Origin of the sequence: Colwellia psychrerythraea, from assembly GCF_000764185.1 — a bacterium.
Taxonomy (GTDB): Bacteria; Pseudomonadota; Gammaproteobacteria; order Enterobacterales; family Alteromonadaceae; genus Colwellia; species Colwellia psychrerythraea_B.
In genome coordinates this window covers 115344-158748 of record NZ_JQEC01000029.1, presented here as the reverse complement: position 1 = coordinate 158748, position 43405 = coordinate 115344, and the positions used below count along the sequence as shown (strand labels likewise).

Sequence of the window (43405 nt, the reverse complement as noted above, 5' to 3'; positions counted from 1 at the left end):
CAATGAAGTTGAAACTTGTTTCTAAGTTGAACTTAGTAAACTAATTATCGATACTTGGTTGTTATCGCTAATTATAAAATGTGGCTCCCCAAACTGGGCTCGAACCAGTGACACATGGATTAACAGTCCATCGCTCTACCAACTGAGCTATTGGGGAATCTCGGTTAACCTCACTGGCTAACGGGGCGGAATAATAAAGACCTGTGCCCTAAGTGTCAACACAAAAATAATAAATTATTGAAATAAATATAGTTTGCTGAAGATGTGTTCAGAAGAGGTGCTTTTGCATCAATTTAAGGTTGTTTTTTATACTGGACGTTTTTTTAGTTTCTTTTTAAACTAAGTTGTGGGTAAAGTTAGAGTTATCCACTGTTCCTGTGGGTAACTATGTGGGCAAAAATGTAAGCTTATTTGAAAGAAGCGGTTTGATTGGCTTCGTGATATGTCAATATATAATACAAGTATCACTATTTACTTATATTTCAATGTGTTATCTGTAGTTTGTGTTTTTCACCTAAAGTAGGGTGATTTTTGACCATGTATTTTTCAACTATTTACTGTGCGTTATTTTAATAGATGGTGGAGTTTATAGTTAACCCTGTAGTGCATTCAGATATGACTCATGGTTAAAAGTATTTGGCCGCATGCAGTACAATACCACCTTATGCTTTCATATTATTAGTAACGGCTAAATCTACGCTAGGTAAAAGTTAGTTAATCTTTTACAATGTATCGCTACATATTATGACCCTGAATGACCAATAGAAGCACAGATAATATTTAATGACCAATATAAAAACGGCTAAACATAACCAAAAGCAAGTTGATCTACTCGAAGACCCTGTTGCTATCACCTTAAAACGTATGACCATTCCAATGATTTATGGCATGGTCCTGTTAATGACATTTAACTTAATAGATACCTTTTTTGTTGGATTGCTCGGAACACAGCCACTAGCTGCAATAAGTTTTACCTTTCCGGTAACCTTTACTGTCCTCAGTTTAACTATTGGACTGGGGATTGGTACTTCTGCGGTTATCGCTAAGTTCTTAGGGAAGAAAGATACAATATCTGCTAAGAATTCTGCTACAGCAGCAATGTATTTAGCCGCTATTATCGTTGCATGTTTATCAACTGTGGGTTATTTCATAACAGATCCCTTATTTACTCTACTTGGAGCACAACCATCATTATTACCTTTAATCCATCAATATATGGATATTTGGTATATAGGTAGTGTTTGTTTAATTGGACCTATGATTGGCAATGCTGTACTACGGGCATCAGGAGATACAAAAACACCGAGTATAATTATGGGCAGCGCGGGTCTTATTAACGCGATACTCGACCCTATTTTTATTTTCGGTTTTGGTCCCGTTCCTGCGATGGGAATACAAGGTGCGGCAATTGCCACCTTAATTTCATGGCTTTTTGGTTTAGGTTTTGTCTTGTATATATTAACGAAGAAACACGATCTTATTCATACCACTTTATTACCAATGAAAGAGCTACTATCCGCTTGTCGAGATATCTTGAAGATTGGATTACCTGCAGCAGGCGCTAATATGTTAACTCCGATAGCTGCGGCTATTATGACAGCTATCGTAGCTAGTTATGGTGAGTCAGCCGTTGCAGCCTTTGGTGTAGGCTCAAGACTTGAGTCGATCGCTTGTTTAATCGTATTAGCGCTTTCAATGACCTTGCCACCTTTTATTAGCCAAAACTTTGGAGCAGGTCAATTACACCGCGTAGAAGAAGCTTACAAAGTTGCTATTAAGTTCATCTTAGTATGGCAAGTATTCATCTATATTATACTGGCATTGTGCGCCCATTGGGTAGCGAGTGCATTTGCCAAAGAAACAGAGGTTGCTGATCTAATTAAACTGTTTATATGGATTTTACCTTTGGGATATGGCTTACAGGGCATTGTCATATTAACTAATTCATCTTTCAACGCTTTACATAAGCCAATGATAGCTTTAGGTTTAAGTGTTATACGATTATTTGTCTGTTATTTACCGTTAGCATATTTAGGTAGCTTAGTTTATGGGTTACCAGGCTTATTTGCAGGAGCCTTACTTGGTAACATATTAATGGCGATGATTTCGTACCGACTATTCACTAAACAATTTACTGAAGTTGAGTCAAACGCAGTGGAGCAAGTGAGATGAAAGATTTTACACTTTGTTCTGATTACACCCCGAATGGTGATCAACCAACAGCTATCAAGCAACTCCTCGAAGGTATCGATTCAGGCCTTGCCCACCAAACACTTCTTGGAGTAACAGGCTCAGGTAAAACCTTTACCATAGCTAACGTCATTGAAAAGCTCAATCGACCGACCATGATGTTAGCACCAAATAAAACTCTAGCAGCGCAACTTTACGGCGAAATGAAAGAATTCTTTCCCAATAATGCGGTTGAGTATTTTGTTTCGTATTATGACTACTATCAACCAGAAGCTTATGTACCAACGACCGATACTTTTATAGAAAAAGATGCCTCTGTTAACGAACATATCGAGCAAATGCGTTTATCGGCAACTAAAGCTTTATTAGAACGTCGTGATGTTATTATTATTGCTTCTGTTTCTGCAATTTATGGTTTGGGAGATCCCGATTCTTATTTAAAAATGATGTTACACATTAGCCAAGGTGACATTATTAATCAGCGAGACATTTTACGCCGCCTTGCCGAACTGCAATACACTCGCAATGATGTTGCTTTTGCGCGAGCTACTTACAGAGTACGTGGCGATGTTATTGATATTTTCCCCGCAGAATCTGATCGCCTTGCTTTACGTATTGAATTATTTGATGAAGAAGTGGAACGTATTAGTCAGTTTGATCCGCTCACCGGACAGATGGAAAGAACATTACAACGTGTTACTGTTTATCCTAAAACCCATTATGCGACACCAAGAGAAAAGATAATTGCGGCAGTTGAAAACATTAAAGTTGAGCTTAAACACAGATCACAGCAACTTAAAGACAATAATAAATTAGTCGAAGAGCAGCGCCTTACTCAACGAACCCTGTTCGATATTGAAATGATGACAGAGCTTGGTTATTGCTCAGGTATAGAAAACTACTCTCGCTATTTATCGGGTAGAGAGCAAGGGGATGCCCCACCAACCTTATTTGATTATTTACCTGATGATGGTTTACTTATCATTGATGAATCTCATGTTACCGTGCCACAAATTGGTGCCATGTATAAAGGTGATCGCTCTCGTAAAGAAAATTTAGTGGAATATGGCTTTCGCCTACCATCGGCACTAGATAACAGGCCGATGAAATTTGAGGAGTTTGAAGCACTTTCTCCGCAAACTATTTATGTTTCTGCTACGCCAAGCAATTATGAAATAGAAAAGTCAGCTGGTGATATTGCCGAACAAGTCGTTAGACCCACAGGTCTACTTGACCCCGAAATTGAAGTGAGACCGGTAGAAACACAAGTCGATGACCTGCTATCAGAGATTCGTAAACGCTTGCCATTAGATGAAAGAGTCTTAGCTACTACGTTAACTAAACGTATGGCGGAGGATTTAACGGATTATTTGGATGAGCACAGTATTAAAGCTCGCTACTTACATTCAGATGTTGATACGGTTGAGCGAGTAGAGATCATACGCGATTTTAGATTAGGTAAGTTTGACGTATTAGTCGGAATTAACTTACTTCGTGAGGGCTTAGATATGCCTGAAGTTTCTTTAGTGGCAATTCTTGATGCGGATAAAGAAGGTTTTTTACGCTCCGAACGCTCTTTAATTCAAACTATTGGTCGCGCGGCACGTAATATTAATGGTCGAGCAATATTATATGCAGACAGAATAACAGGCTCAATGCGACGTGCAATTGATGAAACTGAACGACGTAGAGCTAAACAGCACCAATACAATTTAGATAACAACATTATACCTAAAGGCGTTGTTAGGCGGATTACCGATGTAATGGGCGTTGGTAGTTATAGTGATGCTAAGTCATTAGATAAAGTTGCAGAGGCTAGTACCAATTACCATATTAACCAACAAGCTGAAGAGCCATTGTTAACCACCGTACAAATAGATACTAAAATAGCTAACCTTGAAAAAGACATGCAAAATTATGCGCAAAACTTAGAGTTTGAACAAGCTGCCACAGTACGTGATAAAATTGCTAAATTGCGTATACAGCAATTATCTAGCTAACAAATAATTTACTTTTTGATTTCACTTCGCCATCTTGCCTAAGTAACTTGATTAAATACCCTTTCAAGTTACTTTAGTTCTAACATTGAGTAATGACCAAGAATAGTAGCAACAGCATCACTACTGCATTGGGGAAGGTGGCTGATATCCTCAATTATTCGGTCTTGGATATCTATAGGGAATAATAACAGCCGCTCCATATAAAGGTGGGCTTGAGTTTCATTATTGGCATCAATTAATTGCTTCAAACGTCGTGCTTGATATTTCCAAGTAGCACTCATAAGACAACCTCAATTATTCATTGAACACCTTATAAGTCTAGGGCTAAAGTATGCGGGCGGTTATAAATATTTTGACTTAAAAGAAAATCAATGGAAGATAATAATCTATAGGGAGATAAGTTATTAAAAAGCATTATGTTAATAACTTGATAATAACTTCGAGTTGACTATTTTAGTGGGTATTTTCCATATTGAGGAACATTTTATGGCGGTTATCCTGATTTAACATGGCATCCTGCGTTTAAAGTCCTCTTAGTTCACGGCTAATTTAACCGTTAACTTACTCAAATCTTGATATTGATTGCTTGATGTTTAAGTAAAAACAACAATTAGGGTTATTAAAATAAATTTTCCGGATTAAATAACGATATGCTCTATCAATGTTTCAATTTATTCGATTATCAAGGTAAAACGTTTATGAATAACGGGTTATTTATCGACGTTTAACGCTGAGAATTGAACAAAGGGGGAAATTGAGCAAATGCTGCTTATCCAGAGTTCAGGTTACTTACTCATAACTGATTGGATCAGAAACATCATTATCAGAAAATGCTGCCAAACGCTCTTCACAAGCACTGCATTTTCCACACGCCTTATCTCTACCGTTATAACAGGTCCAAGTGTTGCTATAGTCTAAATCCATAGCGATACCATCTCGAAGAATGGCTGATTTATCAACGGTTAAATAAGGGCTGAAAATCTCAACACTCTCATAGTTAGCAATTTTACAAACATCGTTCATTTTTTCAACAAATTCAGGTCTACAATCAGGATAAATAGCATGGTCACCAGAGTGAGCGCCGTAATAAACCTGCTCAGCACCAACTGATACAGCATAAGCGACGGCTAATGATAGTAAAATCATATTTCGATTGGGTACTACCGTTGACTTCATATTATCAGATTCGTATTGCCCCTCAGGAATATCAATATCATCAGTTAATGATGAGCCCGCAAGTAATTGATTGATGGCAGAAATATCAATTACTTTATGCTTGATATCAAGTGCGTTACAAACAGTACTGGCACACTCCAATTCTTTTACATGTCGTTGACCATAGTCAAAGGATAAAGCAAATACTTCTTTGCCATCTTTTTGGGCACGGTTTAATACCGTGAACGAGTCCATGCCGCCAGAATAAATAACAACAACTTTTTCAGCCATTTGAAAGCTCTCTTAATTGATCTAAGGTATAATACCAAACAGAATAATTTATTGTATAACTTAGCGCTTTAGTCTGATTGGTATGGTAAAAAACGTTGGTTATTTTACTCGAAATATACACTAGGCTAAAGCAGAAAGTTAATAGCTAAGACAATAAAATACACCACAATACAGAAGAGAAAACCATAATACCCATGAACTATAAAATTAATGAGCTTTTTGAAACACTTCAAGGAGAGGGATCTTTCACAGGACAACCGTCAATTTTCATACGATTACAGGGCTGTCCTGTCGGATGTTCGTGGTGTGATACTAAACATACTTGGGATATTGAACTTGATGATCAGGTCAGCGCCGGGCAAATGTTAGCTAAAAAAGAAGAAACGCCGAAATGGGCTAATTTTACACCGACAGAAATTTTAGCCTTGTTCCAAGAAAAACAGTATCGAGCAAAGCACATTGTTATCACTGGTGGCGAGCCATGTATGGTCGATTTAACGCCGTTATGTGAATTACTTGAACAACAAGGTTACAGCACGCAAATTGAAACCTCAGGTACCTTTGAAATTTTCACTACGGCAAAATGTTGGGTAACTGTTTCACCTAAAATAAATATGCGTGGTGGTTATGAAGTGCTAGCAAGCGCAATGTTACGTGCTAATGAAATCAAACACCCCGTTGCAACTGAGCAACATGTGGATGATTTAAAAGCTTTATTAGCATTGCATCAGATAAAAGATACCGCTATTTACCTACAGCCAATTAGCCAAAAGCAGCGAGCTACTGAATTAGCTATAGAAACTTGCATTGCAAATAACTGGCGGCTGTCGGTACAGGTGCACAAATATATCGGTATTGAATAATTTTAATTGTTGATTAGCTAGAAATTAATAATCTAAAATTAGTATCAAGAATGAGTGTTTCAACTAACCAGAAATAACCTTTGGTACACGTTTGGATACTCGAGTTAATAACTCGTAATTAATGCTCTCGCTGTATTGAGCAACGATATCAATATTTATATTTTTTCCCCACAACTCGACAGTATCCCCAATTTTGGCATTATCTAAGTCGGTGATATCGACAGTAATCATATCCATTGAAACCCTACCAACAAGTGCTGCAACTTCTCCGTTAATGAATACAGGAGTGCCAGTTTTGGCATTTCTAGGGTAACCATCCGCATAGCCAATCGCCACCGTTGCTATAATTGTCTGTCGTTGGGCTTGCCAAATGTCGCCATAACCAACAGTTTCTCCAACATCTATATTATGTATAGCGATGATATTAGCTTGTAAGGTCATTACCGGAATAAGAGCTTGGGTTATAGGGCTATCACCAATAGGAGAAACACCATACAGTGCTAAACCTAAACGAGTATGATCGCCGTGACTTTCTGGCCAGTTTAGAATACCGGCTGAATTGGCCATACTAAATTTACAGTGATGTTTTGATACTAACGTCTTTAAAGCGACCAGCTGCGCGAGAGGTTTAGTATTCTTAATTTGCTCAGCCGTTGAAAAATGAGAACACAATACTAGCTTGCTTCTTTGCTCTTCAGATAGCTGTGAAATAATGCTATCGACTTGCTCAACAGGGAAACCTAAACGATTCATTCCCGTATCAACTTTTAGCCATATATCACCAGAAAACTCAGCTGCCGTTGATTTTAGCCACTGTAGTTGATAATCGCTGTGTATCATTAAGGTAAAGTTATTTACACGTGCTATTTCTAAATCTGTTTGGTTAAAAGCACCTTCAAGAATAAGGATTTCATTTTTAATCCCAGCACTTCTCAGGGTTAATGCTTCATCGATAAAACCGACGGCAAAGCTATTCACTTCTGAGCTAAGGGCAAGTGCCACCTTATTTGCATCGTGGCCATAAGCATCGGCTTTAATTACGGCAATGGTATTGCTGTTGCTGGCTAAACTATCAATATATTGATAGTTATTCACTAATGCGTTTAAGTCGATAACGGCTTGTGTATGTCTTGAGGTATGGTTCATATCTGTGGCTGATAATTTGCTGATGAATGATTTACTGAAAGTATGGTTAAAGATAAAAATTAATATCCAATGAAAAAGTGGTTAATTTCTATATTTATTATTAGTTATCAGTGTACCATGATAACAAAAACGCGCCTTAGGTTAATCACAAACTTTGTTAATAACATCAACAAATAAAGGCCAGGTGACCATAACGAGATGATTTATGAACACGCAAGAAAACCTAGTAGATGAGCTTAAAAATATCAGCACAGAGGGGCAAAACCCCAATACCTTAGACATAGATTTACTTGATTCACTTGGTGTTCTACATAAAATTAATACAGAAGATCAAAAGGTTGCCGGCATTGTAGAAAAGCTACTACCTGAAATAGCACAAGGGGTTGATCTTATTGTTCATGCTTTTTCTTGTGGTGGTCGACTTATTTATATAGGCGCTGGTACTAGTGGACGATTAGGTGTACTTGATTCGGTAGAGTGCCCTCCAACTTTTAGTGTTTCAAGTGATCAGGTTGTCGGTATTCTTGCCGGTGGTGCTAGTGCAATGTATAAGGCTGTAGAAGGTGCAGAAGACAACAGACAATTGGCCATTGACGATTTAAAAGCCGTTGGTTTGTCCAGCAAAGATATATTAGTAGGCATAGCTGCCAGTGGTCGCACGCCCTATGTCTTATCAGCAATGGAATTTGCCAAAGAGCAGGGTGCTAAAGTGATAGGTATTAGTTGTAGTGCTAACAGTACTTACGCACAAAATAGTGATGTTGATATTTGTGCCGTAGTTGGCGCAGAGGTACTCACGGGCTCTACTCGGATGAAATCAGGCACCGCGCAAAAACTCATTCTAAATATGCTTAGTACTGCCAGTATGATACGCAGTGGTAAAAGTTATAAAAATCTAATGATTGATGTAAATGCCAGTAATGAAAAATTATACGCTCGTGCTGTTCGTATTGTTATGCAGGCGACAGAGTGTGATTTTAATGTTGCCGAGCAAGCACTTGCTCAAGCCAATAATCAAACAAAACTTGCTAGTTTAATGGTGTTAACCGACTTGACTGTCGACCAAGCTAAAGCAGCATTAAAGACAAATAAGGGCTTCTTACGGAAAGCTGTTGAGCAACAAAGGTGTTAATACAGTGATTATTAAGTTGACTGTTTTTTTCAAAACAATAACGCTACTTTTTAGTGTATATTTATCCTGCTTTAGCTTGACCGCAAATGCCGATGAAGAACAAAACATTATTGTTGGTGCTGAGCGGCTTGCACAATACCTACCAAAATTAACAGGCAAAAGAGTGGCGTTAGTGGTTAATCAAACATCGACCGTGTTTGATAAACATTTAGTGGATATTCTGTTAAAAGAAAACATTAATATTAAGATGATCTTTGCCCCAGAACATGGCTTTCGAGGCATGCGTGATGCGGGTGAAAAATTTGATTCAAGTATTGATACTAAAACTGGTATTGCGCTTGTTTCTCTATATGGTAAAAACCGTAAACCCTCGCTAAGTATTATGAGTGAGCTCGATGTCATCATTTTTGATATCCAAGATGTTGGTGTGCGTTTTTATACTTATATTTCTACCATGCATTACATGATGGAAGCTGCAGCAGATGCAGGTATTGAATTTATTGTCTTAGATAGACCAAACCCTAATGGTGCTTATATTGATGGACCTGTACTAGAAGATGAATTTCGTTCATTTGTAGGCATGCACCAAATCCCCTTGCTACATGGACTTACTGTGGCAGAACTCGCTCAAATGATTAAAGGTGAACATTGGTTGAAAAGTGAAAGAAATCTTGCTCTCACGGTGGTTAAAGTGAAAAACTACCAAAGAGATTTAACCTATAACTTACCGATAAAACCGAGTCCGAACTTACCCAATGCTCATGCAGTTTCTCTATACCCATCATTAGCTTTTTTTGAAGCAACCCCCGTAAGCATAGGTCGAGGCACACAGTTTCCATTTGAAGTTATCGGCCATAACGAGGTCAATGTCGGTAACTTCAGTTTTACGCCTGTTTCTACGCCAGGGGCAGCGAGTAAACCTAAGCTGATGAATAAAAGGTTAGTCGGAGAAGATCTTCGTCAAGTCAGGAGCCAAGGCTTAGATTTATCATTGCTACTTCGCTGGCAAAAAGCCTTTGCGGTAAAAAAAATTACCTTTTTTAATAGCCCAACGTTTATGGATAAACTGGCAGGTACAGATAAGTTACGAAAAGCAATAATATCAGGGCAAACTGCTCAGCAAATTAAACACAGTTGGCAGGCCGATTTAGATATTTTCAAACAAAAACGCCGACCATATTTACTTTATCCTGATATCAACTAACTATAAATTTCTTATGTAACTATGTAATAAAGCTAAGCTCTTAGTCATCATTCCTAATGAGAATTATGAATTATGAATTATGCTGCGGTCTGCCATAGCAATAAAAGTGCAATGGCATCTTTAAAAGCTCAAATTCCCCAGGATTGTCAACGGGGCTTGAGCAGCTCTCAAACATGTGAAATAGGCTTTACTGAGCAATCAGGTATATCTTACCAATAGGTATTGTTTTTACTTAAAAATCAAATACTCATTATCCAGAGTTCAGGTTAGATAAAATACTAAGCTGCGGCTGTTCTATTATTTCCGCTGTTTTTTGCTTTATAGAGCGCTTTATTTGCACGAGCAATTAAATCATTAAGGTCTTCTTCATGCATTTGGGCGACACCTGAGCTACAGGTGATCTTAATATCATTTGGCCATCCAGCTTCTTGTATTGATTTTCTTATTTTATCAGCAACATCAACCGCTTGAGCTAATGTTGTGTCAGGACACACTAATAAAAACTCTTCTGTATTCCAGCGGGCCACCGTATCGCTAGATCGGCAGGTATCATTAATCTCACTAACAAATTGCTGTAAAATTTTCTCGGTAATTTGTTGACCGTGTTTTGGGTGAAGTACTTCAAAATAATCAATGTTAAGGAAAATAACACTCAAATTATGTAAATCTGTAGGCGCTAATTGATCAAAACATTTTCTTAATCCTATGCGATTAAGTGCGCCAGTTACGGGACAACTCATTGCGCCAAACACAAGTGTCTTTTTGGCTTGTATTGGCGGTTCTACTTTTATTTGTTTAGCGGGGCTAACTCGACGAATAACATAACCTAGAGCAATGCTCCATAACATGATTAACACGGAAACAAGTGTTGATGTGCTGATATATTTTCCTTTGATTTCTATACGTTCAATCGTTAATTTATAACTGCCCTCGGCTACACTGCTACTTGGCGCTATCACAATAGTGTAGATATTCGAATAGTCAGTCCCGCCATGGTTAAGTGCTAAATTGTGTTTATTGCTCCACCCTTGTGGAATAGAAAAATCACTTAACTTTAACCAGACCGGATTGGTAACATAGGCTTCTAAATATTCAAAACTATTAGGTTTTAGGCTTTGTTCATCTGCTTTGACAGCATAACCTTGATTAAAGTTGCGTAATTCAACACGAGTGCCTGGTTGTGTGGGATGATTATGTGTTATCCATAAGCCAATTTTTTCAAAATTAGACAAATCTAATCCGGTAAATGTCGCCTGTGTACTTAAATCTTGGACGTTAATAAGTAACTCACAAAAAGGCTGTGCTAGATGAGATTTATTTATTTGGCATGAAAAATCAAGCCCTTGATTTGTTTTAACAACACTTCCCGCAGAGGTGCCGAAGACTGTACTATCATCAACAACCTTTATATCTGCTGAGTTTAAATTAATTACTTTAGTTTTTTCAATATTAAGAAACAGTAATGCTAAGATTATCAACGTAAAAAAGGCGAGAGTTATAGCGAAATATAGTTCTTTATTTGTCTGAGCACCCGATACTGTTTGCATAAAAATCCATCCCTTTAAATAGGCGAACGCATTCAAATACTTAAATCAAATTAATAGCTATTTATCCATTTGATAGAAGAGAACTTAAAAGCAGTTACTCCTTTAAAAGTAATACAGCATTGGCAATTAAACAAATTTTAGCTTTTGGAAAACATAATCGGCAATAGCCAAACTAGACGTTAGTCCTGGTGAATCTATACCGAATAAATTTACTAAGCCGTTAAGGTGATGTATTTCACTGGTTTGAATAACAAAATCTTTAAAGGGGTCATCAGCGGCTTGTAACTTAGGGCGAATGCCTGCGTATGATGGCTGCAACTTATCGGCAGATAAAGTGGGGAAATATTGTGAAATTTGTTTTATGAATTTATCCTTGAGTTGTTCAGGGAAATTATAATCCAAATGCTCTATATATTGTGTATCAGGGCCAAATTTTAATTGTCCGCCCATATCAAGTGATGCATGAATACCTAAACCATTGTCTCGTGGGATAGGGTAAATTAGTTGTTTAAAAGGGCTTTTACCTTGATAAGAAAAATAATGACCACGACACCAATGCAATTCAGGGATAACTGATTTATCCATACCATTGATAGTATGTGCTAGCGCTACACTGTGTAAACCTGCGCAATTAATTAAATATTTACACTGTATCGTTAGTAATTCACCTTGGCTATCTAAGCTAACTTCAAAGCCACCTTGTTTAGGTGTAGCACTAATCATTTTAGTTTGGGCAACGAACATAGCATCATTTTGTTCAGCTTGTGCCAATAAACTTTGCATGTAAGCATGACTGTCAATGATGCCCGTAGAAGGAGAATGTAAAGCAGCACTGGCCCGTAGATCAGGCTCAAGTTTTGCTAAAGTGGCTTGGTCAAGCCAAGTCAGATCATCTACACCGTTATTTTTCGCACTAATTATTGTCTGTTTAAGAAAGGCCTCTTCTTGCTTACCATGGGCAACGAGTAATTTTCCAATTTTATTCACTGGGATATGACGCTCTTGGCAGTAGTGGTAAAGCATTTTTTTGCCTCGGACACATAATTTTGCTTTCAGGCTATTTTGTGGATAATAAATGCCAGCATGAATCACTTCACTGTTGCGACTACTGGTTTCTTCACCAAAACTGGAATTTTTATCAATGACTAACACGTCATCGAATTGTTGACTGAGTTTTGCAGTGATTGCTAAGCCAATAACACCCGCACCAACAATAAGTACATCTACGTTATCCATACTATCCTTTGTTATAATCTGTTCACTGTAGTGTAAGTGTGATAATTATAGCGAATAATTCACAGATTAGTTGAGCTTAATCATAGATATAAAAAATGTTACTTGTAAGCTTCTCTTATACTCACTGATATATCTTAATATCGTTAGCTGCAGAATCTTCCTGTAACTGACAAGTCACTAAGATGTAAAACCATAGGAGTGTCGATATTACTATTAAAGTTAGGTGCTAATGGATAAAAGAGTCGCTTTGAAAAGTGTAAGTGTACCGCCATGGTCAAGGTAATAGTGCAATTCTAGTTTATTGCTCAGTAAACAAATGATGTCGACACATTAACCCTAATTTAGTCTTGGCATGCAACAAAAGTTATACAGTATTTAAATTATTACCCGTCATGCAATGTAACTTGACCTTTTCAGCTCTAAGGTTAGGGGGTAAACTTTAACTAAATACGTACAAGACCAATAGCACTAAGATTAATATGAAAAAGACTGAAAAACCTGAGTACTCAACAAGCATTATCAATAAGGTAAGTTATAGCTTTTCTAAAGTTGTTATGAGTGAAACATCAGATGTTATTGTTGCAGAGAATCAAACGAATCAAAGTAAGCTAATCAGAACCACTAGTACAGATACTGTTATTGTTGAACAACCGCTGAAAATTACTTTATCTTGGATCGAAAAAACAGAGGTGAAAAATAAAGTCTTCACGATTACCATGCGTACTCCTGGCCACGATGATTTATTGATCGTTGGTTTATTACATAGTGAAGGTATTATCAAGCAGCTGAATAACATCGATTCAATAAAAATTGAGTCTGATGATGTTGCTGGTGAAGAGAGGAAAAATGAATGGTTAGTGCAATTTACTAGGGGTTTTTTCCCTAACTTATCCTCATTAGATAGATATATGATGAGCTATTCTAGCTGTGGTTTGTGCGGAACAACGTCATTAAAAACATTGCAGTTAAAAACAGAGATAAATTTATCTTTTACTGAGCATAGAAATGTCCTCAAAGCTCAATCATTACTTCTTTTGTCGAATAAAATGCGTAATGAGCAAAGTCTATTTGATAAAACAGGTGGTGTTCATGGCGCGGCCTTATTTGAGCTAGAGTCTAGAGAAGAGTGTGAAAATAAGCTTAAAAGTGAGCCCAACCGAAAATCAAAACAACAGTTTCACCGTTTATTGCAGCCAAAGCTGAATTTACAACATGTCTATGAAGACATCGGCCGACATAATGCAGTTGATAAAATAATTGGCGCTTTGTTAACATCCAGTCCATCTAATGTTCTATTAGTGCCAGCTAATGATGATGAATTGTCCTTAGCATTACCGTTACGACTATTACTTGTTAGTGGCCGTATAAGCTTTGAAATAGTACAAAAGACCATCATGGCCGGTATTCATATATTAGTTGGTGTTGGTGCACCTTCTGATCTTGCCATACAAGCGGCTAAGCAATTTGATTTAACCTTGATTGGTTTTGTCAGTGATAAAGGCTTTAATGTCTATCATGGTGATTGGCGCTTGAATAATGACTAACGGGGATAGCCATTAATTAAAGTTGCAAAAATGAGCGATTATTCGAGCTAGATTTAAAGCACTTATTTACTTGCTAAGGTGAGAAAGAAGATATTTATCACCTTAGCAGATATTATTTATTTTAAACTTAGCTACGAAAGCTAAAAAATGGTCATTAAATTAGCGGCGGATTTTTAGCTTCGTTGATAATTACCGCGACAGATTTTGAAGTGGGTGTGTAAGAGCGATCACCAAAACTATCCAGTGGTACCAACGGATTGGTTTCAGGATAATAAGCAGCAAGATTACTTCGGGGAATATCGTAAAAACATAAGATGAAGTTAGTTACCGTTCGATTTTGGTTATCAGACCAAATAGAGGTGATGTCGACATAATCGTTATCTCTAAAACCCTGTTTTAAGGCATCTTTTTTATTGATAAATAAAATATTTCTCGCATTAATAACACCGCGATATCTATCGTCCATGCCATAGATGGTAGTATTGTATTGATCGTGCGAACGAAGAGATTGCAGAGTATAAAGTGGCTGTTTGTTATGTTGCAGCTCGTTTAGTTTCTCTTTAGAGACATTGACGATACTTTTTGGTAAAAAATTAGCAGTAAACAAGGCTTTTTCTTGTGTATTGTTCCATTTTAATTGTGCAGCACTGTTACCAAGGTAAAAGCCACCCGGTTGTTCAAGCTGAAGATTAAAATCGGTAAACCCTGGAATGGCCTGTTCAATCAAATCACGAATTAAGTCGTAATTTCCTTTTAGCTGTAGCCAATTTATCGCCGAATTAGTGCCGTCGTTACTAGCGCTGTTAGCTTTACTTTTAAGTTTACCGTTAGCCTTATCACTAGTGAGGGTAGCGTTAGCGATATCCGCAACAATGGCAGTTTCAGAATGTAATGAATCAGCTAGCGGTACTACATTACCTTGTGATGCATGAACCATACTAAAGGTATCTTCCACGGTGATAAACTGTGCACCCGTAGTTTGATTATCTATTTCGGTACGGCCTAAACAGGGCAGGATCAGCGCGTCTTGACCTATACATAAATGACTGCGGTTGAGCTTAGTACTTATTTGCACATTCAACTCGGTATTTTTTAATGCTTGATGGGTTTGTACTGTATCTGGGGCGGCTTGGGCGATGTTACCACCTAAACAAATGAGTACTTTACTGGTTTTTTGCAGCAAAGCATTCAACGCATAATAAACGTTATGTCCTTTTTCTTTTGGTAGTGGCGTATCAACGGCTCGAGAAAGTTGCTCGATAAATGCCGTCGTTGGTTTTTCATTGATACCCATGGTGCGATTACCTTGCACATTGGAATGACCACGAACTGGACATAAACCGGCGCCTTTTTTACCTATATTGCCTGATAATAATTGTAAGTTAACAATTTCTTGGATGGTGGCGACAGAATGTTTGTGCTGCGTTATACCCATTGCCCAAGTACAAATGACCTTGTCCGCGGATAAAAAAATATCAGTGGCTTGTGATAACTGTTCAAATGTAAGTCCTGATTGCTGTTCAATTTGTTGCCAAGAGGTATCGTTAACTACCTGCTGATATTGTTCAAATTGCTGGCAATGCAACTTGATAAAATCGTTATCAATTATCGTTGTCTCGCCGTTTTCTTTTTGCTCAGCATTACGTGCAAGAATTATCTTTACCATGCCGCGAACAGCCGCCATATCTCCGCCGAGCTTTGGAGTGAAATAAGCATGGCTGATAGTTGTTGCCTTAGGCGTCAACAGTTCTATCGGGTCTTGCGGGCTAGCAAAGCGCTCTAGCGCTACTTCTTTTAAATTGTTGAAACTTACTATTTTGCAGCCGCCGCGGGCTGCCTTACGCAAGGCATTCATCATTCGAGGGTGGTTGGTACCCGGATTTTGGCCAAAAACAAATATCGCCTCGGCATGATTAAAGTCGTCTAATACTACAGTGCCTTTGCCAATACCAATAGACTCATTTAAGGCAACACCACTGGCTTCATGGCACATATTTGAGCAATCAGGAAAGTTATTGGTACCATAAAGTCGGCCAAATAATTGATACAGGAAAGAGGCTTCATTACTGGCACGACCGGAAGTATAAAATTCTGCTTCATTGGGCGAATCTAAACTGTTGAGCTTTTCTGCTATCAGTTGGTAGGCATCTTGCCAGTCGATAGGCTCATAATGATCGGTGTTTTTATTGTATTTCATCGGCTGGGTTAACCGACCTTGGTACTCTAACCAATAATCACTTTGTTTTTGTAACTGGCTGAGACTATGTTGGGCGAAAAAATCTGCATTGACTTTTTTACTGGTTGACTCCCAGGCAATTGCCTTAGCGCCATTTTCACAAAATTGCAATAAGCCTTCTTTTTCATCGCCCCAAGCGCAACCGGGACAATCAAAACCTTTATCCTGATTTGCCTTTAATAAATTTTTGACATTAGTCTGCGGTTGTTGGCTTTGAATAATGTGTTTTAAGGTCGAGGTTAATGACGATAAACCACCAGCTTTATTGGGTTTTTTACTAAAATGCTCAGACACAAAATTCACCTTGAAATGATAGCAATCTCACTAAATTATTGAGGATTTAGTGAGAATTAATCCGTTTGTTATAACTATGCAGATAATTGCAAAATTGAAATACTTATACCCGCTCCAGCTGAATCAAGCATCTTCAAGTGGAACGAGTTTATCTTGCTTAATTATATACGGAGGTGGAGGTCAGGCGCCAGTCATCCACCTAGCTAGCTTTGATTAGTTGCGATAAATATTGCCTTTATGTGCTGAAATGAATACAGCTAACTTTTCTTACCATAGATCTGTTCAGCTTTGTTATACATTAACCATGAAGTAACGACATACTTCTCATCTGATAAAGGAATATGACCTTTATGGGTATGAGTGAAACCAGCAGGGAAAATCACTAACGAGCCTTTTTTAGGTTTAACCTTTATGCCTTGATAATGAAATTCAGTTTCACCACCTTCATCAACATCATTTAAGTAATACAAAAAGGCTAATACTCTATGTAACGGCTTATTGTGAGGCAACTGTGGGAAAATTTCTGAATGCCAGTAATGATAACCACCAACGCCTTGCTCGTAGCGTTGCACGGTGAAATTGTCGTAACAAAAAACATATTGGATCAATTGATCTAAATAAGGTTTACCTATGAGATCGAAATTTTCTTTAGTGACTGAAACAGGTAAGCCTGTTTTTGGGTCTTTCACCGTAGGGTTCAATGCTGAAATTAACGCCATATAATGTTCGGTCAAATAAGCTTTTACATGAGGGTAACTAGCATTGATAAGCTCAAGCTGTAGTGCTTGCCACTCTTTTTCAATCATAGTGACATCGTGGCTGTCTTTTAGGTTGGTCATCACACCACTGCCAACACGACCTTTGACAACTTTGTCACTTGTTTGATGACCATTGATAAGTTTGTCACATAAATCATCAGATAAAGCGTTTTCAAAGACACCGATAAATTGGCTCATTATTAATTCCTATTATTATTATTTTACTGCGCGGAAAGTGAATTACTCATGTTAGATCATATTTAATTACGTTAATTATTTATTATATAATGTTAACTGATTAGTAATTATTTAGTAACATTATTGCAACATAAGTAACAATAATGGTATGTTTACATATCTTTGATGAAAGTCATTGTGTCTGAATATGTATAAAAAAATCAATAATTATAATTAACGTACCAGGAACAAAACATGTCAAATAATAAAAACCGCCTTAAAGTAGCGAAAAATAAGGCGGCTATAATCACAACAGCTAGCCTCTTATCACTTTCAATATCAACCGCTCTTTATGCAGCACAGCCAGTAGGCGTACAAACTACAGATAATTTATTATCAGCAGTGGCGAGTTCACCTTTACCAAAACGCTTTATTGTTAAATATAAACAAACATCGAATAACTTAGCACTAATGAGTAACGTTAACAGTGTTAGCGACATGGCTAATCCAACACCACTTGGTCGTATTGCAGCTGTTCGACATAAGCTAAAGACTTTAGGTGCAACGGTTACAGATGAATTTCCAAACATGAACATGATAACTGCTGTGTTATCTACTTCAGATGCGATGAGTTTGGCAATGGATTCTAACGTTGAATACGTTGAAGAAGATTTACCACGCCGTTTTATGGCGCAAAGTGTACCTTACGGAATTGGTATGGTACAAGCAGACCAAGTTGATGATTCGATTGCCTCAGCAAATGCTGGCGGTAAGAAAATTTGTATTATCGACTCAGGTTTAAACTTGCCTCATGAAGATATGGGCGCACAAGGTGGCACGATTAACGGTACTAATGACAGCGGTACAGGTAATTGGTTTGACCATGGTGGTCCACATGGTACTCACGTAGCAGGTACAATTGCAGCGCTTAATAATGGTATTGGTGTTCGTGGTGTTATTGGTACCGATCCTAGTTTACATATTGTTAAAGTTTTTAATGAAGCAGGTTGGGGTTATTCTTCTAGCTTAGTTAGTGCTATTAATACTTGTGTAAGCAATGGCTCAGATGTTATTAACATGAGTTTAGGTGGTTCAGGCTCAAATACTACAGAGAGTGATGCCATTCAAGCCGCTTATGATGCCGGCGTACTACTTATTGCCGCAGCTGGTAACTCAGGTGTAGCTAGTAGTACAACTGATGCAGAAAGCTTTCCTGCTTCATATGACTCGGTAATGTCAGTAGCTGCTGTTGATAGCGCTAAGGCATTAGCTGATTTTTCACAGAAAAATAGCCAAGTCGAAATTTCAGGCCCAGGTGTTGATGTATATTCTACTTACCCTGAAGGACTCGGCTCAGTAGTCGAAGTTTCTGTTGCTGGCAATGGTTACACTGCTAATGCTATGGAAAATCAAGGTAGTGCAACAGGTGCTTTATATAACTTTGGTACTGGTCAAGCAATTGACTCTGGTGCAGCGGGTAATATTTGTTTGATCGCTCGTGGCAGTATTTCATTCCATGATAAAGTCAAAGCTTGTCAAGACAGCGGTGGTGTTGGTGCAATTTTATATAATAATGTTGCTGGTAGTTTTGGCGGTACTTTAGGTACAACAAACGCAACTAATATCCCAAGTGTTACTGTTTCTGATACCGATGGCGCAGCCATGTTAAATAACTTGGGCGCTAGCTCAACGGTAAATATCGGTGCAGGTAATTACGGAAAAATGAGTGGTACCTCAATGGCGTCTCCTCATGTTGCTGGTGTTGCTGCCCTAGTGTGGAGTCATCATCCTACTTGTACTAACGTAGAAATTCGTAATGTACTTAATGCTAGTGCTCAAGATCTTGGTGCTACCGGCCGTGATGTTAAATTTGGTTATGGTTTAGCGCAAACTAAAGATGCAATTGATTACATTACAGCCAATGGTTGTGATGGCAGTGGCTCTGGTGGCGGCGGTGGTGGTACAACCCCTGGCGATACTGTACTTGAAAACGGCGTAGTTAAAGTTGATTTAGCGGCAACTACGGGTAATGAACTTGTTTTCACTATGGAAGTACCTGCTGGTGCAACCGATATTAACTTTGCTACCACTGGTGGTACTGGTGATGCTGACTTATATGTGAAATTTGGCGCTGAGCCAACTGATAGTGTTTATGACTGTCGTCCATATAGATCAGGTAATGCTGAATCTTGTGCTAGTACACAAGCAGGTGGTACATATTACGTGAAAGTAAAAGCCTATAGTGATTTTACTGGCGTTAACTTAACCGGTAGTTATACTGATCCAAGTACTGGTGGTGGCGGTTCTGTTCAGCCAATTGATAGTACAACGAACAATATCGCAGTTTCCAGTAGACAATGGACTCGTTATACCCTTGATTTAGCCGCGGGTTATGCTGATCTAACTGTTACTCTATCTGGTGGTAGTGGTGATGCAGATTTATACGTTACTGAAGGTAAGCAATCTACTTCATCAACTTATGATTGTCGTCCATATAAAAATGGCAACAATGAGACCTGTAACTTTACAGCACCTGCACAAGGTACTTGGTATGTTGATATCTATGGTTATTCAGCAGCATCAGGCGTAACGTTAAACATCCAAGCTACGCCACAGTAATTGTGAACTAGTAGAGAAAATAGCTTGATCACATAAGCTATCATTCAAACTAAAAAAGGGTAACGCTAGTTACCCTTTTTTTATGCCAGAAAATAAAATTAAAATACTAACGAGATGAGAAAAGCGACAAACCAAAAGGCTGAAAAAGCTTGCCAAAATAACACTGGGTTCTTGTCCATTAATACTGCGTTGTGATTACTCTTATATTTTGGGTTGGGATTTTGTAACTCATGTAAGAATTCTAATACGTCTTCATGTCGACGGTCAGCTTTAAAGCGTAGCCCTTTTTTAATGGCACAGTCTATCCAAATAGGCACCAAGGGGTTTACATCAAAGCAGGGGATATATTTGGTTTTAAGATAGGCTTTCACTGTCCGACACTTATTGAGTTTTCCTGAAAACGGTTCTTCGCCCGTTAACATTTCATAAGCGAGCACAGCTAAGGAAAAAACTTCTGATTGTATGGTACTTTTTCCGGTGATAACCACTTCTGGCGCCGAATACCCCGCAGTTCCTAATATGCCAGGCTCATCAAGTGGCGTGGCAATTTCAGCGATGCCTTTACTATAACAAGAGCCAAAATCAATGATTTTTGCTTCACCATTGTTATCAATCATAATATTGCCAGGCTTGATGTCCTGATGCAAAATTTCGCGCCTGTGCATTGCCCGTAGGCCTTTTTCAATTTGGGCAAGAATATATACGACATCTTGCACTGCAGGTTTGGGGTTTTCTTTTATCCACTGCTCGAGGGTAATTCCTTCGATATATTCGGTTAAATAATAGAGCCAGTTTTTATCTCTATTACCCTCAATGACCTTAACTACATGAGGGTTACTGATGCGGCTGCCCATCCAGCTTTCCATGATAAAGCGCTCTATATACGCCAAATCATCGTCAAAATTTACCGATGGTGTTTTCATACAATAACGGGCACCGCTGTCAGTATCTCGTACCACATATACTTGGCTGCGGGTATTAACATGTAAGACTTTTTCAACCTTGTAGCCATCCAATATCATGTCTGGTTCTAGGTAAGGAGGAAAAGGTAACTCTGATAATTTTCGGCCAACTTCATTAATCGTTTGAGCCGGCAAGCTATCAAGGCGTAGAATTTGACAACTTAAGTTATCGCCACTGCCATTGGCTAGGGCTAAGGTAATTAATTGCTCGCAGGTCTGCTCAAAACATGTTTCATTACTTTTGGGTTTTAGCTTAGCTAAAACAGCAGATAACTCTTTGCTTTTAATAAAATCATGGATGCCGTCGGTACTTAAGAAGTAAATATCACTTAACTCTACCGGTAGACTATGACAGTCGACATCCAGCTTTACATCTAAGCCCATGGCTCGAGATAAGTAGGATTGTTTGGCATTAATATAGGTACTGTGATCGCGAGTGATTTGTTCTAATTCACCTTGGCGAAAGCGATAAATACGGCTATCACCAACATGAAAAATATGTGCGGTTTGTGATTTAAAAATAATGCAGCTAAAGGTACTAACATAACCTTTTTGTGCCTCATTAAATTGTTGTCCTTGGCCATATAACCAACGATTAAGCGCTGTTAATACCTGTGAGGTTGATTTTTTTACACTCCAACTATCGGGGGTGGAATAATAGTCATACAAGAAATTATGCACACAAGTTTCGCTGGCTTCTTTACCAGCCTCTGCGGCACTGACACCGTCAGCAATAACGGCAACAGCGCCTTTATTGGTTAATAACGAATCTTTAGGGAGTCGTATACCAATGGCATCTTCGTTGACAGTTTTGTTACCCGCCACTGAACGTTGTGCCACAGTAAAGCTTAATTCACTGGCCAAATTTCATCCTGCTTATTATCTAGGTTAAAAAGTCGTTAACTCTTAACTAGTTAAAGTTTAACCCCTAAGTTTTAAGAGCTAAACGACCCTATAATATTACTTAATTCTTGCTTAGTTATCAGGAGTTTTTAATGTACTTCAATCATCTGTACTGTGCCATCGGGCATCACTTCAGCCATGCTACTCTTAGGCTCATCTAAAAAGAGCGTACAACAAACGGCAAAGGCAACACCAGCACCGATAGTAGCAAAAAATACCGACGGTGAAACAAAGGAAAAGACCATTAAAAATACCACGGCCCCAACATTACCATAAGCACCTACAGTGCCGGCAATTTGTCCGGTTAATTTACGTTTAACCAAGGGCACGACTGCAAATACACACCCCGCAGCCGAGCCTAAAAAGAATGAGCAAATCATCATAGTGGCAATTACTGCAGCAAGGGGCCACTCAGGGGTGATTAATGACATGACACCAAAACCTATTGATGCACCACTTAACAGCAATATTAATGGTACTTTACGACCAAACTTATCACTGATCATGCCACCTGATGGGCAAGAAAGTACATCAACGGCAGCAAAACAAGCACCAAATACACCGGCAGCTGCAGCAGCAACTAAGAATTGGCTTTCAAAGTATTGCGCTAACATGGATATCACAGAGAGCTCTGCACCAAAAGTTACCGCATAACCAATACTTAAGATGGCTACTTGTTTGAATTTATACTGTAAAATGTCATCCATCGGTGGTGATTGCAGCATGTCTTTATTCACCTGAAATAACTTCCAAGATTGGTACGCTATCAAAGCAAGTAACAAACAATAAATAACATAAGAGGAAAAGTCACTGATCAAACCGGCACCAACAACAACTTCGGCGCCCGTACCTGCAACCACACCAGCATCGGTTACTCGCCAAGTTAATATCGCTAATGCTGCTACCATGGGAATATTAAATAACAGACAGTAAACAAAGTCTCGTTTACTGGTTAGTTCAAGACCACCAGACTTATTAGGTTTGAAATAGGTAGAACCCACCGGCGTATCTGTTACAGCAAAATAGTAAAACACTGAATATAACAAAGCCAACACACCTGTTGAGGCGATTGCATAACGCCAACCGTCTTCGCCGCCAAATAAACTGGCGATATAAACTAAACTACCCGCACCCACTGCAGAGCCAACGTTACCCATGCCCTTATAAATACCTTCGGCTAAACCTAATTGCTTGGCTGGGTACCATTCACTGATCATTCGAATACCAATGACGAAACCCGCACCAACAAAGCCCATTAAAAACTTGGCCAAAGCTAAAGTTTCAAAGCTTTGCGCAGAGGCAAAGAAAAAACATAATAGTGCAGTAGCTACCAACATCGCCGTATAGGAATTTCGCGGACCGTATTTATCAACTAACATACCGGTGACAATACGTGCTGGTATCGTTAATGCCACATTTAGAATCAATAATATTTTTGCTTCTATATCGCTTAAGCCCATACTGGCTTTAATGGTCGACATGAGTGGCGCATGGCTAAACCACACAAGAAAGGTAATAAAAAAAGCCAACCAAGTACTATGGAGAATTCTGGATCGGCCCTGAAAGGATAAAAAACTATGTTGTAACGATGATTGACTCATACAAAACCTTGATTTAGTTAACGGTAAACTCTACAAACAGGGTTAATTTAGCAATAAGTAAGCCATAACTTATCTAATTGATATTTATCGGTATTTTATGTTTTTCGTATAAAGTAAAGGGGGCTTTGCACCATAGTGCAGCTAGATAAGTGATAAAATGCACCAAACTTATCATTTATCTAAATGAGAGTTCAGGTTATTTAGATAATCCTGAGCGTTTTGCTATTTTGCTAAACAAGGGCGGATATAAAGTGAAGATTGGATGTGTGGCAAATTAACAAAGGGATCTATTCAATCAAGCTTGTAAGCCGATACCTAATTTATATTTTAACTAGATGAGTCATGTTTGTGAATTTGACTAGGGAAGCATGCTGCGCAGTTTATATCTGGAGCTTATAACTGTAGTAATAAGGTAGCAAAACCAAAGTAAATTAACACACCGCTGGCATCAACTATGGTGGTTACTAAGGGCCCTGAAGCTGTTGCAGGGTCTAAATTCAGTTTAGATAAAATAAAAGGTAAACATAAACCAATTATACTGCCAATAAACACCACGAAAAACATTGATAGTGCGACGATTAGCGCTATTTCAGGGCCTCCGCGCAGTAAACCTAAAAAGTATACAGTTACTCCCATACTCAGGCCAAGCGCCATCGCAACGAGTGCATCTTTACGCAGTACTTTGGTCCAGTCTTTGTACTCAACATCTCCAGTAGCAAGTGATCTCACCATTAATGCTGCAGCTTGAGAGCCAGCATTTCCTCCGGCTCCAACCAATAGCGGCATAAAAAATACTAAAGCTATATTGGCGGCGATGGTTTCTTCAAAAAAAGCTAAACCAGCACCTGAAAGTAAGGCGCCAAATACAAGTAATATCAACCAGCCAATACGTTTACTGTATAACTCCCAAAGGCTAATTTTACTCATGGGTGAATCAAGTGCAGCAACTGATGCTGATTTTTGCGCATCTTCAGTGGCTTCTTCTTCTGCCGCATCCATGGCGTCATCATAGGTCACTATACCAACTAGTTTTGATTCATCATCGAGCACTGGTACTGCGATCACATCGTAATAACTGATAATTTGTGGAATTTTTTCTTGGTCATCGGTGACTTGTACCGAGACGACTTCTGGTAACATGATGTTTTCGATTAAACTATCGGGTGATGCAAGAATTAATTCTCGTAAGGATAATGTGCCCAATAATCTACGCTGGTCATCAATGACATAGGTTTGATAGATGGTTTCTTTGTCAGGTGCTTCTAAGCGCAGTTTTATTAAGGATTTACTAACCGTCCAGTTGCTGCGCAATGTTGCATAACCTGATGTCATTAAAGCGCCAGCCGTTTTTTCTGGATAACTAGCAAGTTTACGAATATCATCACGCTCGGCTTGCGCAAGACCAGGCATTAATGTCTGTCTTTGCTGGGTATCGAGTTGATTGTATAAATCAGCCCGAGCGGCTTGCTCCATACTTGAAAAAAGCGCGGCTAAGTCATTACGACTCATCGATGAGGCAACATCAGACTGCTTTTGCGGATCTAAATAAACAAATAAGTGGCATTGTGCAGGTAATGATAATAATAGTAATAGCTGTAAAATTAGCTGTGCTGGAAAATCTTCAATAGCAGCGGCAAAGTCTGCATCATGCATATGTTTAAGTAGACGACGAAGTTCAACTTTATCTGATGTTTCAAGCAAGTGGGAAATTTGCTGAGTCAGCCTTTTTTGAAGCAAAATTGTCACCTTATTGTCTTGTTACTGATAATAAATTAATAAACACATTAAATTTTCGTCTAGGATAACAAACACTAAAGCTCGGTTGCAACTTGCTAAAATGTAAATTGCTTAGTTAATACAGTGTGCTGATCTCGAAAAGTTATCGCTGTATATGTATGTTTAGTTTTTTGATTGTAAGTAACCTGAACTCTGGATAAGCAGCATTTTCTCAACATTCCCCTTTATCCAGAGTTCAGGTTAAGTAATGTATTTAGCTATAGAGGTGGAATAACTGCTATTGGTGAATAGTATAAAGTTGGCTGTTGTTCCTTCTTGCCTTATTATATGACCAACAATATATTATTCATTATTAAAGCGTTACTTGCTGTTAACGCGAATACATACTTTACTGCCAAGGCCTATTTATGAAAATGCTATCGATGTTATTTATTACCATTATTTTATGTTATTCGACTTTATTAATTGCTAATGATGCAAAGAAAAACTACAGGCCAGTTGAGAAAACCTTAATGGTTAAATTAGTACAATTACAGGATAACCAAGGGCTCAAATATATTGGAGCTTTGGTGCCTATGGTAGATTTAGCGCCGTATTTAGCACAAATGAAAACACAATTAACGACTGACTTTGCTGATTATCGTCATAATCAGGTTAGTCGTGATCATGGCCAATTTCATATGACCCTGATTAACCCTTATGAATATCAAGTTATAGACCAAAGTAAAATATCTGTTGGTGAAACTGTCACTATTACCCTTAAAGGATTGGGGCGAGTAGCGCAGGATAGTAAAGAAACATATTTTGTTGTTGTCGAGTCAAATATTGCGCAGCTTTATCGTCAGAAAATAGCGTTAAATGGCAAAGACTTTCATGTCACGCTCGGTTTTAAACCTCAAGATATTTATGGTGTGAGTAAAGGTGCAGAGCGCTTAATTCATTAGCTTTTGCTTACACACTTTCAGTTTATTTAATAAATAGACTCGGTTAGGGTAAATTGGTGTATTAAACAAAAATCTTAAAATGCATTTATTATGCCTTATTTAAAGGTAATAACTTTTGCTAGAAGAGGTATTCAACATTAAATTAGCAACTCACAGAGATTTATTAAAAGGTTTAATTGCCATCGCCGGTTTGTCTGTCTTTCCCGTAATGCGGTGTCAGCCGTTATAACACCAATTAATTTAATAACGTGGGACTTTTACTGTTTTTATCTTTTAGGTACGATACAAAACTTTAATAATATGCCAACCGAATTTAGTTTTCACTAAGTGCGGTGTCAACATCTCTGCGGTAAAAGCCACTTTATCAAATTGAGGCACCATAGTACCTTTCGTAAATTCACCTAAACTGCCGCCTTTTTTACCAGACGGGCAGGTAGAGTGCTTCTTGGCTAACGTTTGAAATTTAGCCCCTTTTTCAAGCTGTTTAAGTAAATCTTCAGCCAGTTCTTTATGCTTCACTAAGATATGAAGCGCTGCTGCGGTACGAGCCATGTGTCAACTTATTCATTATAAATATATACCCTGTATTTTACCTGTTTAGCTTCAACATTTCAGTTAAAATTATTGGTAAATCTAGAAAACTCGCTATTTAGCATAAAGTATTGTTATTAATGCTTAGGGTGCACAAAGATAACACTATCAATCATCCTATCGGATAAAGATGTGTGGCTACCCATAATTTACTTGTTCAGGTAAACTACTGGTACTTCTTCATTGCACAGTTTTCTTACCGTATTATGCGCATTATTCATACCTCTGATTGGCATCTTGGCCAATATTTTTACGGCAAAAGCCGCGCTAATGAACATCAACAATTTCTTACCTGGTTATTAACTCAAGTTGGCAGACATAACATTGATGCCATTATTGTCGCCGGTGATATTTTTGATACCTCAACACCGCCAAGTTATGCCCGTGAAATGTACTTTGATTTTATTGCCAAGCTTCATGTATTAAATTGCCAACTTATCATATTAGCGGGGAATCATGACTCAGTTGCTATGTTGGCAGAGTCTAAAACAGTGTTAGCAAGCTTATCTACTCGTGTTATTACTCAGGTTATACCGACATCTATTGATGAAAATGAGCTATGTGAAGCAAGTACTAAAACAAATACTGATACAAATAAAGCAATAGCACAGCAAGTTTTTCCGCTAGTCAATGCTAAGGGGCAGGCTAGCGCTATTATTTGTGCTATTCCTTTTGTCCGTCCACGTGATGTAATAAAAAGCCGAGCAGGCCAGTCGGCCAAAGATAAACAGCAAAGTTTACAACAAGCAATTAGTGATCATTATCAGTCGCTGTATCAACACGCGGTTGCTTTGGGAAAAAAACTAGTCAAAGAGCAATGCAAAGACTTAGGTTTAGCACAAGGCGAGCAACTGCCAATCATTGCTACAGGTCATTTAACGGCCCTTGGTGTATCGGTAACTGACAGTAAAAGTGATTCAGTCAGAGATATTTATATTGGCTCTTTAGAAGCTTTTCCTGCGAGTGCTTTTCCACCCGCCGATTATATAGCCCTTGGTCATATTCACCGTGCGCAAAAAATAGCCAAATCAGAGCACATTCGTTATTGCGGCTCACCGATTCCTTTGAGTTTTGATGAAGCCAAACAAGATAAGCGGGTACTTATGGTTGAGTTTTCCTCAGGCAAGTTAAATAAGGTAACAGAAATTATTGTGCCGTGTTTTCAACCATTATATATGGTGAAAACATCAGTCGATGCCCTTGAAGCTTCACTTAAAGATACGTTAATAGCCTTTGAAAGTCGTCAAGTAGCGGACGAACTTCCTGCGAGTATTAAAGCTTGGCTTGATATTGAAATTGATAATAGCGACCATTTGAGTGATTTATCACAAAGAGTAAGTGAACTAGCCAATGATATGCCTTTTGAGGTGTTATTGGTGCGTCGTTGTAAAAAAGCACGTCAACGCAGACAAGCACAACTGTCACAACAAGATAATAGCGTGTTAAGTGAGTTATCTTTAAATGAAGTATTCGATTCACGTTTATCGCAATTTGATTGGCAAACAGAGGAAGAAATAGCCCGTAAAACTCGTTTAACACAACTATTTACCGAAATTTCAGTAGAGTTAGCATGCCAACAGAAACAAGCTAATTTACCTGCAGATAAAAATACTGAGACAGTAAAAATAAAAGAGGCTGATCAAGGTGTTAAGGCTAAAGAAGTTGAGCAAGAAAAATTATGAGAATATTAAGTTTACGCTTTGAGAACATCAATTCACTCAAAGGCAGTTGGAAAATCGACTTTACTGAAGCACCTTTTGATAACAATGGTTTATTTGCCATTACTGGCCCTACGGGCGCCGGTAAAACCACCATACTCGATGCCATTTGTTTAGCACTTTATCATGAAACACCACGTTTAAGTGTCTCTAAGAAGCAAAACCAATTAATGACTCGCCATACCAGTCACTGTATGGCAGAAGTTGAATTTGAGGTGAAAGGCCAAGGTTATCGGGCTTTTTGGAGTCAAAAAAGAGCGCGTAATAAGCTTGATGGTAATTTATTAGAGCCTGTGGCAGAGTTAGCCAAACTTGATGGCACCATAGTGTCAGATAAACTCAGAACTGTGCGTAGTGATATTAGTGAGTTAACCGGACTTAATTTTTCCCGTTTTACTAAATCAATGATGCTTTCTCAGGGAGAATTCGCCGCATTTTTGACATCAGAGCCTAATGACCGAGCACAACTATTAGAGCAACTTACCGGTACTGAAATTTATGGCGATATATCAAAAAAAGTTTATGATAATCACCGCAGTGCTAGTGATGAGTTAAAGTTATTACAAGCCAAAAGTCAGGGCGTCACTTTATTAGACGATGAGCAAGTCACTGAACTTGAACAGCAACTTAAAAAAACTACTGATGAAGAAAAGCAGTTAAATAAACAATTGCAGCAAGCTCAATTAGTAAAAAATTGGAGTTCAACTTTTGTCGCTAATGAACAAACGACAAAAGCAGCAAAACAGCAATTATCAGCGGTAGAAGTGCAAGAAAAACTAGCCGAAAATGATCTTGGTTTACTAGCACAGTCTACAATTGCTGAGCCACTTCGCGCACCGTATGAAAAAATGGTGCACTATCGTGAGCAATATCAACAAGCTTTAAAACAAGTTACTCATCAAACGGAACAGTTAGCTGTACTAGATCAAGCCGTTGTCACAAGTGAAGAGACCTTAACACAGTTAAAAACTACTCAGTTTGAAGCTGAAACACAGCATAAAATGATTGAGCAAGTCTTGCATGAAAAAATTGAGCCGCTTGAGCATGCAATCAGCCATCAAAAAGCGACTTTGTTAGAAACAAACAACAATGTTGTAACGCAAAATGAAACACTAAATCATAATATTGATAACGTAAAAATTGCAGGCGTTGAGCAACAAAAAGCATTAACAACGGTTGAGCAACAGCAAACATACTTAGCTAATAGCCAAGCGTTACAACAACTACCTGAAAAATTACCACTGTGGCAAAATCAATATCAACAATTAACGAAACAGCAAATGAGTGTGCAGCGCTTATTAAGTGAACAAAGTAATGTTGATAAAACACTTTCAGACTTAATGACTCAACAGCAAGTTCAGCAGCAACATATTGCTGAGAGTGAAGCGCAATTACAGCAACTTAATAACCAAAAGAAAGTGATGGCAGAGCAAGTACAGCAACTTGTCCGAAACAGCCAAGTGGCTCAAGCGATCTTGGTTAATGTTACTGATCAAAAAGCGGAAAAAGAAACAGAGCTTAATATTACCGAAGTAGCCACGGCACTTAATCAAGCGGTTATTGATAGACAAAACCAACAGTTAACGTTCAAGCAAGCTATGCAGCTAGCACAGCGTTTTCATGTGTTAAGGCAAGAGCAGCAAACACTTTCATTGCAACAACTAAATAATAAGCAACAACTAGAAGTAACTGAACAGGAACTAATACAGTTACGACAAACCTATAGTACTTCCAAGCGTCAGGAAAAAGATGTAGAAACGTTACTTGCTCAGCAGCAAACCATTATGGCGTTAAGTGAGCATAGAGCAAAGCTTCAACCGGAAGACGCTTGTCCTTTGTGCGGCTCTATTGAGCATCCGGCAATCAGTGACTATAAATCTTTGGATAGTGATGAACATCAAAGTCGTTTATCACTGCTCAAGAGTGAATTAGCGACACTAGAAACTCAGGGTAAACAGCTTAATAAAATACAAGCACAATTTACCGCAGAGCTTACTGCTCAACAGAATCGTCTGCAAGGCATAATGAGCGAACAAAGTAGTATTGAACAAAATTGGCAGTCGTTAAATGTGCAGCAATTTTCATTACAAAGCGTCGACGCTGAACAGAGGTTAACTAACCAACTAAACGACACTTTACATCAACTTAAAGAACTCGTTTCCTTACAACAACAACTGCAAGAAAATAGCCAGATCCAACAACAAAGCGCGGAACAAGTCATTCATTGTGATAAGCAGTTATCGACTCAGCTTAGCCAATTACAATTGGTCCAAGAGCAGGGTAATGCGCAGCACAATGTTAAAACAAAAATTGTTACCGACTTAGCCGCTGAGCAACAAGCTATTGTCACGCACAATGCGCAATTGTTAGCAGATATCACCGTCACTAAAATAGCATTACCACTGAGTGAGAATGACCAGCAATATCAAAATATATGTATTGATGAAAACTGGTTGGCGTCAGTTTCGAAACAAGGGCAAGAATATCAAGGTATTGTTAACACTCACCAAACCGCACAAGAACACTTAATAACGCTAGAAAATAATCTTGCTTTATTAAAGCAGCAAGTTGAACAGCAACAAAACCAGCTAAACCAAACAAAAACTCAGTTAAGTCAGCAAGAAAGTGAGTTAGCAATTAATAATAGCTCACGCCTTACATTGTTTGTTGAGCTTGGTTTTGATGATATTAGAATGCAAGATACTGTGTTATTGAGGGCTGATATCAGCAAACAACGAGAAGATAACGAACGTTTACTGAATAGCGCAGATGTCCTTCATAATGAAAAATTGTCAGTGCAACAACTTAATAAAGGTCAGTTAACTACGGCTACGTCACAATTAGAAAGTTTGTTGAAACAAAATGATAGCGTAAATGATGATTGGCAAAAACTCTTCTCTACCAGTAGCTTTATCGATGAAAACCAGTTCTTGTTGGCTTTGATTAGTCCCGAAAAAGCACAGCAACTTCATAAACTTGCAAGCGACATTAGTGATAACAAAAAACAAGCGCAAGTATTGATTGCGCAAGGTGAAAAAGTAGCGCTGGAGTTAGCTAATACAAAGACAGAGTTGAGCAAAGTTGGCGCCGTTGATTTTGATGATGAATCAGTTTCAAATACGCTAATTAAACTGTCAGAATTATTGAAGCAGTGCCAGCACAAAACAGGACAATTTAGTCAACAAATTAGTCATGATAAAACCAATAAAATTCAGCAAAAATCTCTGCTTGAGCAAATCAAAAATGCACAACTTGCTTTAGATGATCTTAGCTATCTTAATGAAATTATTGGCTCAGCCACTGGCGCTAAATTTAGAAAATTTGCCCAAGGTCTAACGTTAAGTAATTTAGTGCATTTAGCTAACGCACAGTTAGATCGACTCTTTGGTCGCTATCAACTGCAATGTCAGCAAAGTGATACGTTGGCGCTGGAAGTCGTTGATACTTGGCAAGGAGATACCGCACGCGATATTAAAACCTTATCTGGTGGCGAGAGCTTCCTGATAAGTTTGGCTTTGGCATTAGCCTTGTCTGATTTAGTCAGTAATAAAACCAGTATCGACTCACTCTTTCTTGACGAAGGTTTTGGTACGTTAGACAACAACACCCTTGAAGTGGCGCTTGATGCGCTCGATAACTTAAACGCCAGTGGCAAAATGATTGGTGTGATCAGCCATGTTGAAGCGCTTAAAGAGCGCATTGGTGTGCAAATCAAAGTTAAAAAACTCAGTGGTCTAGGTGTTAGCAGTTTAGATAAGCAGTATGAATTTCATGCAGAAACAGCTAATGAAAGTACTAACCAAACGGTTAAATAACAACTAATGCTAAACCTCTGAACGTATAAATTTAATAATTTACAGTAAGGATTTTTTTTGGAAATTTGGATTTATTTCACGCTCTTAGCAGCGACTATGCAGGCGGTAAGAACTGCAGGGCAAAAACAGTTATCGGGTAAGCTAAACTCAATGGCCACTACCGGTGTTCGTTATTTTTTTGCCTTACCTTTTGCATGGGCCTATTTATGGTGGCTGTTAGATTTCAAACAGCTTGCAGTACCTGAACTCAATAACGATTTTTTAAAATATGCCTTAACTGCTTGTGTGGTGCAGATATGGGGCACCGCCTGTTTAGTGGCGGCTTTTCGTTACCGTAACTTTGCCGTAGCCACCAGCCTGGCTAAAACGGAGGCAATTCAAGTCGCCATTGTTGGTGCGTTAATCTTTGGTGCCACGCTTTCTGGTTTAGGTTGGTTTAGTGTTGTCGTTGGTGTAGTGGGTGTGTTTTTAGTATCAAAAGTAAAGTTTAGACTTAAGGATATTTTGTCGGACTCCCAAGGTATTAAAGGTATGGGATATGGCTTAGCGGCAGGTTTAGGTTTAGCGATAACTACCTTGCTCATTCGAGAGTCGAGCTTGTCGCTTAATATCGATCTGATTGTGAGTGCAGCAGTAACTCTGGTCTTTATGATCACGGTTCAATCAGTTATATCGTTTTTTTATATCTACATCCAAGATAAATCACAACTGCCGTTAATGTTCAAACATTGGCGTTTATGTTTATTTGTTGGCATTACTAGCGTACTCGGTTCAATTGGTTGGTTTACTGCGGCGAGTTTTCAAAATGCTGCTTACGTTAAAGCGCTAGGGCAGGTTGAGTTCTTTATAACATTAGCGTTAACCTATCGAGTATTTAAAGAAACCATCACCTTAAAAGAATATCTGGGTATGTTCTTGATTGTGTTAAGTGTGCTTATTTTATTGCTTTGGGCGTAATTAAGGGGTATAAATCCATTTTTTTAGATGTTAATTGCATTTAATTACGTGGCAAAGCAGGGTAAACTGCGCTCATAACATTTAAATATCAATAAAAGTATTAAAGAAGAGATCACTATGAAAATTGCTGAAAAAACCGTTGCTCACTTTCACTACACTCTTAAAAACGAAGCAGGTGAAGAATTAGAATCATCAAACGGTCATGAGCCTTTAACTTATTTACATGGCGCTAACAATACCTTGGCTGGCCTAGAAAAAGCCCTAACGGGTAAAGCAACAGGTGAGAAGTTTTCAGTAACTTTACAACCAGAAGAAGCTTACGGTGAGTACCAAGAAGGTTTAGAGCAACGTGTACCTGTTAAGCATTTACAAGGTTTACCAAGCAAAAATGCTAAATGGAAAAAAGGCATGACTGCTGCTGTTCATACTGACGCGGGTCAACGCCAAGTGACTGTGCTTAAAGTTGGCAAGTTCATGGTGACTGTTGATATCAACCCACCATTAGCGGGTAAAGTACTTACTTTTGATATTGAAGTAGTTGATGTACGTGAAGCGACAGAAGAAGAAGTAACTCACGGCCATGTACACAGTGCTGATAATAGCTGTGGCCACGATCATTAGTTTGTAATGTATAAATAAAAATCGCTAAGCAGTTTAAATGCTTAGCGATTTTTATATGTGTAGCACTATAGATTATGATATTTACTTACGCTAGCAAATGATACTAGGTAGCGATTCATTAAGAATGAAGCTACTTATTATGTATCTTAACTATATGAATATAATAATATCCTTTTGATTTTTTCGAGTTGATATTTGACATTTAATTATTCTTTTAATCAGTCAATAGGAGCGTTATTAGGTGATTAATATTTATTGTTTGGAGTTGCTTAGCAAGCTGAAATATATTCTATTGCATCAATCTAGGAAAAATACCTTAATATTGAAAAAAATTATTATGAAATTCAAGTCAAATTGTCTTATATTTAATACATCTGAACGTCTTAGGGGTTAATTAATGCCCATTTTGGTAAGGTTTTTATTATTATTGTCTTTCATTTACTTTAGTGTCTCAGCTAAGGAAACCAATAATGTAATTACTATCGAAGATGGAAAAGTTCATTATATATTACAAACTTTCAAGCATTTAACAGGATTGAGAGAAAATAGAGATGACCACTATGTACTTGGTATTTATGGTAAAGCCCAAGATCTAATTTCTTCTTTTCATAAAAAAGTTTCCACTAGCACCTTATCTAAAAAAATCATCATTGAAACTATAGATGAACAGACCCCACCTGAACGCCTTACTGCGATATTTGTCACTAAAAAACACATTGATTCAATTGAAGTAATTAATAAGAGATTTCCCCAATCACTCATTATTACGGATGGTCAAGTAGATAGGGAACAACAAATGGTCAGTTTGGTAGTAAATAAAGGCCAAGTAACTCTCAAAATCAATCGAGAAAACTTGTTAATTCGAGGCTTTAAAGTATCTAATTCACTTCTTGATTTTGCAGGGAATAGAGAAGATTTAAGTTCAAAGTTATTAGATCAAGAAAATTATTTGAGAACATTGTTTTTAAACTCGCAAGAGCAAGAAAAAAAACTAGTAAAATTAAATCACCAACATCACCTAAGTAATAACAAATTAAACAAAATTAAACTTGAATTAAATGACAAAATTATTCAATTACAAAAAAATGAAGGTCTGTTATTACAAGAACACTCACAGTTAAAAGTGTTACAACAACAGAAAAAAAACGACCAAGAGTTAATCAATTCTAACAAAATAAGTATTTCTAAACAAAAACAATTAATTACAACAAAACAGCAATACTTAGAGAAGCAAAAGGATGAACTTTTAAATTTAAATGAGAATGTAATATCTAATCAAATATTATTAAAACAACAATTAGAAGAAATAACAAAAAAAAATGATGTCATAACAGCCAAGGAAAAAACTATTACGAGTCAAAAGCTCTTACTCTATATTATTGGTACCTTCACCTTAGTTGCTATAATACTGATATATTTTGTTTTTTACTTATACAAAACGAGAAAACGTGCGAATAAAAATTTAATTGCTTTAAACGATCAACTTTATGAGTTAGCAATTACTGATGGTATGACACAGCTGTTTAACCGTAGACATTTTATTGAATCAGCACAGGTACAAGAAAAACAACTAAAACGTAATAAATCTTCTTATATAGTGTTGATGATAGATATTGACCATTTTAAAAATGTTAATGATAGTTATGGTCATGCTATGGGGGATGCCGCTATTATTTATATTGCTGATATTTTAAAAGAAAATTTAAGGGAATACGATATTGCTGGCAGAATAGGTGGTGAAGAATTTGTTATGATGCTGCCAGAGTGCAAGTTAGATGTTGCGATTAAAATAGCAGAACGTTTAAGAAAAAGAATAGCCGACTCTGAGATAATATTTCAAAATAACACCATAAACCTTACCATTAGTATTGGCTTAACATCATTAAATATCAAAGATAAAGACTTTGATCAGGTTTTACAGCGAGCTGATGACGCTTTATACCAAGCTAAAGAGTCTGGACGAAATAAAGTTGTTGTTCTTTAAACGTATATTGAACAGGCTTGTTCATCATTTTATTATCGGCCGTTCAGCGAAATTAGCCAATTCTATTTTGTTCCTTAAGTTTCTCTAATTGATGCGATCCATTGCAGCTCTGTATACTTTTCCTTTATCACGCTTCCCAACAGAGATTACAGTAACAGTGATAACATCATCGTTTACCTCGTACACTAGTCGGTAACCTACTTGCCTAAGCTTTATTTTGTATAAATCATTACCGCCAGATAGTTTAGCGCTTTCGATATGAGGATTATTTAAAATATCGGTTAGTTTTTTCTTAAACTGTGATTGAATCGTAGCACCTAATTTTTTCCATTCTTTAAGTGCTGACTTTTTAAATTCTAACTCATAGGTCATTTAAACTAACCTTTACACTTGCTTCATTTTTACGTTGTTGAACAATAGCAAGTAGTTCAAGGTCTTCAATATGATCCATCATAAATTCATAAGTCTCTGCGGGTATACAATAAAATGCAGGCTCATTTCTATTTAATACCGCAATAGCTTCACCGTGAGCACTCAATGCAACTTTCATAGGGTTTGCTTTTAGCTCGCTAATACTTGCAGCCGCCTCCGTTAATATTCTAGTTGTCATACTTTATTCCGTACGTTAAAGTGGTCTTTAATTGGTACAGTATAAACAACGAAACTTAACAAGTCACTCAAAAGGACAAATAACAGTTGGTTTTTTCTCCAGCGTCGCTTATTTTGACCAACTATTATTTGCCTCTTAGTGAGGCGTTATATGTCAGTGTTACCCACAATTAGTGGACACCTTCTATAGTTATATTCTGTCTCACATTGGGTTTTTTTACATCAAATTCCTAATCGTTTGTAGTGGTGGTACTCCAATCAGAATTAAATCTTAATACCGTTTATGTTCTACTATGCTGGTAAGGATTTAATATAAAATTAGTAGAAACGTTAAATAAACACCAACTCACCAAAGTGCTCAGGTCTGTGATAATCAGGTTCCACTACATTGATGTTATTCCATACAGCGTATTGTGGCTCTGTTCTACCGCCACAACGATAGAAATTGGCGAACCATTTGTCTTTATTTACCGTCTCGCCAGTAAGCGCTTCAATAGCAGTAAAGGGCAGAGCAATGTCTATGGTCCACTCTTTATCGTTTTCAGTTTCAAGTTTGACAGGACTTTCCATGGCAAGGTTAAGACTGCTTGTACATTGTATTAAGTTAGCTGCTTCTAAACTGATAAATTGACGATGGTCGCGGTCTTCGCCATAGGCTAAGTGTAAAGTGCCGCAACAATTGACCTCTAAATTGACATAACTACTACCTAGTACGCCAGATGGGCTAAAGAAAAACTCTACACATGAATCTTGACAAATTAACATATGATTTAGCTCAGTTTGCTTGGCATAGCTGTGCTTGTCTTGGGCAATAATTTGAATGAATAAAGTGCTATTGTTTGCGGTTAACTTAACTTGGCTGCTTTGTTTAGCGCCATGCTCATACCAAGGGAAAGTATTGATTTGTAGTGCTGGAATTAATGACCAGTCGAGTGGTTTATGATTAGTTGATGTTTTGGTTATGCTGTATTGGCTCATCTTTATCCTTTATATTTTCTTTAATCCTAACGAGTATTCACACTGTACTTATTTAGTGCTTAATTCGAGTTGTTTGTTAATACCAAGTACTTCAACTTGTTTTAAACCGCTTACTTGCCACGTAATGTTAAGATCATACAAACTCATGCCATAAATTTTATCATCACTCTTCCCCTGTTTGTAAGCAGGTCGAGGGTCTTGTGCCAATACTTGTTCAATCAATAATGATAATTCACTGTATTCATCGAAATGTGCTGATAAGTCGTTTTGTGCTTGTTGACTAAATCGCACCGATAAATCAGCGTTAGGTTGCGTTTGAGCAAAACCTGCATTGGCATCAATAATTGCATCAGAGTATGGAACATAGGGTTTTATATCGACAATAGGGGTGCCGTTAAGTAGGTCTAAACCTGATATATGCAAAATTGTTTGTTTGTTTACAGTGGTAACTTTATCCAATTTTACCACTGACATACCAATGGGATTTGGCCTAAAGGTCGACCGCGTTGCTAGTACACCGGTTTTAACATTGCCGCCAAGACGTGGCGGCCTTACCAAGGGTTTCCAGCCTTGTGCTTGTGTGCCATGAAAAACAAATAATAACCATAAATGACTAAATTGCTCAATATCACGCACTAATTCAGCATTATTCGCTGCGCCGATGAGTACAACTTTGCCTTTTGCAGCGCTGACTAAATTGGGCTGCCTAGGTATAGCAAACTTCTCTTGATAAGGCGACTCAATCACGCCTATTGCATCAAAGTTGAAACTTTGCATTTCTTGAGGGCTATCATCATATGACTTTGACACTTTATTGCTCTATTGGCTCATGAGGAGGACCTAAACGGTAAGCTTTACCGTAACAAACAACCTGTGCGACACAATGTTTAGTTTCTATATCAACACAGCTAGTAAAGATGACAGCATTGGCTTGTTGTTTAAACGCGACTTGTCTTGCTTGAGTTCGGGCATTTATGACATCAGGCGGAGCTAGGTGTTCTTTCTTTTGGCAATCCTCACCTTCTACTAAGCCGACATAATCAAAGCTTGACATAAACTCAGTTTCATCATTAAAAATTTTAACTTTACTGGCACTAAAGTATTGCTGGGCATCGTCAGGTGTAACATTACTTTCAAACGAATAATTACCACTACAGCTAGCTAATAGTGGTGATGCTAGGCAAAGGGCGATAATTTCTTTAGTTAGTTTTTGAGTCATGGCTATTTTCCTGGTTGTTATCTTTTTTCAATAACGATTTAGGCTTCTTTCCAGCAATCCAATAGTGGAACAGCTGATCTATGTTTTGATTCTTTTTCATCATGAAAATCCAGTTGCGCATGAATATCTCAAAGGTATTGTCACTGGTGTTAATAGCAAACGCCATTGATATTTCGGGTCGAGCTGGTTTAGGCACAATGACTGTATATTCTGGGTTAATTAACGTCCAAGCGGATGCCGTTGCGGCGCCAAATAACATGGCATCAATATGTTGATATTTTTCTCTAAAAAATAACCTTGGCGTAGAAATTTCCCACACCGTTGCTTTTTCAAAGTAGCGACGGACAATGTTTTCACTGTGGAATATTTCAGGGATGCCGATAATTAAATCATCGCGAGAAAAAATACTTTGCCAATCATTAAACTCTTTACGGCGTTCTTCTTTTACCAAAAATGCCATTGACTGGGAAGAGTAGGGTACCGTTAAGGTATACTCTTTCATATTTTTGGGTGTTACTGGCACACCGGTGGTCATGTCTAGATAACCAGAGGAAAGTAATTTTTTTGCTTGTTTATGGAAAATACGAACAAACTCTATTGAAACCCCTAAATCATCGGCCAATAAATTAATTATCTCAATATCAAACCCGACTAATTTTCCTTTCTGGTTATGAAAAGTGTAGGGCAAGTCATCACGAAAATATCCGACGCGAATAAAACCTCGTTGTTTAATTCTATCTAAAACACCTACATTTATTAAATCTTCCTTACCACTAAGGTCTGGCTCAGTTAATACCTTGGCTTTTCCGTCGAGTACAATAAAGTCTCTTTCTATGAATTTTTCATAACCTTGGTATTGGTAACTAATTGCATCAAAGGTAAAACGTAATGCTAAAAACGCCACGATTGAGATAATAGGCAGCAACAGTAAATAACCACTAAATGAGCGCCACTTAAAGGTGAACTTTCTTAACATACTGGTGGCAATAAGTAATACCAAACTAATAGAAAAAATAACACTTAGCAGGGCATTGAGGCGGCCAACAATGATGTTTTCAGCGACTAAAAATAAGTCGAATAATGAGCCGGGCACATTAAAAAGTTCTAATAAGCTTGGTATAGCAATCGTTGTTGAGCCAAATAATTGCGGGATACCAGCGACTAATAATTGCAGATAATCACTACTATTGACTTGTGAGCCAGAAAACCAAGCGGCAAATAAGGCAAATAATATGGCTAATAATTTGCCGCCAACAGGTAAACTAAAACAGATAGGTACAATAATACTGGGCATATTGCTGGCATCTGCTTTGACTGATTTACTGCCATTTTCAGCACTAGGTATTTGCTCTATCAACTGTTTTGCTTTTTCAACAATAATAGGGATAACGACAAAAAAGCTGCCTGTGGCAAAAGCTGTAATCATTGCTTGTCGTGAGCTAGCAAGAATTTGACGATAACTAAAGGGAGTAATGATAGCGACGATGGCTGGCAGCACGATAAAACTAAGTAAAAAGACCAATACTGCTGCAGTGACTATATAAACCTGCAAGCCATCTAATTGACTACTGTCAACGGTTGCAGCTGCTCGCAGGGCAATGCAAAATATACCTATAGGGGCGAAGCGCATTACCATGTTGCTAACATTCACTACCGCATTGTTTAATCCATTTAATACTGACAGAGTGGTCTTTTTAGCTTTAACTTTCATCAAACCAATACCAATGAAAATACTAAACAGCACCACACTGGGTATTAAGCCATTAGCTAAGGCATAAAATGGGTTGGTCGGGATGAAAAGTGAAATAATATCAAATTCGGGAGTCGTGTTTATGGTGTTAATGCTATAAAAGTCAGCACTTTGCCAATCAGGAAAGGCTATTGGGGCAAGTAAGATAAAAGCTAATACTATTGCTAATAATGTTATTAAAATGAAGAGGCTGAGTTTTAGGGTTTTAGTAACCTTTTCTGGATTTAAACCGCCAATACCAACAATAAGTGATAAGGCTATATAAGGTAATGCAGTCATCTGCAATAACATAACAAATGCGTTGGCGAGCTCTTCAACACCTGTATAAACCGTGCCAGATAATGTGCCTAATGTTAAGCCAATTAGCATAGCTAAAATGATACTGACAGATAAAGGTATTTTATTCATTAAACGGCTTAATTTTGTTATCAAAGTGTTTAGTACCTTATTAAATACGGATTATACAGGTAAGTAGAGTACCCTATTTTTTCAGGAGCCGTTGCAGCTAAGTGTTAATTTTTGTTGGCAACAAGTGCTTGAGAAAGTATATGCGGTAGGTAAAAAATAAAAAAGGTATCAATATTATTGATACCTTTTTAATGGTTAAACCTGATAAGTTAAATAACGGCTTACGTTATTTAACGCGCATTCCTGCTATTGCGCCATCATCTGGATTTAATATCCATAAGTCTTTATCGCCAGGACCTGCGGCTAAAACCATACCCTCAGACATACCAAAGCGCATTTTACGTGGCGCTAAGTTAGCGACCATGACAGTATGTTTGCCAATTAAGTCTTCAGGGTTGTAAGCTGACTTAATACCAGCGAACACTTGACGAGTTTCTGTGCCTTCTTCATTAAGCGCTAACGTTAGCTGTATTAATTTATCTGCTTTTTCAACGTGCTCAGCATTAATGATTTTAACAATACGTAAATCAATTTTTGCAAAGTCATCAAATTGAATTTCTTCAGAGATAGGGTCAGCAGCTAATGGATCAGCAAGAGCAGCAGAGTTGTCGACTACCTTAGCCGCTTTCTTTTTCTTGGCTGGCTTTTTTTCTTCTTCTGCAGCGCCGGCTAAGCTATCTTTTGATGCTTCAGTCATTGCCTTAACTTTATCCATATCAACACGTTGTAATAACGCTTTAAACTTATTGATTTTATGATCAGTTAATAAGGTTTTGTGTCCTTCCCAAACTAGCTCATCATTTAAGAAAGCTGCAGTGCTATCGGCGAGTGCAGGCAATACTGGCTTTAAGTAAATCATTAGTGTGCGGAACATGTTGATACCTAATGAACAGATATCATGTACTTCCTGTTGCTTAGTTTCGTCTTTCACTAACTGCCATGGTTCTTTCACCGCAATATATTCATTCACTTTATCAGCAAGTGCCATTATTTCTCGCATACCACGGCCAAAATCACGAGCTTCATAATGGGCCGCAATGCTATCGCCTGCTGCCATTACTTCCTCGGCCAGAACTTGATCATCAATATTAGTTGATAACATGCCATCAAAACGTTTGGTGATAAAGCTTGCACAACGAGAAGCGATGTTAACCACTTTACCAACTAAATCAGAATTTACACGTTGGACAAAATCTTCAAGATTTAAATCTAAATCATCAATTTTATGGGTTAATTTAGTTGCGTAGTAATAACGCAAGTATTCAGGGTTTAAATGCGCTAAATAGGTATTGGCTTTAATAAACGTACCTTTTGATTTAGACATTTTTTCACCGTTCACGGTAACAAAACCATGCGCGAAAACAGCGGTGGGCTTGCGGAAATCAGCACCTTCTAACATAGCTGGCCAAAATAGGCTGTGGAAGTTAATAATGTCTTTACCGATAAAGTGATAAAGCTCAGCGTCTGAATCTTTATTCCAATAGCTGTCAAAGTCGATATTTTGTTTATCACACAAGTTTTTAAAGCTGCCCATGTAGCCACAAGGCGCGTCTAACCATACGTAGAAAAACTTGCCAGGCGCATTAGGTATTTCAAAGCCAAAATAAGGTGCGTCTCGGCTGATATCCCACTGTTTTAAACCTTGGTCAAACCATTCTGTTAATTTATTAGCCACTTCTTCTTGTAGGGTACCACTGCGGATCCAGTCTGCTAACATGGTTTCAAAAGCGGGTAAGTCGAAGAAGTAATGCTCTGAATCTTTTAATACCGGCGTCGCGCCTGAAATAGCTGAACGTGGGTTAATAACTTCTGTTGGTGAATAAGTTGCACCACAGTTGTCACAGCTATCACCGTTTTCATCTTCACTTTTACATTTTGGACAGGTGCCTTTAATAAAGCGGTCAGCTAGGAACATGCCTTTTTCAGGATCATATAACTGAGAAATAGTACGCGTTTTAATATGCCCTTTTGCATGTAAACGGTTGTATATCTCTTCCGAGAACGCTTTGTTTTCATCACTGTGTGTCGTGTGGTAATTATCAAAACTGATGTGAAAATCACTAAAGTCTTTAATGCGCTCTTCACGCACACCCTTGATCATTTCTTCTGGTGTTATGCCCAGCTCTTGTGCTTTTAGCATAATCGGTGTGCCGTGAGCATCATCAGCACAGACAAAATAGGTTTCATGTCCACGCATTCGTTGAAAACGTACCCAA

General features: G+C 37.9%; 31 protein-coding genes and 1 tRNA gene (1 of these 32 running past the window's edge). 13 read left to right on the top strand and 19 right to left on the bottom strand.

The genetic code is table 11. The features are described 5' to 3' along the window. Window positions 1-81: 81 nt before the first annotated feature. Window positions 82-157: transfer RNA gene (locus GAB14E_RS11040), tRNA-Asn, on the bottom strand. Window positions 158-792: 635 nt separating this feature from the next. Between GAB14E_RS11040 and GAB14E_RS11045 the strand changes: the two genes are divergently transcribed. Both GAB14E_RS11045 and uvrB read left to right on the top strand, forming a co-directional pair. Continuing rightward, entirely contained in the window at window positions 793-2172 is a 1380-nt protein-coding gene (locus GAB14E_RS11045) for an MATE family efflux transporter (RefSeq protein WP_033082483.1), read from the top strand. After that, on the top strand, window positions 2169-4190 hold the full coding sequence (gene uvrB, locus GAB14E_RS11050; protein ID WP_033082459.1) for an excinuclease ABC subunit UvrB: 2022 nt from the start codon (window positions 2169-2171) through the stop codon (window positions 4188-4190). The genes GAB14E_RS11045 and uvrB overlap by 4 nt, the downstream gene beginning before the upstream one ends. A 68-nt stretch (window positions 4191-4258) precedes the next feature. Here uvrB and GAB14E_RS11055 read toward each other — a convergent pair whose 3' ends face one another. Beyond that, the gene (locus GAB14E_RS11055; RefSeq protein ID WP_033082458.1) at window positions 4259-4471 is read right to left on the bottom strand and encodes a hypothetical protein; all 213 of its coding nucleotides are present in this window, start codon (window positions 4469-4471) and stop codon (window positions 4259-4261) included. A 508-nt stretch (window positions 4472-4979) separates the two neighbouring features. Beyond that, window positions 4980-5636 carry a 7-cyano-7-deazaguanine synthase QueC gene (gene queC / locus GAB14E_RS11060; RefSeq protein WP_033082457.1) on the bottom strand — a complete coding sequence of 219 codons (657 nt, stop codon included), beginning with the start codon at window positions 5634-5636 and terminating at the stop codon, window positions 4980-4982. 194 nt (window positions 5637-5830) lie between these two features. On the opposite strand from queC, the gene queE reads away from it, so the two are divergent. Continuing rightward, window positions 5831-6499, top strand: a complete 669-nt coding sequence (queE, locus tag GAB14E_RS11065) for a 7-carboxy-7-deazaguanine synthase QueE (RefSeq protein WP_033082456.1) — start codon at window positions 5831-5833, stop codon at window positions 6497-6499. Between the two features lie 63 nt (window positions 6500-6562). On the opposite strand, the gene alr is transcribed toward queE, so the two are convergent. Further along, window positions 6563-7645, bottom strand: coding sequence for an alanine racemase (alr, locus tag GAB14E_RS11070; protein ID WP_033082455.1), 1083 nt, complete (start codon window positions 7643-7645; stop codon window positions 6563-6565). Window positions 7646-7850: 205 nt separating this feature from the next. Here alr and murQ point away from each other — a divergent pair, with 205 nt between their 5' ends. Both murQ and GAB14E_RS11080 read left to right on the top strand, forming a co-directional pair. Continuing rightward, complete coding sequence (gene murQ, locus GAB14E_RS11075) at window positions 7851-8777, top strand: N-acetylmuramic acid 6-phosphate etherase (protein ID WP_033082454.1); 927 nt, start codon at window positions 7851-7853, stop codon at window positions 8775-8777. A 4-nt stretch (window positions 8778-8781) separates the two neighbouring features. Beyond that, window positions 8782-9981, top strand: coding sequence for an exo-beta-N-acetylmuramidase NamZ family protein (locus GAB14E_RS11080; RefSeq protein WP_052093695.1), 1200 nt, complete (start codon window positions 8782-8784; stop codon window positions 9979-9981). Window positions 9982-10259: 278 nt separating this feature from the next. Here GAB14E_RS11080 and GAB14E_RS11085 read toward each other — a convergent pair whose 3' ends face one another. Together GAB14E_RS11085 and GAB14E_RS11090 are read right to left on the bottom strand one after the other, a co-directional pair. Then, window positions 10260-11528: a GGDEF domain-containing protein gene (locus GAB14E_RS11085; RefSeq protein ID WP_033082453.1), complete on the bottom strand. Its 1269-nt coding sequence runs from the start codon at window positions 11526-11528 to the stop codon at window positions 10260-10262. Between the two features lie 126 nt (window positions 11529-11654). Further along, window positions 11655-12764 (bottom strand): NAD(P)/FAD-dependent oxidoreductase, encoded by a 1110-nt coding sequence (locus GAB14E_RS11090; RefSeq protein WP_033082452.1) that lies wholly within the window; start codon window positions 12762-12764, stop codon window positions 11655-11657. Between the two features lie 479 nt (window positions 12765-13243). On the opposite strand from GAB14E_RS11090, the gene GAB14E_RS25315 reads away from it, so the two are divergent. Next, window positions 13244-14308, top strand: a complete 1065-nt coding sequence (locus GAB14E_RS25315) for a formate dehydrogenase accessory sulfurtransferase FdhD (protein ID WP_033082451.1) — start codon at window positions 13244-13246, stop codon at window positions 14306-14308. A gap of 154 nt (window positions 14309-14462) precedes the next feature. Here the strand turns inward: GAB14E_RS25315 and GAB14E_RS11100 are convergent, their stop codons facing one another. Together GAB14E_RS11100 and GAB14E_RS11105 are read right to left on the bottom strand one after the other, a co-directional pair. Beyond that, window positions 14463-16838, bottom strand: a complete 2376-nt coding sequence (locus GAB14E_RS11100) for an FdhF/YdeP family oxidoreductase (protein WP_033082450.1) — start codon at window positions 16836-16838, stop codon at window positions 14463-14465. A gap of 257 nt (window positions 16839-17095) precedes the next feature. Next, window positions 17096-17794 carry a 2OG-Fe(II) oxygenase gene (locus tag GAB14E_RS11105; protein ID WP_033082449.1) on the bottom strand — a complete coding sequence of 233 codons (699 nt, stop codon included), beginning with the start codon at window positions 17792-17794 and terminating at the stop codon, window positions 17096-17098. Window positions 17795-18028: 234 nt separating this feature from the next. Between GAB14E_RS11105 and GAB14E_RS11110 the strand changes: the two genes are divergently transcribed. After that, window positions 18029-20392: a S8 family serine peptidase gene (locus tag GAB14E_RS11110; RefSeq protein ID WP_033082448.1), complete on the top strand. Its 2364-nt coding sequence runs from the start codon at window positions 18029-18031 to the stop codon at window positions 20390-20392. Between the two features lie 98 nt (window positions 20393-20490). On the opposite strand, the gene GAB14E_RS11115 is transcribed toward GAB14E_RS11110, so the two are convergent. The 3 genes from GAB14E_RS11115 to mgtE form a co-directional block, all read right to left on the bottom strand. Further along, a complete protein-coding gene (locus GAB14E_RS11115) occupies window positions 20491-22218 on the bottom strand; it encodes a bifunctional protein-serine/threonine kinase/phosphatase (RefSeq protein ID WP_033082447.1) in 1728 nt (575 codons plus the stop codon). A 128-nt stretch (window positions 22219-22346) separates the two neighbouring features. After that, the gene (locus GAB14E_RS11120) at window positions 22347-23858 is read right to left on the bottom strand and encodes an MFS transporter (protein WP_033082446.1); all 1512 of its coding nucleotides are present in this window, start codon (window positions 23856-23858) and stop codon (window positions 22347-22349) included. A 393-nt stretch (window positions 23859-24251) separates the two neighbouring features. Next, window positions 24252-25595, bottom strand: a complete 1344-nt coding sequence (mgtE, locus tag GAB14E_RS11125; protein WP_033082445.1) for a magnesium transporter — start codon at window positions 25593-25595, stop codon at window positions 24252-24254. Between the two features lie 407 nt (window positions 25596-26002). Here mgtE and GAB14E_RS11130 point away from each other — a divergent pair, with 407 nt between their 5' ends. Continuing rightward, on the top strand, window positions 26003-26539 hold the full coding sequence (locus GAB14E_RS11130; protein WP_033082444.1) for a hypothetical protein: 537 nt from the start codon (window positions 26003-26005) through the stop codon (window positions 26537-26539). A 273-nt stretch (window positions 26540-26812) separates the two neighbouring features. On the opposite strand, the gene ppiC is transcribed toward GAB14E_RS11130, so the two are convergent. After that, on the bottom strand, window positions 26813-27091 hold the full coding sequence (ppiC, locus tag GAB14E_RS11135) for a peptidylprolyl isomerase PpiC (RefSeq protein ID WP_033082443.1): 279 nt from the start codon (window positions 27089-27091) through the stop codon (window positions 26813-26815). A gap of 245 nt (window positions 27092-27336) precedes the next feature. Here ppiC and sbcD point away from each other — a divergent pair, with 245 nt between their 5' ends. The 5 genes from sbcD (at window position 27337) to GAB14E_RS24140 (ending at window position 36225) form a co-directional block, all read left to right on the top strand. Then, window positions 27337-28812 carry an exonuclease subunit SbcD gene (gene sbcD, locus GAB14E_RS11140; protein WP_052093694.1) on the top strand — a complete coding sequence of 492 codons (1476 nt, stop codon included), beginning with the start codon at window positions 27337-27339 and terminating at the stop codon, window positions 28810-28812. Then, entirely contained in the window at window positions 28809-32663 is a 3855-nt protein-coding gene (locus tag GAB14E_RS11145) for an AAA family ATPase (protein WP_033082442.1), read from the top strand. Before sbcD ends, GAB14E_RS11145 begins: the two co-directional genes overlap by 4 nt. A 57-nt stretch (window positions 32664-32720) precedes the next feature. Continuing rightward, window positions 32721-33620, top strand: coding sequence for an EamA family transporter (locus GAB14E_RS11150; RefSeq protein ID WP_033082441.1), 900 nt, complete (start codon window positions 32721-32723; stop codon window positions 33618-33620). A gap of 117 nt (window positions 33621-33737) precedes the next feature. Further along, the gene (locus tag GAB14E_RS11155) at window positions 33738-34241 is read left to right on the top strand and encodes an FKBP-type peptidyl-prolyl cis-trans isomerase (RefSeq protein ID WP_033082440.1); all 504 of its coding nucleotides are present in this window, start codon (window positions 33738-33740) and stop codon (window positions 34239-34241) included. 397 nt (window positions 34242-34638) lie between these two features. Beyond that, window positions 34639-36225 carry a YfiR/HmsC family protein gene (locus tag GAB14E_RS24140; protein WP_052093688.1) on the top strand — a complete coding sequence of 529 codons (1587 nt, stop codon included), beginning with the start codon at window positions 34639-34641 and terminating at the stop codon, window positions 36223-36225. A gap of 84 nt (window positions 36226-36309) precedes the next feature. On the opposite strand, the gene GAB14E_RS11160 is transcribed toward GAB14E_RS24140, so the two are convergent. The 7 genes from GAB14E_RS11160 to metG all read right to left on the bottom strand — a co-directional run. Continuing rightward, window positions 36310-36597: a type II toxin-antitoxin system RelE family toxin gene (locus GAB14E_RS11160; RefSeq protein ID WP_033082439.1), complete on the bottom strand. Its 288-nt coding sequence runs from the start codon at window positions 36595-36597 to the stop codon at window positions 36310-36312. After that, entirely contained in the window at window positions 36587-36835 is a 249-nt protein-coding gene (locus GAB14E_RS11165; RefSeq protein ID WP_033082438.1) for a type II toxin-antitoxin system Phd/YefM family antitoxin, read from the bottom strand. Before GAB14E_RS11165 ends, GAB14E_RS11160 begins: the two co-directional genes overlap by 11 nt. Before the next feature lie 329 nt (window positions 36836-37164). Further along, on the bottom strand, window positions 37165-37812 hold the full coding sequence (locus GAB14E_RS11170) for a carbohydrate-binding family 9-like protein (RefSeq protein ID WP_033082437.1): 648 nt from the start codon (window positions 37810-37812) through the stop codon (window positions 37165-37167). 48 nt (window positions 37813-37860) lie between these two features. Beyond that, window positions 37861-38622 (bottom strand): tRNA (N6-threonylcarbamoyladenosine(37)-N6)-methyltransferase TrmO, encoded by a 762-nt coding sequence (gene tsaA / locus GAB14E_RS11175; protein WP_231562041.1) that lies wholly within the window; start codon window positions 38620-38622, stop codon window positions 37861-37863. A gap of 1 nt (window position 38623) precedes the next feature. Continuing rightward, window positions 38624-39031, bottom strand: coding sequence for an Rcs stress response system protein RcsF (gene rcsF / locus GAB14E_RS11180; RefSeq protein ID WP_033082436.1), 408 nt, complete (start codon window positions 39029-39031; stop codon window positions 38624-38626). Continuing rightward, window positions 39012-41189 carry a cation:dicarboxylate symporter family transporter gene (locus GAB14E_RS11185; protein ID WP_033082435.1) on the bottom strand — a complete coding sequence of 726 codons (2178 nt, stop codon included), beginning with the start codon at window positions 41187-41189 and terminating at the stop codon, window positions 39012-39014. The genes rcsF and GAB14E_RS11185 overlap by 20 nt, the downstream gene beginning before the upstream one ends. 226 nt (window positions 41190-41415) lie before the next feature. After that, window positions 41416-43405, bottom strand: partial view of a methionine--tRNA ligase gene (gene metG, locus GAB14E_RS11190; protein WP_052093687.1) — the 3' portion only. It continues 149 nt past the right edge of the window; 1990 of the gene's 2139 nt are visible here — the last part of the coding sequence; its start codon lies off the right edge, out of view; the stop codon is at window positions 41416-41418.

Bases quoted from the DNA above. Each gene is read 5' to 3' on its own strand.
- uvrB (WP_033082459.1), top strand. From the start codon at position 2,169: ATGAAAGATTTTACACTTTGTTCTGATTACACCCCGAATGGTGATCAA.
- GAB14E_RS11055 (WP_033082458.1), bottom strand. From the start codon at position 4,471: ATGAGTGCTACTTGGAAATATCAAGCACGACGTTTGAAGCAATTAATT.
- queC (WP_033082457.1), bottom strand. From the start codon at position 5,636: ATGGCTGAAAAAGTTGTTGTTATTTATTCTGGCGGCATGGACTCGTTC.
- queE (WP_033082456.1), top strand. From the start codon at position 5,831: ATGAACTATAAAATTAATGAGCTTTTTGAAACACTTCAAGGAGAGGGA.
- alr (WP_033082455.1), bottom strand. From the start codon at position 7,645: ATGAACCATACCTCAAGACATACACAAGCCGTTATCGACTTAAACGCA.
- murQ (WP_033082454.1), top strand. From the start codon at position 7,851: ATGAACACGCAAGAAAACCTAGTAGATGAGCTTAAAAATATCAGCACA.
- GAB14E_RS11085 (WP_033082453.1), bottom strand. From the start codon at position 11,528: ATGCAAACAGTATCGGGTGCTCAGACAAATAAAGAACTATATTTCGCT.
- GAB14E_RS11090 (WP_033082452.1), bottom strand. From the start codon at position 12,764: ATGGATAACGTAGATGTACTTATTGTTGGTGCGGGTGTTATTGGCTTA.
- GAB14E_RS25315 (WP_033082451.1), top strand. From the start codon at position 13,244: ATGAAAAAGACTGAAAAACCTGAGTACTCAACAAGCATTATCAATAAG.
- GAB14E_RS11105 (WP_033082449.1), bottom strand. From the start codon at position 17,794: ATGAGCCAATTTATCGGTGTCTTTGAAAACGCTTTATCTGATGATTTA.
- GAB14E_RS11110 (WP_033082448.1), top strand. From the start codon at position 18,029: ATGTCAAATAATAAAAACCGCCTTAAAGTAGCGAAAAATAAGGCGGCT.
- GAB14E_RS11120 (WP_033082446.1), bottom strand. From the start codon at position 23,858: ATGAGTCAATCATCGTTACAACATAGTTTTTTATCCTTTCAGGGCCGA.
- GAB14E_RS11130 (WP_033082444.1), top strand. From the start codon at position 26,003: ATGAAAATGCTATCGATGTTATTTATTACCATTATTTTATGTTATTCG.
- ppiC (WP_033082443.1), bottom strand. From the start codon at position 27,091: ATGGCTCGTACCGCAGCAGCGCTTCATATCTTAGTGAAGCATAAAGAA.
- sbcD (WP_052093694.1), top strand. From the start codon at position 27,337: ATGCGCATTATTCATACCTCTGATTGGCATCTTGGCCAATATTTTTAC.
- GAB14E_RS11145 (WP_033082442.1), top strand. From the start codon at position 28,809: ATGAGAATATTAAGTTTACGCTTTGAGAACATCAATTCACTCAAAGGC.
- GAB14E_RS11155 (WP_033082440.1), top strand. From the start codon at position 33,738: ATGAAAATTGCTGAAAAAACCGTTGCTCACTTTCACTACACTCTTAAA.
- GAB14E_RS24140 (WP_052093688.1), top strand. From the start codon at position 34,639: ATGCCCATTTTGGTAAGGTTTTTATTATTATTGTCTTTCATTTACTTT.
- GAB14E_RS11160 (WP_033082439.1), bottom strand. From the start codon at position 36,597: ATGACCTATGAGTTAGAATTTAAAAAGTCAGCACTTAAAGAATGGAAA.
- GAB14E_RS11165 (WP_033082438.1), bottom strand. From the start codon at position 36,835: ATGACAACTAGAATATTAACGGAGGCGGCTGCAAGTATTAGCGAGCTA.
- GAB14E_RS11170 (WP_033082437.1), bottom strand. From the start codon at position 37,812: ATGAGCCAATACAGCATAACCAAAACATCAACTAATCATAAACCACTC.
- rcsF (WP_033082436.1), bottom strand. From the start codon at position 39,031: ATGACTCAAAAACTAACTAAAGAAATTATCGCCCTTTGCCTAGCATCA.
- GAB14E_RS11185 (WP_033082435.1), bottom strand. From the start codon at position 41,189: ATGAATAAAATACCTTTATCTGTCAGTATCATTTTAGCTATGCTAATT.